Below are 48,714 nucleotides of genomic sequence, written 5' to 3'. Positions count from 1 at the left end.
GCACAAGGCACGGGTACCATTGTTGATGACGGTAGCGGCCCGGGACCTGAGCCAGATGACGACCGTCCAGTTGTTGCATCAATTAGCAACGCGACAGTCAATGAAGGTGATCCTGCCACATTAGATGTCACGTTAAGCAATCCGAGTACGACAGATACTGTTGTGAGTATGACACTCGCTGATGGTACAGCAGATGGTGGCGTTGATTACACTGAGACCTCAGTAACTATTACTTATGCGGACAATTCAACGCAAGTGGTGTCTGTGAATCCAGATGGTACTTTTGATGTTACCGTACCGGCGAACGATACAACTTACAGCGTTACTGTAAACACCATCAATGATACTGTCTTTGAGAGTTCCGAAACCTTCACGCTTGCTGGTGCAACCTCTATCCAAAATACGCCAGTGCAAGGTACTGGTACGATTTTAGATAACGACGCGCCTCCGGCCATCGGCAATGTGGTTGATGCGATTGTTTCTGAAGAAGGGTTACCTGATGGTATCGCCGATACTATGGGAACTCCTTCAGACTCCACGAACTCGGCGAGCTTTGTTGGCTCATTCACAGTCAGTGACCCTGATACGACGAACGTGAGTGTTGTACTTTCCGGACCAAATGGATTGGCATCTGGAGGTGAACCTGTTACTTGGTCTTGGAACGCCAATACTCAAACACTCACCGCATCAACGGCAAGTATTGCCAGTGTAGCAACAGTCGTGTTGACAGAACCAAGTGCCGCAGGGCAAGGAACATGGGGTTACACCATCACACTCTTAGAGCCACTCGATCATCCAGTTAATGACGTCGAAGATTTGATCGACTTTGATGTGCAGATCTCGGTGAGTGATGGTCAAACCACAAGCTCCCAAAGTATGAACGTGGTTGTCGAGGATGACTGTCCACATGTTCCAACGTCTTCTCAAGCCGTAGATGTGTCGCTGGCAGATATTCCGGAAATTCTCACCGGCAATATTAGTTTTGTTGGTAATGAATCCGATGCATTCAGCCGAACTTTCGGAGATGTCGAAGTGACTGCCTTGGGATTTTTGTCTAATGAGTCTACCGATCTTGGCGCCGCAGAGATTAATCAAACTTCATCAGGTATTGGTGTGAAAAGTGTCGGTAATAACGGCTATCCACTTGCTAATGAAGTGGACTATCGTTTTGCCAATGATACTGGTGTCTCAGAGCAATTGGTCATCGACTTGGGCGATAAGATTGCATTTGGGGCTGAGATCGAATTCGAGAAGATGTTTGGTGGGGAGCTAGAAGAAGGTCTTGCGTCTTTCTATCGAGATGGTGTTTTGATCGCACAGCAAGCGTTTAACTCTGATGCGGCAAGTGGTGACTATGCGGCTAACTTTAGTGTTCAACAGGGTGGTTTTGACAAGGTTATTCTTGAAGCAACTGGCAACGGGAACGGGCCAAATACCGCAGACAACAGTGACTTTACCGTCAAATCTATCACCTTTACTGGGGCTGACTCCTCCATTCCAATTGCAACAGCAGAGGGGAATTTAGGCGCACTCTATGGTGCTGATGGCCCAGGAAGTATCGTTCTTAATGGTGCTGATAATGGTCTAGAAACGCTTGATGGCGAGGCTATTAGTGTTGCGATTGATCCTCAGAACCCAAACAGATTAGTCGGTGAAGCGAACGGCGAGTTGGCGTTTGAAGTTCAATTAACGCCAAGTACCGGGAAGTGGGAATTCTTCCAGTACGTACCTCTGACTTCTCCAAGTGGTGATGGTGATATCGACTTCAGTTACACGATTACCGATAACGATGGTGACAGTAAAACGGGGAATTTTGCGGTTAATCCATATGCGCCTCCGATTGTTGAAGGCGTCACGCTTAATGTTTCTGAAGAAGGTTTGGGTAATGCCATTGCCGATGACTTCGCGCTGAATGGTTTTATGGACACTACAGACTCAACGTTAGATATGGATCAGTTAACACTTGGTCAAACGGTTGACTCTGTCGCACTGAATGTCCCAACTGCGAACCTAACCAGTAACGGTGAGGCAATCACATGGACCTTGTCCAACAACGACCAATTGCTTGTTGGTTCAGCGGATGGAGAAGAGGTCATTAAGATTTCGGTTAGTGATACGGGGGCAATCTCTACTGAACTTCTTGGCCCAGTAGATCATCCAGATACTTCTGGCGAGGACTCTTTAAACATTGAGGTGCCTGTCGTTGTTTCGAATGCTCTTGGGTTGACGAATTCCGCGGTAGCAAATGTTGTTATTGAAGATGATTCACCTGATTCGACATCCATTGTTCATGATGTGGTCGCGGAAACAAAAGAGAGCGCTAACGTTCAATTGATCATGGATGTTTCAGGCTCGATGCGTACGGGTAATCGACTTCAAATAATGAAGGACTCGGCAACTCAGTTATTAAATCAGTACGAATCGATTGGCCAAACTCGGGTTCAAATAATCAAATACAGTGGTTCGGCAACAACGTACGCTATTGCTGGGGCAACATGGTTAACCGTAGATGAAGCGAAAGCGTACATTGATACGCTTAGTGCTGGCGGTGCAACCAATTACAATCGCGCAATTAATGAAGCGAAGGACTCTTGGGATGATGCGGGTAAATTACCTAGTGCATCAAACGTGAGCTACTTCTTATCTGATGGTCAACCAAATCCAGCCTCATCATTCATCAACGATGCTCGTGAGAACAGTTGGATAGATCACTTGACCGATTCTGATAATAAGATCACGGCGCTGGCTTATGGTATGGGTGTGAACCTGATGCCTGATCAGTTAGACCGTGTTGCTTACGATGGTTTCTTAAACCAAGACCTTGATGGTGTAGTCGTGCCTGACGTTACTCAGCTGCCTCCAGTTATGTTGCAGTCCGTGATTCAACCTGTTGGTGGTAACCTCATGTACACCACATCACCGGATACAGGTATTGGTGCAGATGGCGGTTACATCAGCGAAATAGAACATGACGGTGTCACTTATTCATTTGACGGTACAGACTTGACGGTTGTAGACAACAACAACGACATCTCACATGCGTTTGACGATATCACGAAGTTGCTCACTATCTACATCGACAGTAAGCACTCGTTGGAAGTCGATTTGAATGATGGCGCATATGCCTTCTATGGAGCGGTAGGCGACACAGTAGAAACGTTAGACTTCGATTACGTACTGACCGATAACGATGGTGACCAATCTGAAAATACACTTCAGTTTGTGATTGACGAAAATGGTGGCGTAAACGCGGCGAGCGGTGGTACTGCGAACATCATCGAAGCGGAAGTGGATGTAAGCCATGACATTTTAATTGGTAATGACAACGAAGCGGACATATTTAGATGGGTTAATGACTCACTAGATTCCGGCACGGACTTGGTGCGTGGCTTTGAACGAGACCTCGACACTCTAGATCTAAACCAAGTTGTTGAAGATGCAGGGCATAACACCATTGAAGAGCTGCTCAATAGTATCGACCTAAATGTGGACGGCGAAGATCTATCGCTTGAAATCACCCACAACGAGGGTAATTCCATCCAAACGATCGTCATTGAAAAAGGAGCTTCCGAGTTTAGCGACTTGATCATCGGAAATATGGACTTTGAAAGAGATGTCTTATCGGCTCTCACGAAAGTTAATTTAGATTCATAATAAAAAAGGGCCAACAGGCCCTTTTTCTATGTTTCAATTCTTTAACGTTGGCTATGACTAAGCCCGATTATAGGACCTTACACGCAAAACCTTTTAGGTAGAAACCTTCTGGGTAAGCCGTATCCGTTGGGTGATCGGCAGCTTGCTCAAAACGCTCTACGAACTTAACTTGGCGGTTTGCATCTACTGCGGCGTCAGCAATGATTTTTTGGAACAGAACTTGGTCCATCAAGCCTGAGCAAGAGTAGGTCAGTAGTGTGCCACCTGGGTTTAGAATTTGCATCGCCAACATGTTGATGTCTTTGTAGCCACGACATGCACCGTTTAGCTGTGCTTTGCTTTCTGCAAACTTCGGTGGGTCCATGATCACAACATCGAACTTCGTACCTTGGTCACGGTATTCGCGTAGTAGTTTGAACACGTCAGCGTTTAGGAACACAGCGCGTTTTTTAGAGATATCAAACTCGTTCAGTTCTGCGTTGAACTTCGCTGTGTCTAGAGCAGGTTGCGACACGTCCGCATTGATAACGCGTTTTGCGCCGCCTTTTAGTGCGTACAGACCAAAACCACCGGTGTACGAGAAACAGTTCAGAACTTCTTTGTCTTTCACGTACTTCATCGCTTGTTGGCGGCTGTCACGTTGGTCTAGGTAGAAACCCGTTTTATGACCACCAACGATGTCTACGCTGATTTTTACGCCGTTCTCTTCAATCACCACTGATTTTGGTGGCTCTTCACCGTGCAGTACGCCAGTGGTTTCTTTCAAACCTTCTTTCTTGCGTACCGCGACGTCTGAACGCTCGTAAACGTTGCAGTCAGGGAAACACTCAACCAAAGCATCAACAATCACTTGCTTGTTGTATTCTGCGCCCGCACTTAGAAGCTGACACACAAAGAAGTTTTGGTAACGGTCGATAGTAACGCCAGGCATACCATCAGATTCTGCCGCGATAAGACGGTAGCCAGTTAGGCCATCGCGTTCGATAATGTCTTCACGAAGAAGCTGAGCGTTGTTGAAGCGCTTAACGAAGAAGGCTTTGTTGATTTCTTCTTTTTCAAAACTCCAGATGCGAGCACGAATTTGAGACTCTGGTGAGTACGCTGCTTTAGCTAGCCATTTTCCGTCGTGAGTGAATACATCAACGGTTTCGCCGAGCGCTGGTTCGCCCTCAACTTTACTGATGCCTCGAGAGAAGATCCAAGGGTGCTTGCGCTTAACCGATTTCTCACGACCTTTTACCAAATAGATAGCAGCTGTCATTTCTTTAGCTCTTGTTGAATTTTGAAAGGGGCGTATTGTCCGGGATGTTGCCCGCAAAAGCAATATCCATCGACAATCCAATCATTTGTAGAGGCTTTAATTATAAACTGATGAGTGGAGTAACGGATGGGTTTTCCAGACACAAAAAAGGGCCACCGAAGTGACCCTAGTTATTCGTTTTAGCGATTACGCTTTTAAGCCAGTCAGTAGCGACTCCATGGTGTCACTTTGAGCTCGAAGCTGCTCAACGTTTTGCGACGTTGTGCTGATCATCGTACATACATTGTTTGCTTGTATACGAATCTCTTCAACGCTTGATGCGATATTGTCTGCCACGACACCTTGCTCCTCAGCTGCTGTCGCAATTTGAATGCTGCTGTCTGAGATAGTTTGGTTCTTGTCTGCTAGTGAGCCGATTTCGTGGTTCACTTCAGCCATCAGAGTTTGGCCTTCGTTCGCATTGTGAACCGTTACTTCCATCAGTTTAGTCAGTGATTGGCTGTTACGTTGTAGCGCTTCAATCATTGCTTGAATCTCAACTGTCGCTTGTTGAGTGCGGCCTGCAAGAGCACGAACTTCATCAGCAACAACCGCAAAGCCACGACCTTGTTCGCCTGCACGAGCCGCTTCAATTGCAGCGTTCAAGGCGAGTAGGTTAGTTTGCTCAGAGATACCGTTGATGGTTGTGACCACTTCATCAATCTGCGCTGCGTTTGCATCTAGCTCTTCAACCGCTTGAGATGCCGATTGGATCTCAGTAGAAAGGTTCGAGATAGAGTGAAGGGTATTTTCCACTTTCACCTGACCTGATTGCGCGACGCTGCGAGCATCATCAGTTTGTGTACTTGAGTCATGAGCCAGTGTTGCTACTTCACGAATCGTGGAAGCCATCTGCTCTGTTGCACTTGCTAGTGAGTTAAGGTGCTCTTGTTGGGTATTAGAGATCTCAGAGCTGTTATGAATTGAAAGGTTAAGGTCAGAGCTGATTTGCTGCATCAGCGCTACGGATTCTTGAATCGACTGAACCATCTTTTGTTCGCGATCCGCTACTTTGTCGATAGTAATCGCGATTTCGCTGAACTCATCACGAACACGGAAGAAATTCATACGCGCGGTTAGATCACCATCTGCCAGCGTGTTGAGCGCTTTGTTCATCGTAAACATCGCACCACCGATGAAAGTCATGATGTAGTAAACACCCATCGCGATGATGAATAGAGTCACAAGAATAATACTGACTTGCGTTGTAGAAAGTGCGGTCCATAAAGACTGCTCATGGTTTGCTACAAGGCTAAATGCGCCATTCAGCACGGACACGGAATCTGGACCAGTACCAAAGGTAATGGTGTCTGAGCCAGCAATAAGGTTTGCAACTTGAGATTGCGAAAGGTTACCAGCCTCGATTAGCCCTTTCATCAGCATTAATTCTTCCTGATACAAACCAGAAATCATGGAGTCAGCAGCACTGTTTAAGACTAAAGTGAGAATGACCAATGCAAGAAGAGGAAGAAAGAAGAGTAAATAGAACTTTTCTTGAATTTTTAAATGGATGAGATACTTATCAATCCAACGGAAGGGAATTTCTTTCATAATTATTATAACCATATAAAAACCCACTATCCTTAGTGGGGTAAATAGACGCAAATAATATATCACTCAAATATAGGGAGCGGTATACGGATGGTACTAAAGTGTGAGAAGTTTCTGATAGTAGGGCATGTTCAAGGGGTAGGATTTCGATACCACACGTCACATCAAGGTTTGAAGTTAGGTTTAACGGGGTATGCAAAGAATTTGAACAATGGTGATGTTGAGGTAATCGCTTGTGGTACAGAGGCGCAAATCGCAGCGTTTTCGGCGTGGTTGGAGGATGGACCGCGGACGGCAACAGTAGATAGCGTTACCCAAGAGAGTGTATCCTACAAACCTTTCCGCGGATTTAAGATCTTATAGTTTTATAAGCAGTGATCTTTTTAGTCGTGTTTTTGCAAACTAGAGTACTACAAGCATTTCGCTGGTTTTGGCAATCCTGCCAATTTTGTCGCTTGTTTTGCAGGGCCTTTTTTAAATAATTTGAATAGGTATTTACTGTTACCTTTTTCTGGGCCGTGCGCTTTTTCCATCGCCTTCACAAGCATTCGAACTGCTGGTGATGTATTGAACTCTTCATAAAAATTACGCACGAAGTGAACTACTTCTAAGTGAGCTTCGGTAAGTTCGATTTCTTCATCTTTTGCTAGAAGCGCAATCATACCTTCTTCCCACTGGGTGTGATCAAGTAAGTAACCTTGAGAATCGGTTTCTATTTCTTTGCCGTTGTATACGAACATCGCTTTGTATCCGCTAAGTAAACACTGGTGTGTATAGGGTAGCGTAGAGCGAAGCTTAGACTCAACAAAAGAATCTATGAAAGCTTCTGAGCGAAGTAAATTTACACAATCGAGAGCTCACGTAAAGGTAAAGGCGTTGAGCCTAACTACTTTTTCATTATTCACAAAAATGTAAGTTTATTCACGTTGTTGGAAAATTATCGGGGTGAGTATTTTGGTATCTGCATTTTTATGCTGAATTTGGAATAATGTCTCTGTTTTATTAGTGGGAATAGAGCAGAGTTATCGTTATTTCACTGCCTTTTGTTTTATTCAGCTATTGCTGGCGATGTGTATCGCACTTTATCGTTACTGGACGTGAACTTTTTCATTGTTCGTTTACCTTTTTGATAGCACTACTCAACAATGAAGGAAATCGAATGACAAGCCGTGTCTATGTTTTAGCTCAATTTAAACCAAAAGAAGGAAAAGAAGCCGAGTTATTTGAAGTACTCAAAGCACTAGAGCCAGATTCCTATCGAGAAGAGGGATGCATCCAATATATGCTCACTCGGCAAATTGATCACCCCAGTGCGATGAGAAATGACTATCCGATTGTGTTTAATGAAATTTGGGAAGATGCAGAATCTTGGGCAGCGCATGGGCGAAGAAAGCAGATTCAACATTTCTTTGAAACTCAAGTGAAAGCCGAGACAGGATTAGTTGAAGACGCGATGGTTACGGCATACAGCGATGAAGGGTATGACTACGATGCGCCCATCTATGAACCAGAATAGACACTGCTAAAAAGTGAAAAGAAAAAGCCCGAAGCATAACTTCGGGCTTTTGAGTTTTGGGTTCAATCTAACGAATTAGTCGTCGTTCATGATGCCTAGAATGCTTAGTAGGCTGATGAAGATATTGTAGATTGAAACGTATAGCGTAATCGTTGCAGAGATGTAGTTTGTTTCACCGCCACGGATGATGCCTTGCGTAGTCATCAAAATAGCCATGGTAGAGAAAACAATAAACAAGCTGCTCATTGCTAGGTGCAGGATAGTTGATTGGATAAAGATGCTCGCAATCATACCGACTACTAGAACAACGAATAGAGACAACATCAGGCCACCCATCATAGATAGGTCGCGTTTGGTTGTTAGAGCGTAAGCAGAAGCTGCCATGAATGACAGAGCGGTACCGCCAAGTGCAGTAAGAACCACATCGCCCATACCAGCGCCGATGTACATGTTTAGAATTGGACCGATGGTGTAACCCAAGAAACCAGTAAATAGGAATGTAAATACCAGACCCATGCTGTTGTTACGGTTCTTTTCAGTCAGGAATAGTAAGCCGTAGAAACCAACCAACATCAGGATAATGCCCGGACGTGGCAAGTTAAACGCCATTGAAACGCCAGCAACCAGTGCTGACCATAGTAAAGTCATTGAAAGTAGTGCATATGTATTACGCAATACTTTGTTGGTTTGTAGAGCACTCTCTTGAGTAGTAGTGCGTGAAAACATAGGACTGTTCATAATCTTCCTCTATAAGGGACCGTCTTATCTTTGATATATAGACATATATGGGCCCGAAAGTTCAAAAAATCAAGCCCGACACGTCTATCTCTAGAACAAAATAATAATAGAAATAGTGTGTTATGTATGTGGCAACTTGTAACACAATATTACTGCCTTGCATAGTTAGGAAGGGCTTGGCAATCAAAGGTATGAAGGTTACCTCACGAACTTTTTTGTAAAATCGAACAAATTTACAACGTATTGAATCAACTGGATTTTCGTAACATCGATTTGAGGCAAACAAAAAGCGCCGATTTTTTCGAATCGACGCTTCACTTTTTTAGCGTTTTTTTGCGACTAATTAATGGTGAAGAATTTGCGCAAGGAAGTTCTGAGTTCGATCAGATTGTGGATTTTCAAAGAAATCGACAGGGTTGTTCTCTTCGATGATTTCGCCTGCGTCCATGAAGATAACGCGATCTGCAACTTCTTTCGCGAAGCCCATTTCGTGTGTTACACAAAGCATGGTCATGCCTTCTTCCGCCAGTTCAACCATTACATCAAGAACCTCACGTACCATTTCTGGATCGAGCGCTGATGTCGGTTCATCAAACAACATCACCTTTGGGCTCATGCAAAGAGAGCGTGCAATCGCTACACGTTGTTGCTGACCACCTGAAAGCTGACCTGGATACTTATCTGCTTGATCTGGGATCTTAACACGCTCTAGGTACTGCATCGCGATGGCTTCCGCTTCTTCCTTTGGCATCTTCTTCACCCAAATTGGGGCAAGTGTACAGTTCTCTAGAACCGTTAGGTGAGGGAAGAGATTAAAGTGCTGGAAACACATGCCGACTTCGCGACGAACGGCTTCGATGTTCTTTAGGTCTTCGGTTAATTCGGTGCCTGAAACATAGATGTTGCCTGCTTGATGTTCTTCCAAGCGGTTGATACAACGAATCATGGTCGATTTGCCAGAGCCAGAAGGACCACAGATAACAATCTTTTCGCCTTTCTTTACATCGAGGTTGATGTTCTTTAGTACGTGAAACTCACCATACCACTTATTCATGTCCTTCAGCTGGATCATATAGTCTTGTTGTTGCGTCATAATACGTCCTTGATCTTGATGAGTTATCGTTTGTGACCGGTATGAAGTCTATTTTCGAGCCATATCGAGTAGCGTGACATGCCAAAACAGAATACCCAAAACACTAACGCGACAAATACATAACTTTCTGTAGCGAAGCCTAACCATTCAGGGTCAGTGTTCGCTGCTTGTCCTATACCAAGTACATCAAACATACCGATAATAAGCACAAGGCTGGTGTCTTTGAACAAACCAATAAAGGTGTTCACGATAGAAGGGATAGTAATCTTAAGAGCCTGAGGCAAGATGATCAGTCCCATCTTTTTCCAATAGCTTAAACCTAACGCATCGGCGGCTTCGTACTGGCCCTTTGGAATCGCTTGTAAGCCACCACGCACCACTTCTGCCATATAAGCGGCACTGAACATCACAACACCGATTAGGGCGCGGATAAGTTTGTCCGTTTCTGAGCCTTGGGCAAGAAAGAGCGGGAGCATGACGGATGCCATGAAGAGTACCGTAATTAAAGGTACCCCTCGCCATACCTCAATATAGATAGTACAAATACTGCGGATGATAGGCATGTCCGAACGACGGCCTAACGCTAACGCCACACCAATAGGTAAGGAGACGACGATACCGACTAAGGCGATGATCAGCGTAACCAGCAAGCCACCCCATTTATGTGTCTCAACCACTTCTAGGCCGAATACCCCGCCATACAATAATGCTGCGATAATGAACGGGTATATGTTCACAAAGAATAGCCAAATCCAAATACGTTTTGGGGTCTTCTCGTAAGCGAGGAGTGCTGTGAATATCGCCAAGGTAATGTAGAACAAACGTGGTCGCCACAGTTCAGCTTCTGGATAGAAACCGTACATAAACTGCTCCCAGCGTACGCTAATAAATACCCAACATGCGCCTTCACGGGAACAGTCATCTCTCGTTGTGCCAACCCAATCGGCATTAATGAATGCCCAATCCGCAATGTTCCAAAGTGCAGAAAACACAATGTAGGCAAGGATGATGGTAACAACCGAGTTAACTGGGCCGTTGAATAGGTTTTTGCGCAGCCATCCCACAATACCGACGGTATTGGACGGAGGTGGAAGATCAGGCTGAAATTGATGTGTGCTCATATTATCTCTCCACCAGCGCTACTTTTCGGTTGTACAAGTTCATCAACGCCGACGTTATCAAGCTCAATGTTAGGTATACACCCATCGTCATTGCGATGATTTCGATCGCTTGTCCAGTCTGGTTCAGCGTTGTACCGGCAAAGACCGAAACAAGGTCTGGGTAGCCGATTGCCATTGCCAACGAAGAGTTCTTCGTCAAGTTCAAGTATTGGCTTGTTAGAGGAGGGATAATGATTCGCAATGCTTGCGGAATCACCACCAGTTTCAATGTTTTTGCTCTTGGTAAGCCCAGCGACATAGCGGCTTCGGTCTGACCATGATTCACTGCATTAATACCAGATCGAACAATCTCAGCAATAAACGATGCAGTGTAAACACTTAGCGCTAACAGAAGGGCTGCGAGCTCCGGAATAATGCTGATACCACCGCGGAAGTTGAAGCCTTTTAATTCTGGGTACTCCAAAGAGATCGGCATGCCTGTTACAAAATAAACCACCAAAGGCAGACCAATCACTAGACCGAACACAATTCGTCCCATTGGTGTTTGTTGGCCTGTTAATCGCTGTTTGTTTTTAGCCCAACGATTGATTAAGAAACTTGCAATGACACCTATGATGAGTGCTGCAACCACAAGACCACCGCCAGCTTCAATTACCGGTGAGGGGAAGTAAAGACCGCGCACATTCAGGAAAACGGATTCGCCAAGACTTAAGCTTTGCCTTGGAGATGGAAGGGCTTGTAGAACCGCGAAATACCAAAAAAAGATCTGTAAAAGTAGAGGGATATTTCGGAACGTTTCAATGTAAACAGCCGCCAAACGACTGACCAGCCAGTTAGAAGAAAGGCGTGCAATCCCCATAACGAAACCTATGACGGTTGCGAGGATAATACCCAACACAGACACGAGTGCAGTATTAAGTAAGCCAATGACAAACGTACGCCCATAAGAGAACGTTTCGTCATATTCGATGAGTGTGAGTCCAATACCAAAGCCCGCTTCTTGATTAAGGAAACCAAAGCCGGTGGCGATACCACGAGCGTCGAGATTGGTTAGTGCATTGTTGATGATTGTGTAAAAGAAAAATACCAGTGCGGCGATGGCAATGATCTGGAAAATAGCAGAACGAAAAGCTGGGTTATAAATCAGACTCTTGCTTCCGCTTGGTTTGGACATCGTACTTTGCGATGCATTATTCGTCGGTTTCATACAGCGATAACCTCAAACCCTTATATAGAATAGATTCAGCCAAGAAAAAGGGCGGCATGCACCGCCCTTATTTAACTCGTTTCTATCGGATAGGTGGTGCGTACATAAAGCCGCCTGCATTCCACAGTGCATTTACGCCGCGAGAAATCTTAAGAGGCGAACCAGTACCTACCGTACGCTCAAAGCTCTCACCATAGTTACCGACTTGCTTGATAACTTGGTAACCCCAATCGTCACGGATACCTAGACCTTTACCTTTAGGGCCGTCAACACCAAGAATGCGTTTGATGTTTGGATCTTTCGATTTCAACATTTCATCGGCGTTCTTAGAACTGATGCCATATTCTTCCGCATTCACCATTGCAAATAGCGTCCATTTAGCGATGTTGAACCATTGATCATCACCTTGACGAACAACAGGACCTAGTGGTTCTTTTGAAATGATTTCTGGAAGTACGGTTGCTGAAGAAGGGTCTTTAAGGTTTAAGCGAAGGGCATAAAGGCCAGATTGGTCAGTAGTAAGAACATCACATCGACCAGCATCAAAACCTTTAGAGGTTTGCGCGGCGGTATCAAATACCACTGGCTTGTAAGCCATACCTTGGTTACGGAAGTAATCTGCTAGGTTAAGCTCTGTGGTTGTACCTGATTGCACACATACAGAAGCGCCATCAAGTTCTTTTGCACTTGAGATACCAAGATCTTTCTTCACCATAAAGCCTTGACCATCGTAGTAGTTAACGCCTACGAAGTTCAAACCAAGAGCAGTGTCGCGATGAAGTGTCCAGGTGGTGTTACGTGAAAGCACATCGATTTCACCCGATTGTAAAGCTGTGAAACGTTCTTTCGCGGTTAGGGGTACATATTTAACTTTCGTTTTATCCCCAAGAACGGCTGCGGCCAGTGCTTGGCAATATTCTACGTCGATACCTTCCCATTCGCCTTTAGAGTTAGGGTTTGAGAAACCAGGTAGACCGGTACTTACGCCACAAGTGATAAAACCTTGTTTTGTGACTTTGTCCAGAGTCGTGTCTGCTGCTTGCGCTGATGTCGTCATCATGGCAGTAGAAGCCGCTACGACGGAAGCAAGAACTGTGAGTTTATTTGCCATTTGTATCCTTCCTGTATGATCCATGTTTAATCAGGAGCGACCTGATACAACGTGTCCAATTTATTTGTGTTATCGTCCTATCTGGTTGATTTTCAATGAAACGGTAATCGACAAATCAACCAGTTATAAGCGTAGGTAAGGATCTGCTAATTCTCAAATATATAATTTAAAAAGAGTTTTGGAGAGAACTTACAAAGAACCTTGCGATTTAGAATGGCGAAATGTTAAATGTTTGTAAATAGTGCAACTGGTTGTCAAATTAGTGCATCAGAACAATCACTAAAAGAGTGTCAAAAACAAAAGGATAATAATTTGTTATTAAAAGTATCATTAGTAGAGGCGGGCTGAGTAAGCCGAAAATTTGAACAAAAATTATTTGTGACATCGAAACTAGGTGAACAGGTTGCCCTGTTTTTGGTAGCATGAATTTCGACAGTTATTTGAAGTAATCATGGATTGAAATGCGATATTTTCCTCTGTTCTTAGATTTAGTAGATAAACCCGTGCTGGTTGTAGGCGGTGGTGAAGTAGCAAGCCGTAAAGTAGAAGCCCTACTTAAAGCTGGGGCGGACGTTACGATTGTCTCCCCAAGCCTTGTCGACTTTCTTGATAAGCTTGCGCAAGAGCAACAAGTGCGATGGATTCAACGTTTTTATTCTAGTGACATTGTCACGAAATCGTTCATTCAAGTTTGGGCAACCACGGATAATCCAGAGTTAAACCATCAGGTTTACAAAGACGCTAAAGAGCTTGGCATATTAGTTAACGTTGTTGATGACAAGCCGTACTGTGATTTTATTACGCCTTCAATGATTAATCGTGGCCGCATTCAAATTGCCATTTCAAGTGGTGGCGCGTCTCCTGTTTTGATTCGAAATATTCGTGAAAAGCTTGAAGCTATTCTTCCGCAAAATATGGGATTGATGGCGGAGTTCGCTAACTCCAAACGCAATTCGATTAAAGAGGCACTACCGAGCGTCGACTTACGCAGGAAATTTTGGGAAAGTTATTTCTCTCATCCAGAAGTAGAGAACGCTCGCGATAATCGCGAATTGGAAATCATTTATCAACAAACCATGGCAAAACCTTTGGACGAGGAGGGAAGCTGTACCTGGATTCAAGTTGGGCAAGATGTCGAAATGCTGCCTATCAAAGCAGTCCGTTACATGCAGCAAGCCGAACTTGCCTTGTATTCGACGATGTGCGAAGTGGACGTCATGGAGTTGGTAAGAAGGGATGCTGAACGTGAACCTTTTAGAAGTGCCACCGAACTTTCTGATATGTTGACTAAAGCGAGAAAAGAAAACTTACGTGTGTGCGTGTTTGTACCTTCAGGGACGAGTGAATTCTCTTTATTGCAAGGGCAAGACCTAGTTATCTGATTATTTTGCATATAGTTTACGGACATAAAAAACGCCGACGAATAACTCGTCGGCGTTTTCAATTCTCGGTTTCCTCAATCGACAGGTGTTAATTGAGGAACCGAATTAATCACGGAAGTTGTTGTACTGAAATGGGATACCCATATCTGCTTCACGGATCGCTGCAATCGTCGCTTGGAGATCATCGCGCTTCTTACCTGTTACGCGAACTTTGTCGCCTTGGATAGAAGCTTGAACTTTAAGCTTTGCGTCTTTGATTAGCTTAACCACTTTCTTTGCGGTTGGTGTATCAATGCCTTGGCGGAAAGCAACGTTTTGGTGCCAGTTTTTACCTGTTGCTTCTGGATTTTTTGCGTCCATAGCATTTGCATCAATGTTGCGTTTAGCCAAGTGGCTACGCAGAATGTCACGCATTTGCTTAAGCTGAAACTCGCCTTCTGCTGACACTTTTACATTTTCTTCTACTAGCTCAAAGCTCGCATTCACATTGCGGAAATCGAAACGAGTAGACAGTTCACGGTTAGCGTTATCAACCGCGTTACGTAGTTCGACGGTATCGATTTCTGAAACAATATCAAACGATGGCATGAAGATTCCTTGATTATCTTGTTATAGGGAAATTACTTACTGGATTTAACTGCGGCTGCCAGCATATCTAGCATGGTTACAGTATCATCCCAACCTAGACATGGGTCAGTGATCGATTGACCGTAAGTTAGGTTGTTAATATCAGTCATTGGCTGATTGCCTTCAATAATGAAGCTCTCTGCCATAATACCAGCAATACGTGTGCTGCCTGACTTAATTTGGTCGCAAATGTCTTGAGCAACATCGATTTGTTTACGGTGTTGTTTTTGGCAGTTTGCGTGACTGAAATCGACGATCAAACGCTGCGGCAAATCGAACTCTGCTAGCGCGTCACAAGCTTGTTTAACAGAAGCTTCGTCAAAGTTAGGGCCTTTCTCACCACCACGAAGAATAATGTGACCGTAAGGGTTGCCGCTAGTGCGGTACACCGTCATACGCCCATTCTTGTCTGGGGAGTAGAAGTAATGTGATGCTTTAGACGCACGAATCGCATCAATGGCAATTTTCACGTTGCCGTTAGTACCGTTCTTGAAGCCAACTGGGCAAGATAGGGCAGACGCCATTTCACGGTGAATTTGCGATTCAGTCGTACGAGCACCAATTGCGCCCCATGTGATCAAATCAGCAATGTACTGGCCTGTAATCATATCAAGAAACTCAGTAGCAGTCGCAAGACCAAGCTTGTTGATATCCAGTAGCAGTTTACGCGCTTTGTGAAGACCGGCTTCAAGCGCATAAGAACCATCTAGGTTAGGGTCAGTAATCAAACCTTTCCAACCAACTACTGTACGCGGCTTTTCAAAGTATGTACGCATAACGATGAACAGTTCGTCTTTGTACTGATCTTGAATTTCGCTAAGACGCGTCGCGTAGTCAATTGCCGCTTCAGTGTCATGCACTGAACATGGGCCAACGATAGCGAGGATACGGTCATCCTCACCAGTTAAAATCTTTTCAATTTGTCGACGAGATTGAGCGATACGGTCAGCTACATCATCAGTGATTGGATGTACACTACCTAGCTCTGCGGGTGTCGGCATTGGACCCAAAGGTTGGGTTCTCAATTCATCTGTTTTTATAGGCATGTTATAGCTTTATTCTCTATTGCGAAGCGGTAAAGATAACGGAATTATAGTTAGGAATAAACCGTTTCACGGGATTCTTATCTAGTAAATACCGAATTGTATGTACTGCTGTTGGTATTCATTGGTGTTGCTTATATATAAATGACAAAACATGCTCTGGATATCAATACATAGTTGTTTGAATTTATAACCGTTTTTTCTATTTGCTAACAGAATAATTGTGCCAAATCGTAAGCAAAGCGTTGTAGGTTGGGAGTTTCATATATTGTGACCATGTCACGCGAAAATGCGCAAACGATTTGTTTTTTAACCAAGATCGATTTCTCGTTAACATTTCTTTGACATCTTTGAAGTTTGTTGATTGACTGGTCAGACTAGTTTAAGGGGAGTTTCAAAATGTTTTCAGCGGTTCGTCGTGCAAACCTTTACCTCAATCTGTTTGGCTTTTCAAAAGTGCCTTTAATTTGGCTATGTCGACCGAAGATCCTTGCGATTGATGATCAGCATGTCGAAGTAAGAATCCCGCTCAAGCGAAGAACCAAGAATCATCTTAATAGTATGTATTTTGGCGCATTGGCTGTTGGGGCAGATGTTGCTGGTGGCTTTCTTGCTATGAGTAAAGCACAAGAGCAAGGAGAGAAGATTTCACTCGCGTTTAAAGGAGTAAGTGCTGAATTCTTAAAACGTCCTGAGGGTGACGTACACTTTGTCTGTCATGATGGCCCTGTGATTGATGAAATGCTCAAAATCACGCTAGAAACCGGTGAACGCGTTAATCGAGATGTGAAGATCACCGCATTGTGTCCAAAGATTAATGGTGATGAACCAATGGCCGAGTTCTCTTTAACGCTCTCCATCAAAAAAGCAGCCCAAAAGCAGGCTGCTTAACTTAAGAATAGTGACTGACGTTAGTTTAATTCAACTCTATTTTCTCAATAGACACGATTTTCGAACGGTTTAACACGACTTTCCAACGATAGAAGACAGGCTCGTCAGTGTGGTTGTCTTCTTTCACAATCACGTTGACCAAGTGTCGCTTCTCTACAGACTCTTTACTCACTTGCCCTTCGTTCAGGCGATATACGCGGTTAGAGCTTTTGTCCATCAAACGGATAATTGGGCGCAAACTGATGTTTAGCGTTTCACGAGTTTGTTCATAGCCACTCAAAAATAACGACGTCGCCATCTCAGTTTTTGCGTGGTAATGAAGAATTTGTTCTTCACGCTGGACGACGCGTTTCTTACGAATGTTCTGAATGCGATCAGGCAAGCTCGAAAGGGAGCGATAGTCCAACCATTCCAATTTTCGACCCACCACTTTCTTTGTTGTCGGGTCCATGTACTTCTTACGCCACTTCGGTTTGCCTTTGCGGATCCAACGCCACATCGCGTCGCGTAGGTCATCTTTAAAGATTTCACGTAGAGCATAGATAAACGACATCGCAATGATAAAAGATGCAGAAATCTCTCCTAAGTAATCTCGGGCAAGAATAACGGTACTTGTGACCACGACCATCACCAAGCCGGTGGCTATGCCTTTAATCGCACGCTTGATGTTGTTTCCCATCGACATCGTTTTTTCGCTTAAAACGATAGGGTGCTCAATCAAACGTCTCAGCAAACGCATTTTATTCGACAAACGAGTTACATCTTCAACGACACTCGGCGAGTTATAGTTGTTGAGTTTACGGTGGGCTTGCTCTTTCTCACATAAAGTAATCAGACGATCTTTAATTGTGCTGTAATCGCCTTCGCGAGGAAGGTGCGCGACAAGAGACAAAAATTTTTGCTCAGTGTACCAAGACAAGTAGTTATCAATGTTCACGTAATAACGCTTGAGATTTTCTTCGTAAGGAATGGAACGTCTCAAGCGCTTAAGAATGTCGATAGTCAATTCGATGACTTCATCCACTTCTTCTGCGGTAACACTGTCGTTGTCATGCTTATTCAATGCTGCAACGGCTTTATCCAGAGCCGTGACGTATTGATACGCAAACAAACTCAAACTTACGCGATACTGTCGATTAGATAGGCGCCCTCGTTTGGCCAAGCGGCTATGCACGAGAGGTAGTAGCACTTCTGTACTGTAGTAAGAACGTTTTTGCGTGATGGAAGTGTAATAGAACTCAGACTCGCTGATGATGTCGGAGTTTAAACCTAATTCACCAGGCACAAAAATATAGATATCAAGATCAAGCGTTTTGCTCTTTGCCAATGCGTGGCTAATTTTTAAGGTTATCGAATCCTGTTTGTCGACGGTGACCAAGGAAGGCTCCTGATTTTGCTAAAGCATCCTATACCCATAAGCGTCCATTAAGCACAATAACTTAAGGTCGACTAGGATAAGTAGTTGAACGACGACAGCATAGCAGAGAGGATGGTATTTCTCTCTGATTTTCTTGTCAGTTTGGGTATAATTCCCAGTAAATTTAAAAAGAGACAAATTCAATGATTAAAATTGGTCAAATTAACAGCTTAGAAGTCACTAAAACGGCTGATTTTGGCGTATTTTTGGATGGTGATGATTACGGTTCAGTCATGCTGCCTAATAAATATGTACCAGAAGGTACGAATGTAGGCGATCATATTGACGTATTTCTTTACTTTGATTCAGAAAGTCAGCTAGCTGCGACCATTGATAAACCCATTGCTCAGGTTGGCGAGTGGGGCCTAATGCAAGTCGAAGGTGTCAGTAGCACTGGTGCTTTCGTAAATTGGGGCATCAAAGAAAAAGATCTTCTTATCCCGTTTAGTGAGCAACGTGCGCGCTTTACCGCTGGTCAAAACATTCTGGTTTACGTGTACACAGATAAAGCATCTGGTCGTATTGTCGGTACAACTAAGTTCAATAAGTGGCTGGATAAAACGCCAGCAAACTATGAAGTGAACGAAGAAGTTAACCTAATCATCGCAGAACGTAGCCAACTTGGTTATAAAGCGATTGTGAACGGCGAGCATTGGGGAATGATCTTCCCATCGGATGTGTTCGGTAAGCTGTTTATTGGTAAAAAGCTGAAAGGCTACATTAAGCAAATTCGCGAAGACGGCAAAATCGACCTTGCGCTACAAAAAGTAGGCGTGGCGAAAATGGATGATCTTTCGAGTAAAATCCTAGAGCTTTTAGAGAAGAAGGGTGGTTTCCTACCTCTAAACGATAAATCTACGCCAGAAGCGATTTTTGCAGCTTTCCGTACAAGTAAAGGCACGTTCAAAAAAACCATCGGCGGTTTGTACAAGCAAGGTAAGCTCGTGATTGAAAAAGACGGTATTCGTCTCGCTGAATAGAGCTTTAAGTTGCTGGTGGCGGAGGTTCATCAAGTTCAAACTCGATTTGGACGAAAATAGCAGTCAAAAAAATGGCCCAAACTCGTCCTTATTTTGGGCCTAGGGGAAACGGCTCCTTTCATAGAGCCTGCGCTAAACTTTTGACCAACACATATTGTTGGTGAACATAGAGAGAAATGCCGTTTCAAAGCGATGCTTTGATATCTTCAGTTTAGTACAGGGGACTCGAATCGCTAGTGAACCCAGTTCCAATCATGCTTTAGAACCAAAAAGCCATCGTAAATACGATGGCTTTTCATTTGTTTATAGAATTTCACTTTGCTACTAAAATAAGTTCTTATCTCGCACTAATTCTCGTGGAAGGCCGTTTTTAATGCGGCTACTTACCCATTTACCAAGGCCAATGATCGCGCCTTCGTACTTCACTAATACTTCGCCTTTGCCGGTTTTCATCTCAGCTGGAATGTTTTGAGGGCGAACGTCTCGGCCCATATACCATTCACGAGCTTCGTCGATCGTAAGCTCAATCGCATTTTTCTCTAAACCTGTCGCCAGCGCCGTTGCTACTTGATGTTGCCAACGGTAGCCATTCTTATGCGCTTCGGCAATCTTGATACCCATGCGAGAGAAACGCAGTTCGCCAATCATCGGCTCTAGTGCGTCTGGGAAAAGCCACACATCTTTATCACGAATCCAAACCGTGCTGTCTTCAGGTAACTTGATGTCCATTGCGCTTTGAAGCTGGTTAGCTATATCAGTGGATTCTTTGTTAGACGCTTTAACAAATGGGAATTTACCCATGCGTTTTTTGACTTTTGGTGCTTCTACGGCAGCAAGCTTACGTATACGTGCAACAAAGAAACCCTCACAGTCATACACTTGAGGGAAGATGTGCAAGAAGCCTTCTTCAGTCAACGCCGCCTCGGCATTATTAAACAGATCTTTTAAGCTCTCGAATTCAACCGCGTCACCAAATGTTTCTTTAAGATGATGGCAAACTTGTTGGTTTTCTTCCGTGCTCAACGTGCAGGTTGAATAAACCATCACGCCGCCAGGTTTAAGAGCGTGGAACGCACTTTCGATCAAATCTTTTTGAGTGTCTGCAATTTCAATGACTGATGCTTGCGTCCAGTTCTTCATTGCGTCTTCATCTTTACGCACTGTGCCTTCACCGGAACATGGTGCGTCTAACAGAACGGCATCAAATTGTTCTGGTAGCCAGCCACCAAACACACGACCGTCGAAGTTACTTAGTGCTGCGTTACGCACACCACAACGTTCGATGTTTGCGTGTAGCACTTTTACACGACTTGCCGCGTATTCATTCGCGACCAAAACGCCTTCATTGTTCATTAAGGCAGCTATTTGAGTTGTTTTAGAACCCGGAGCCGCAGCGGTATCGAGCACTGCGTCATACGATTCGTCATTCATGAATAAGGCGGATACCGGCATCATTGAGCTGGCTTCTTGAATATAAAACAACCCAGACATGTGTTCTGCGGTATTGCCTAATGGTACGAACGATTCATCTGCTTCGATCCAAAAACCAGTCTCACACCAGGGTACAGGAGATAACTTCCAACCTTTTGCCTTTGCTCGCTCTAAAAACGCCTCTAAGCTGACTTTCAACGTATTAACGCGAATACTCTTGCGCAACGGCTTTTGGCACGACGCTACGAAGTCATCCATGTTGAGGTGAGCAGGAAGAATAGTTTTGATTTTTTCCAGAAATGCTTCTGGGATGTAAACATTAGGATGCAAAGTGGAATCTCGATTGCAGAATTTGCTGCAAATGATATACGAAACTGGGTTAGAAACGAATAGCCACAAAGGCTACGGTAATAAAAAAGAGCAGCGATTGCTGCTCTTTAGTCTATCTTGGCTATCTATGAATCATGGTTTGGGGATCGCTGTGCGCCATTCCAACCAACTCTCTTCAGCTTGAGGGTACAAGTAGAAAGAGTGACCTTTTTTTGCTGCTGGTGGAATTTGAGATTGCTCTGGTGTTGAGAAAGCGATACCACCACGTACAAGGCTATCAATTGTACCTGCTTTAATGTTTGCTCCACCTAAACCAATCGAAACATCAACGCCAGACACGTTCCAGAATACACTGTTCTGACGAACTAGGTAGGCATATTCTGGCTGAATTTCAATCTGGGTAATCACACGATCAGCGAATTCTCCTAAATGCACATCCGTTACCTGACCAACTTCCATTTGACGGTATAGGATAGGGGTGCCAATCTGTACTGAGCCACGCTGTTCACTTTGTAAGGTAAAACGCATCCCTTGTGAGCGCGCATTACCTTTCTCTAGATCAAATTTGAATGCTGCTGCACCTTGGCCTGGTTCCACGCTAATGGATTTAGACACTAATGCGCCTAGGTTTTTAACGCCGCCTAAGCCAATTTCTGGCTCAGTTAGCCAAAAGTGTGACCCGGTAACGGCAATATCTTCCACATATTCAGGCAAAATACGGGCAGTCACTTCAACCATTTCTCGGCGGAAGTTAGGGACCACTAAAGTGACTTCACCGACTTTGACACCTTGGTATTTTATTGGCATCCCTTTGCTTACTTCCTGAGAACCGTCTGTTTCCAAAGCGATGACACGTCCAAACTTACGCGCTTGCTTTTGATCTTGATAGAGCTTCCAGCGTTGGCCAATTTTGTTCTCAATACCTGGAATTGAATCGAACGCGATACCGCCTTTAATTAAGGATTTAAGCGGGTGTGCCTTAACGGTGATTCCAGCAAGTGAAGCGTCGACCTCAACGCCTGAGCGATTCCAAAATACGGTTTGAGCCGTAATCAGATGTGCGTAGCGGTTTTCAATCGTTGCTTTTACGATGACACCACCATCGACTAAATTGAAATCAGACACGCTGCCCACGGGCAGATTTCGGTAGAGCAGAGGACTGCCTTTCGAAATCGGAGGCAACTCAGAAGCAAATAAGTTAAGCGTTTTCGAACCACTCTGGTTGTATTGCGCTAATTCAGCTAAAGATTCACTTTGGAATAGCTGGTACTCTTTTTGAATCTTTTCCGCACCTTGGCTAACAAAGCTGATTGAACCTGTTAACAGTTGTTTGGCCGGTGGGACCGTCACACTGAGGCCCGATTCAGTGAGCTCGGCCGATGCACTGCCTGTTACATAGAAGCGGTTGTTGGATTTGATGAGGTGTTTGTATTCTTGATCAATCAACACATCCATGAAAACTTCATGATTCGCTTGCTGAGCTTTCTTTTCATCGAGTAGCCCTACTTTAATGATTGAACCCACAACAATGCCTTTGTAGAGGACGTTTGCACCGCTATCTAAGCCGAATGAGTTATCCGAAACAAGGCGAATCGCTATCGATTTCTCCTGCTGCTGATTAAAGACGTTTTTACGAATAGCAGTAAACTGACGTGCACGTTCACCTTCACCTGGAACGATGGTTAAGAAATTGCCACGAACAAGGTTAGCGATATTTTCGACGCCAGAGAGTGATACTTTTGCTTCTTCAAGAACAAAACGTGTACCAGAGGTAAGCATGTCACTGAATGCGGGTTGGATTGCAGCAGAAGCAAGAATGACCTCACGACCTTCAGATAGGTTTAAATCCGTGACTTGGCCGACTTCAATCCCACGATACATGATCGGAGCACCTTCAGCGCTGATTTTGTTGTCATCTGGAAGGGCAATTTTGATTGCGATACCACGGCCTGCGGTTTTAAGGTCTTTATATAAACGAAATTCTTTATAATCTTCGACTGGCTCACCATCGTCTGGTGAGTCGACCGCGATCGCACCACCAAGTAGGGCGCTCATGCTTTCTAGGCGGACATCAACGCCTTCAAAACCGATGCTTGCACCAATACCACTCACATTCCAAAAACGACTGCGGTTGTTGATGATGTGTCGGTATTGATCCTGAATGTTGGCTTGGATCGTAATGGATTTCGCATCTTCGTTTAATTGGTAGCTGTAAACTTCACCAATAGGGATTTTTTTATAAACAATCTGAGAACCAATGGAAACGCCGCCTAAGTCACGACTTTTTAGTTTGATATTGAGCCCTTGAGTGACACGAAGATCAGTCGGTGCGGAATCAAGTGCGTGGAACGACGTTTCAAACTCTTTACTGTCACCCGGTTGGATAGAAATATAGTTACCGGAGACAAGAGCATCTAACCCAGATACGCCAGTTAAACTTGCGGTCGGTTTAACGAGCCAAAAGCGTGTTTTCTCATTAAGCAATTTGGTTGCTTCTGGGTAAATGTCTGCATCGACATAAATGCTGCCTAAATCCTCAGACAAGTTGATGTCGCGTACCATACCCACTTCCAAGCCTTGATAGCGAATCGTCGTACGGCCAGCAATTAAACCGGCTGCATCAGAGAAGTGGATTTGTACCCGCTGTCCAGCGTCATGAATGGACTTAACGACGAGCCAACCGGCTAAAATCATCGTCAAGATCGGCAGGAGCCAAAGGGGAGAAATGCCTTTACTCCTCTTTATCTCTGGCTCGTATGACGTTTGAGAACTGTTCTGATCACTCATTAATTGACTCTTTTTCTGATTGTTTTGGGGCTTGGTCCCAGATAAGCCTTGGATCAATGCTCTCCGCGGCGAGCATTGTAAGAACGACAACTACACCAAACGCTACCGCACCGTAGCCTGGTGTGAAATCGAGAATTTGTCCACGATCGACCAATGTCATCATGATAGAGATAACAAACAAATCCATCACGGACCATTTACCGATCCACTTTACTGCAAAGTAAACCATCATTCGCTGTCTTCGATACACCGAACGTTTAAATTTTATACATAGCAAGATGTAGGTGAGACCAAGGATTTTTGCCACAGGTACGACAATACTGGCAACAAAAATGATCACTGCGATACCGTACATCCCATTTTTGACTAAACCAGCAACGCCCGAAAATATCGTATCTTCTAAACGTTTGCCGTTCGTAAGCAAGATAGAGATAGGGATTAGGTTCGCCGGAAAAATAGCAATGGTTGCTGCGATTAGGTAAGCCCAAGTTTTTTGGATTGAATTTGGCTTACGATGGTAAAGCGCATGATTACAACGGCGGCATTTATCACCTTCTGGTTGAGAAAGGTGACACTCGTGACAATGTACGTCCTTGTGTTTAAAGTCATAGCTCGTCTCAGACTGCCATGACTCCCAGTAGCGACGGACGCTAATACGAGAAATCAACAAAACAGTGAAGATTTGCAGTAGTACGAGGCCGATCAATCCTGGTCCGACGAAAATGTCAGAGTAGTCCTGAAGCTTGAAACAGGAGATTGCGATACTGACCAAAAATACATCCAGCATGACCCAATGTTTAAGGTGTTGGATTAGCCACAGTGAAACCCTAAGTCCTTTAAACCAACGCTTGCGTAATGACCAATGTGCGGTTACGACAGAGCTACATACGATGAGTGGGGCGAGGGAGCTGCAAAACAGAATTAAGATAGAAAGAAGGACAAAGCCTTCTTGAAACAGCGTAATCATCCCAGATGGCAGTGTTGCCGGTATCATTACACCGAACAGACGAATGCTGATGAAATTAAAAAAATGTGAAGGGATGAACAGGAGAATGCAGGTAACCGCGATAGCAAGGTTACCAGACAAGCTTGGACTGCCACCTCGATACAACTCAGTTCCGCAGCGTGGGCAGTGCGCATTTCTTCGATTAGGTAAATCGACAATATCGACAGGTAACTCGCAACCTTGGCATAAGCGAACATTATTGGGTTGCGACGCATGTTTAGACAGAGAGGTCACAACGACCTCTCCACTAAGAATGGTTTAAGCGTGGGACTGAATGCCCCCGTATAGGGTTTGATATAAGCCTTCTTGCTCAACAAGCTCACCATGGGTTCCTGTTTGCGTCACTCTTCCGTCCTCAAGCACATAAATCAAATCAGCTTGCTTAACGGCAGATAAGCGGTGCGCGACGATTAGTGTCGTTCTACCACGTAAGAATTCAGTTAACGCCTTATGAAGAGCCGCTTCAGTTGCGGTATCCAATGCAGACGTTGCTTCATCTAGGATAACAAATTGTGGATTACTCAACACCATTCGTGCAATAGCTAAACGTTGACGTTGGCCCCCAGATAGGCGAATACCATTGCGTCCGATTTGCGTATCCAAACCGTGGTTTAGTTGAGAAATTACATCTTGCAACTGCGCAACTTCTAGAGCGCGCCACAATGACATTTCGTCAAAATTCCCACCGAGGGTCAGATTATGCCTCAACGAGTCATTAAATAGTATAGGTTGTTGTAAAACCACGGCAATTTTGTCGCGTATCACTTCAAAGCTAATGTCGTCTGTCAGTTCATCATTAAAACGGATTGAACCTGCGTTTTGTCTGTATACACCAATCAACAGCTGAATCAGCGTCGATTTACCACCACCACTTGCACCGACCAAGGCTACTTTCTTACCAGCTGGGATGTGTAACGAGAGATCGTCCAACACTTTGTTTTCATTATTGTATGAAAAATCAACATGTTCGATTTTCACATCAACTTCTTTATTTTCTTTGAAAGGATTTACCTTAGAGACAGGTCTATGTTCTTCTTCCAATTCTAATAGGTCGTTAATGCGTTTTAGTGCGGCTTTTGCGCTATACCAAGAGAATTGGATACCCAGTAGTTCCTGGACAGGAGAGAGCATAAACCAAAGGTAACCGAATACTGCGAAGATTTGACCAATGGTGAGGTCACTGAACATCACCATTAACATCGCAACAGCACGGAACAGCTCAAAGCCAATTAAAAATAAGAGGAAAGAAACTCGACCCGCGGCTTCGGATTGCCATGCATACTTGTCCGCATCAATACGAACTTGGTCAGCGTTGTTCTTCAATTGCTGTAGAAATTCGCGCTCTTTGTTTGCTGCGCGTAATTGATAGATACCATCTAGCGTTTCGACTAATCGATTCTGGAAGATTTCGAATGAATGGTTTTCCTTACGTTTTAGGTGTTTAACCATGCTCCCCAGTTTGCGAGAGAAGTAGATAACGATAGGGTTAACCAAAAGAATAAAGAGGCCTAGACGCCAGTCGAGCCATAGAAGGACAATGGCGGTACCAATCACCGTTAGAAAACTGATAACAAATTTAGCTAACGTAGAACCAATGAATTTATCAATAGTCTCAATGTCGGTGATAAGGTGAGCATTGATGCCACCGCTGCCTTTTGTCTCGTATTGTCGAATACTGATGCGACCGAGTTTGTCGATCATTTTACTTCGCATTTCAAACGTGATGGTTTTGGAGACTAAAGTAAATTGTCGGCTCTGAAGAATATTGAACGCTTGGCTGCCTGCCCGCATGAGCACAACCAAAAAGAGAGTAAAGAAAATATATCCCGTAGGTGTATGCCACGTTTCAGGTAAGACTGCATTCATTGCCGCAAGGCCTGATGCCGGTTTGTCCAATAAGACTTCATCCACCATTAAAGGCATAAGAAGAGGGATTGGAACACTAATCAAGGTTGCAAGAACAGCAATCAAGTTCGCCACAATCAACTTGGACTTGTGCTTTTTGACTTGTGTTATCAACCAAGAACGGCTAATAGTGTCGTTTTTCGGATTCATTGTAATTGAGAATAAGTCCTATTAAAAAGTAGGGCTGCATTGTAGCGCCATACTGTAAGAATGGAAGCCTAAATAAAAAGTAGGAAGTTAATATGAACATAGAACAATACCAAAGACTTACCAAACAAGCCGTAGCGCTGATCGAGTCAGAAAAAGACTACGTCGCGAACCTTGCCAACATCAGCTCACTACTATTTATGGAGCTTGACGAGCTCAACTGGGCGGGTTTTTACCTTAAAAAAGGAAATGAACTGGTACTTGGGCCATTTCAAGGCAAACCTGCTTGCGTTCGTATCCCAATGGGGCGTAGTGTTTGTGGTACAGCTGCTCAAACTAATACCGTACAAAGAGTATACGACGTTCATGAGTTTGAAGGTCACATTGCCTGTGATGCTGCGAGTAATTCGGAAATTGTTATTCCTTTTACTATCAATGGAGAAGTGGCTGGCGTATTGGATATTGATAGCCCAAATATCGGCCGATTCGATGAAACAGACGAGGAAGGACTCACTCATTTTATGTCAGAAGTAGAAAAGCTGCTTAATTCGCACGCTAACGACGCATAAATTCGTCCTCTAGTGTGGTTTTTCCTTGGCATGTCACTATAATACGAGAATATTTTTTCTTAATGCTTCGCGGAAATCCGCTCAAACCAGGAACCCTCATGACTGAAAAGTTAAAAAACAGCAAAGAAGTTATCGCATACATTGCTGAATGTTTCCCTAAGTGCTTTACTTTAGAAGGTGAAGCAAAGCCTCTGAAAATTGGTATTTTTCAAGATCTTGCGGAACGTCTAAATGAAGACGAAAAAGTAAGCAAAACTCAGCTTCGTGCAGCGTTAAGACAGTACACTTCATCATGGCGTTACCTACACGGTGTAAAACCAGGTGCAGTACGTGTTGATCTAGATGGCAACCCATGTGGTGAGCTAGAGGAAGAACACGTAGAACACGCAAAAGCAACACTAGCTGAAAGCAAAGCGAAAGTTCAGGCTCGTCGTAAAGAACAAGCACAAAAAGCTCGTGAAGAGGGTAAGGCGAAAGCGAAACCTGCGGCTAAAAAGCCACAACAGCCTCGTCGTACTAACAAACCAAAAGTACAAAAAGAAAGTAAGCCTGTTGAAACACGCGCGCTAAACGCTGATGAAATCACAATCGGCAATGCAGTAAACGTGAACATGGGTAAAGGAAACATGGCAGCGACCATTGTTGAAGTCAATAAGGAAGATGTACGTGTTCAACTTGCTAACGGCCTGCAAATGGTTGTGAAAGCGGAGCACTTGCGCGCATAAGGGAGATACTCCTACGCATGAATTGCCGTTCAAAAGTGACACTGATTGCTGCTAGCTTCTGGCTAGCAGCATCAGCTCAGGCTCTCGAAGCCAAACTAAACAAAGATGACTTGCCGGTTCTTGCTCCTGAAGTTCAGCATGAAACAGCCAGCAAACGAGTAACTTCTCGATTTACCCGCTCTCATTATAAGCACTTCAATCTGAATGATGATTTCTCTAAAGCGATCTTTGAACGCTACGTAGAAATGCTTGATTACAATAGAAATATTTTTACTCAAGCGGACATTGATTCTTTTAAAGATTGGTCGATCAGTCTTGATGATCAGCTAAAAGCTGGTAACAACAAGATTGCATTTGATGTTTATAACCTTTCGATGCAAAAACGTTTCGAACGTTTTGCCTATGCGTTAACTCTGCTTGATAAAGAAATCAAATTCGATACTGAAGACTTTATTGAACTGGATCGTTCTGAAGCGACTTGGCCTAAAGACGAAGCAGAGTTAAATGAGCTTTGGCGTAAACGCGTTAAGTACGACGCTCTAAACCTAAAACTGACTGGTAAAGACTGGCCAGAAATTAAAGAGGTTTTAGAGAAGCGTTACAATAACGCAATGAAGCGAATCACTCAGACTCGTAACGAAGATGCCTTCCAGCTGTACATGAATGCATTCGCTCGAGAAGTAGACCCGCATACTAGCTACTTATCACCTCGCAACGCTGAACAATTTCAATCTGAGATGAACCTCTCTCTTGAAGGTATTGGTGCGGTGCTCCAAATGACGGATGACTACACAGTGATTCGTTCACTTGTTGCAGGTGGTCCGGCATCTAAAAGTAAGCAGTTAGGTGAGGGTGACCGCATCATCGGTGTTGGGCAAGATGGTGAAGATGTTGTTGACGTAATTGGTTGGCGTTTAGATGACGTTGTTCAGTTAATTAAAGGCCCTAAGGGGACTAAAGTTAACCTAGAAATCTTGCCGGATGGTAAAGAAGCTAAGAGTTACGTTGTCACTATTGTGCGTGACAAAGTTCGTTTAGAAGACAGGGCAGTCAAATCTGAAATAATAGAGAAAGACGGTAAGAAAATTGGTGTACTAGAGGTACCAAGTTTCTATGTTGGTCTCTCGAAAGACACAGATAAACTGATTTCTGAACTCAAAACGAAAAACGTTGATGGCATTATCGTCGATTTGCGTAACAACGGCGGCGGCGCTCTAACCGAAGCAACGGCACTGACTGGTCTATTCATCAAAGAAGGCCCTGTTGTTCAAGTTCGTGATAGTTATGGTCGCATCAAAGTTAACGCGGATACTGATGGTCAAGTCAGCTATGATGGACCACTGACGGTATTGATTAACCGTTATAGTGCCTCTGCTTCTGAGATCTTTGCCGCAGCACTGCAAGATTACGATCGTGCCGTGATTTTGGGTGAAAACTCATTCGGTAAAGGGACGGTTCAGCAACATCGTTCATTGAATCATATTTATGATCTTTTCGATAAAGAACTCGGGTATGTTCAGTACACGATTCAAAAGTTCTACCGTATTGATGGCGGAAGTACTCAGAACCGTGGTGTTGCTCCAGATATTGCTTATCCAACGCCTGTGGAACCAAGTGAAACTGGAGAGAGTGTTGAGGACAATGCACTACCTTGGGACAGCATTGATAAAGCGAAATATCAGATGTTCCCAAGTAATGACGCTTTGGTTACCAAACTAACAGAACTTCACAACAAACGTATCGCTGATGAAATGGAGTTCCGTTTTATCAATGAAGATATCGAAAAGTATCGTAAAGAGAAGGATGATAACTTATTGTCTCTTAACGAAAAAGTTCGTGAAGAAGAATCTGATGAAGCAGAAGCATTACGTTTGAAGCGCATCAACGAACGCCAAGTTGCAATGGGCAAAAAACCATTTAAGACTTTGGATGACGTGCCGAAAGACTACGAAGCACCAGACGTATACCTGGACGAATCAGTAGCGGTCATGGTTGATATGTTGAAAAGGCTAAAAATTTAGTCATAACAACTAGCAATTCTGTTGTTTAAGAGCGAGTCATAGTGATTCGCTCTTTTTTTATGCGCTTTTCGCTAGGAGTATTCACTGCAAATGAGTTAATTCTGCGCTTAATTTTCTTAAACAATTTACGTGATGTAGATCAAATATTTCGCGAAAGTGAGATCTAAAGCCTAAGCTAAAAGAAAACGATAAGGATACCGTTATGAAATGGTTCATTATTTTACTTAGCTTTTGCTGCTTTAGCGTTTCTAGTGCGGAAACCAACAAAGAAGACGAACTCAGTCACTTTGATACTCCTTTTCTCATAGGGGATTGGTACTTAATGAACCCAAACCCTGAGGATTCAGCGGAGAATTTTCGCGCAATCAAACTGACACTTGGTTCTAATTATACTTTCTCAATAGATATTCAAAAGAAAGACTATTCTATCGATCATTGGGAAGGACTATATAACGCTAATGAGGACACCATTGTTCTTGGGTTAAACACAGATGAACCGCAAATCTACGCCTATCAAAACAACCACAACACGCTTGACCTAAACGGTGTGACTTTTACCAAAGGACTCTCCAATGCACTAGCTGGCATTTGGTCAAGCTCTCATGTTGCAGGAGATGGTATGTTGGCGAACAACATCAATCAAATGGACCTTATCCTCCAGCCTGATTTTGTCTTTATGTTCCGTGTCGCTAATGCATCCGGAGAAGAATCAGTGAAACAGGGTGTCTTTTATACCGAGGGTGAACACCTAGTCCTTTTGTACGAAAACGGTGAGCATGGCACGCGCTATAAGCTGAACCAAAACGAGCTTACTATTGAGGATTCTAGTGGAGAGATGTATGCGGTACTCAATCGAGTCACACCCTAAATGATTCATTTCCATTATTTCACGCTGGTTTATTAATAGTGAAATATTCTGATGTTGATTAAATGTTAAACAGAAAGCGGAGCTAAGCCACTAAAAGCTCCGTTTTTTTATAGAAAGACTTGTATTCTGATACCACAACCCCTACAAATAGCTTATATCGTGATACCAGTGTGAGGTGTTTGAGCCTCCGGTCCTGGTATTTTTGTGGTTCTATATACAAGGATTTATGGACATGTCTCAAGCTCCCCAAGCAAAATATCGCAAAGACTATCAAGCGCCTTCGCATGCGATTATTGATATCGATTTAACGTTTGATCTTTACGACAACGACACTATCGTGACCGCAGTATCAAAAGTAGTTCAAAAGGGCGAATCAACAACTTTAGAATTAGACGGTGAAGGGCTAGAGCTTCGCTCCGTAAAAGTAAATGGTGAAGATTGGGCTCATCATGAAGTAAAAGAAGCCTCTTTAGTGCTTAGTGATTTGCCTGCGGAATTTGATTTAGAAATCATTACTAAAATCGACCCAGAAGCAAACACGGCACTTGAAGGTCTTTACAAATCAGGTGGTGCGTTTTGTACGCAGTGTGAAGCAGAAGGCTTCCGTCGTATTACTTACTACCTCGACCGTCCAGATGTTCTCGCTAAATACACAACAAAAGTGATTGCAGACAAAGCTATTTATCCGTTCCTACTTAGCAACGGTAACCGCGTTGCAGAAGGCGAAGCAGAAAACGGTCGTCATTGGGTTCAATGGCAAGACCCACATCCAAAACCAGCTTACTTGTTTGCGTTGGTAGCCGGTGATTTTGATGTACTACGTGACAAATACACAACCACATCAGGTCGTGAAGTAGTCCTAGAAATCTTTGTCGACAAAGGCAACCTAGATCGCGCTGGTCATGCGATGACTTCACTTATCAACTCAATGAAGTGGGATGAAGACCGCTTTGGTCTTGAATACGACCTAGATATTTACATGATCGTGGCCGTTGATTTCTTCAACATGGGCGCGATGGAGAACAAAGGTCTAAACATCTTCAACTCGAAGTTTGTCCTTGCGAATGAAAAAACCGCGACTGACCGTGAATACCTTGGTATTGAGGCGGTAATCGGTCACGAATACTTCCACAACTGGACGGGTAACCGTGTTACTTGTCGTGACTGGTTCCAGCTGAGTTTGAAAGAGGGCCTAACGGTGTTCCGCGATCAAGAGTTCTCATCTGATCTTGGTTCACGTGCAGTAAACCGCATCGACAACGTTCGCATTATCCGCGGTCCTCAATTCGCGGAAGATTCAAGCCCAATGTCGCATCCAATTCGTCCGGATAAAGTTATTGAAATGAATAACTTCTACACGCTAACCGTGTACGAAAAGGGCAGCGAAGTGATCCGCATGTATCATACGCTACTTGGCGAAGAAGGTTTCCAAAAAGGCATGAAACTGTACTTCGACCGTCATGATGGTACTGCAGCAACGTGTGAAGATTTCGTTTATGCAATGGAAGACGCAACGGGCGTTGACCTTAAGCAATTCCGTTTATGGTACAGCCAGTCTGGCACGCCAACACTTCGTGTAAACAGTGAATTCAATGCGGAAGCAAAAACTTACGCACTAACGGTTGAGCAATTTACTGAAGCAACGCACGACCAATCAGAAAAACAATCGCTACATATTCCATTCGATATTGAGCTATACGCGCAAAACGGTGACGTGATTCCACTGGTTATCAACGGTGAATCGGTACACAACGTTCTGGACGTGAAGCAAGACAAACAGACTTTCGTATTCGAAAACGTTGCAGAACAACCAGTGCCATCATTGCTTCGTGAGTTCTCTGCACCGGTTAAATTGGAATACGATTACAGCGATGATGAACTGATCTTCTTGATGAAGCACGCAACAAACGATTTTGCTCGTTGGGATGCAAGCCAAATGCTGCTAGCGAAGTACATTCGTCAAAACGTAACTAACGTTCAAGCGGGTGATGAGGTTAAGCTATCAGAAGACTTAATCGATGCATTCCGTGGCGTGTTACTTGATGCGAATCTTGAGCCAGCGTTTATCGCACAAGTTCTGTCTTTACCTTCAATTAACGAAATCACCGGTTGGTATAAGCAGATTGATATTGATGCGGTAGATACAGTACTGAATAACATTACAGTGTCACTTTCTAAAGAACTAGAAGATGAACTGAGTGCTACTTACCATGCATTGAACCAAGCAGAGTACAGCATTGACCACGACGCTATTGGTAAACGAGCTTTGTGTAACCAATGTCTGCAGTTCCTCGCTCATACTGAGAAGGGTAATGAACTAGCGAAAGCGCAATACGAGTCATCAAACAACATGACAGACACGATCGCGGCAATGAGTGCAGCGAACAATGCGCAACTTGCATGTCGTGAAGCCATAATGGCGGACTACAGTGACAAGTGGAAGCACGATGGTCTGGTTATGGACAAATGGTTTGTTCTTCAGGGCAACAACCCGGTTGAAAACGCACTTGAGAAAGTGAAAGAAACCATGAGCCACGAAGCATTTAGCTTGAAGAACCCGAACCGTACGCGTAGCTTGATTGGTTCTTTCTTAAACGCAAACCCTGTGCGCTTCCATGATAAATCAGGCTCTGGCTACCAGTTTGCTGGTGAGATCCTTCGTCAGTTGAACGATACCAACCCACAAGTGGCGTCTCGTATGATCGATCCTCTATTGAAGTTCCGTAAATACGATGAAGGCCGCCAAGCGCTTATCCGTGCAGAGCTTGAAAAGCTTAAAGCGATGGACAATTTAGCGAAAGACCTATTCGAAAAAGTGACTAAAGCACTAGACGAATAATCGACAAAAGAATAGGGTGGTCGTTAAGGTCACCCTAGTTTTTTGTTCTGACAATAATCCATTCTAATGAACCAGTATTACTTCTCTCTCAATATCTCTTATCAAACATTTCTTTCACACTATTCCGGTGCCGCTAGTTCGGTACAAGTCATTACTGACAATGGTTTAAGAGTGCAACTAGATGCATCAAGATTTAGACCATTTCTTAGTCAATTAGGCGTTAGAGGTCGTTTTAGACTCACAACTGACCAAAATAATAAGTTTCTAAAGTTAGAAACTCTGTGATGCCTGATATTCCTAGTGAGTTAAACAGGAATCTTAGTCACATAATCAAACATTTCACCTCTTACCACTGCGAATTTTTGTTAAACATTTGTAATTATGCTTTTACAATAAGTGTATGCATTACCTATGCTTAGTTTCGAGGCTAAAACCCGAAGTTAAGTCCCCCTACAAAACAACAATTCTAATGTGGAGTGTGAATATGACCGCGCGTGAAAATGTAGTGCCGGTTCTGCTTGAAAAGGTATACCAACTAATTCAAGACAAACTCGAGCTTTCTCACCAACCGCTTGTAACTAAACTTGCTCAACACTTATTTAGTAACATTGCTGATGATGACTTGATTCAGCGAAACGAATCCGACCTTTATGGTGCCGTGGTTAGTTTGTGGCATCACGTCAATGAAAAGAAACCAGAAGACATCTCTGTAAGGGTATTTAACCCAGCAGTCAGCCGCCAAGGTTGGCAATCGACTCACACTATTGTTGAAATTGTTGTTCCAGATAGCCCATTTTTGGTGGATTCCATCAAGATGGCGCTAACGCGACTCGATCTTGTCTCTCACTTAATGCTTAACAACCCAACGCAACTAGAACGCGATAAGAAAGGGCAAGTGACAGACATTAATGGTGAAAGCGGCGTCCTTCAATCGCTATTTCATATCGAAGTTGATCGCTTAACCAGCAAAGATGAAATGCAAGCGTTAAAAAATGAGCTGCTCACTATCTTGTCTGACACGCGCTTAGTCGTTGATGACTGGAAGCAAATGGTTGAAAAACTTAAGATCGTTACCAACGACCTTGAGAAGAATAAAGATCGTGTTTCAATGAAAACAGATCGTTTAGATGAAACGATCGAATACCTACGCTGGTTAGGGGATCATAACTTCACCTTCATGGGGTATAAGGAATATGATCTTGTCAGTGTCAATGGTGATACTGAGCTTCAGCCGGTGAAAGAGAAAGGCCTTGGCATGTTTGCTGATGACAGTCGCGTTCGCAGCATCAAGCTTTCTGAATTATCAGATTCTGCACGCCTTGAAGCAAAAAAGCCTTATGCTCTGATCATTACTAAAGGTAATCAAGCATCACGTATTCACCGCCCAGCTTACACTGACTATATTGGTGTTAAGAAATTCGACAAGAATGGCAAAGTGGTTGGTGAGCACCGTTTCACTGGTCTTTACACTTCTGCGGTATACAACCAAGCGGTACAAAGTATTCCTCTGATCCGCGAGAAAGTGGATCGTATTCTAGAAGCGAGTGGATATCGCAATGGATCGTACTCGTACAAAGCGCTGCACAACATCCTAGAAAACTACCCTCGTGATGAACTGCTTCAAGCTCGTGAAGAAGAGCTATTAGAAGTGGGGATGGGCGTCGTGCAAATGCAAGACCGTGACTTGTTACGTCTATTTGTTCGTAAAGACCCGTTTGGCCGATTCTTCAGCTGCATGGTTTATGTGACAAAAGACCGTTACAACACCGAGCTTCGCCGTCAAACACAACGTATTCTTAAGCAGTACTTTGGCTGTGAGCAAGAAGTTGAATTTACGACCTTCTTCTCAGAGAGCCCGCTGGCGAGAACCCATTACATTGTTCGTGTAGACAATAACAACATTGATGTAGACGTGAAAAAGATTGAGCAGAACTTAATGGAAGTATCGACTTCATGGGATGATCGCCTAAAAGAATCTATCATTGCTAACTTCGGTGAAAGCAAAGGTCTTCCGCTTTCGAAAGAGTACATGAGCGCATTCCCACGTTCATATAAAGAAGACATGATGCCAGGTTCTGCGGTTGCAGACATCGAACGTCTAGAAGCGTTAAGCGATGACAACAAACTCGGCATGCTGTTCTATCGTCCGCAAGAAGAGGCGGCTGAATCGAAAGCGGTGCGCTTGAAGCTATACCACCGCGACGAGCCAATTCACCTATCTGACGTGATGCCAATGTTGGAAAACCTAGGCTTACGTGTGATCGGCGAATCACCATATGAGATCGAAACCAACAATGGACAAACGTTCTGGATCCTTGATTTCTCAATGCTGCATAAGAGCGACAAGACCGTTGATCTTCGTGAAGCTCGAGATCGTTTCCAGCAAGCATTCGCGGCGATTTGGGCAGGAAATTTAGAGAGTGATGGCTTCAACCGCTTGTTGCTAGGCGCTTCACTGTCTGGTCGTGAAATCTCAATTCTTCGTGCATACGCTCGCTATATGCGCCAAGTTGGCTTCCCATTCAGTCAACAATACATTGAAGATACCCTGAGCCATTACCCTGATTTAGCAACAGGTCTGGTGAATCTATTTGCTAAGCGATTCGATCCAAAACACAAGGGCAGTGAGAAAGGTCAGAACGATCTTATAAAGAAAATAACCGAGCAATTGGATCGCGTTGAAAGCCTAGATGATGATCGTATTATCCGTCGTTATATGGAAATGATCACAGCAACGCTACGTACGAACTATTACCAGTTAGACGAAGATAAGCAGCCAAAACCTTGGTTATCATTGAAGATGAAGCCAAGCGAAATCCCTGACATTCCTCAGCCAGTGCCTGCGTTTGAAATCTTCGTGTACGCACCGGATATCGAGGGTGTTCACCTACGTGGCGGTAAAGTCGCGCGTGGTGGTCTGCGTTGGTCAGACCGTCAAGAAGACTTCCGTACTGAGATTCTTGGTCTGGTCAAAGCTCAACAAGTTAAAAACACGGTGATTGTTCCAGTGGGAGCAAAAGGTGGCTTCGTATGTAAACGTCAGCACACTCTAACTAACCGTGATGAAATTTTTGCCGAAGGTCAGCGTTGTTATAAACGCTTCATCCGCGCACTATTGGATGTTTCCGATAACATCATCGAAGGTGAAGTCATTCCGCCGAAGAGTGTCGTGCGTCATGATGAGGACGACCCATACTTGGTTGTTGCAGCCGATAAAGGCACTGCAACTTTCTCTGACTTGGCAAACTCTGTATCTAACGAGTATAACTTCTGGCTAGGTGATGCGTTTGCATCAGGTGGCTCTAATGGTTACGACCACAAAGCAATGGGTATCACTGCGAAAGGTGGTTGGGAGTCGGTAAAACGTCACTTCCGAGAAATGGGTATCAACTGTCAAACCACTGACTTCACGGCTATTGGTGTCGGTGATATGGCTGGGGACGTATTTGGTAACGGCATGTTGCTCTCTAAGCACATTCGCTTACAAGCTGCGTTTAACCACATGCACATTTTCATTGACCCGAATCCTGACTCTGCTACCAGTTGGGTAGAGCGCGATCGCTTATTCAACCTACCTCGATCAAGCTGGGAAGACTACAACACGGATTTGATCTCGAAGGGCGGTGGTATTTTCTCTCGTCGCTCTAAATCGATCCAATTAACACCAGAAATCCAAAAGATGTTGGGCACTAAGAAAGCATCTTTGCCGCCAAACGATCTGATTAAGATGATCCTACAAATGGAAGTGGATCTACTTTGGAATGGTGGTATCGGTACTTACGTTAAAGCATCTAGCGAATCGCATACCGATGTTGGTGACCGTGCAAACGACGTGCTCCGTATCGACGGACGTGATTTAAAAGCGAAAGTCGTTGGTGAAGGCGGTAACTTAGGTATGACTCAGCTTGGTCGTATCGAGTACGCAACCACAGGTGGACGTGTAAATACCGACTTTGTGGATAACGTTGGTGGTGTAGATTGTTCAGATAACGAAGTGAACATTAAGATCTTCTTGAACGGCCTTGTATCAAATGGCGATTTAACGGTTAAACAACGCAACCTGATTCTTGAGTCAATGGAAGACGAAGTCGGCGAAATTGTGTTGGACGATGCTTACCGTCAATCTGAATCGATTTCAGTGACCGAACAGCAAGGTGTTGGCATTGTTAAAGAGCAAATCCGCTTTATCCATACGATGGAGAAAGCTGGGTACTTGGATCGTGTGCTTGAATACATTCCTGACGACGAAACACTGATTGAGCGCGAAAAACAAGGTCTTGGTCTGACGCGTCCCGAGCTTTCAGTGTTGGTTGCTTACGGCAAGATGGTTCTAAAAGAGCAACTCGTTGCTGACGAGATTGCTAATGATGAATTCCATGGAAAACAACTAGTTGCTTACTTTCCAAGTGAGTTACGCCGTAACTACAAAGATCAAATGGTGAACCACCCGCTGCGTGCAGAAATCATCGCGACGGCGTTAGCTAACCAAATGGTTAATGAAATGGGCTGTAATTTCGTGACTCGTCTTCAAGAAGAAACGGGTGCGAGTGTGGTTGATATCGCAAATGCTTACAGTGCAACCCGTGAAATCTTCGAATTGGAAGATATCCTCAAGCAAACCCGTGCTCTAGATAACGTTGCAACAGCGGAAGCACAGTACGAAATCATGTTCTACGTACGCCGTGCACTGCGTCGTATCTCTCGCTGGTTACTACGTAATCGTAGCAGTAAGAGCACAGTGACTGAGTTGGTTGCTTTGTATAAAGACGATGTTCACACTATCACTGAAACACTAGACACCATGCTAGTTGAGTCTGAAGTAGAAGAGCACAATGAACTTGCGAAGAAGTGGGTTGAACGCGGAGTAGAAGAGAAGCTAGCACATCATGTTGCTCGTTTATCAAGCTTACAATCAGCACTGGATATTTCAACAGTAGCAAGCGAAACAGGTAAAACAGTAGAGCAAGCTTCGAAGTTGTACTTTAACTTGGGTGACCGTTTATCACTTCACTGGTTCTTGAAGCAAATCAATAGCCAAGCCGTTGATAATAATTGGCAGGCATTGGCGCGAGCGGCATTCCGTGAAGATCTAGACTGGCAACAACGTCAGTTGACGGCTCAAGTGTTGACTTGTGGTTGTTCAAGCGAAGATCTTGATGTGATTCAAGCGTTAGAGGATTGGATGTCAACGAATGAGCTGTCTTTACATCGTTGGGAGAGTATTCTAAACGAATTTAAAGTCGGTTCAGTTCATGAGTTTGCGAAGTTCTCAGTAGCACTTCGAGAGTTGGTTTTGCTTAACCTAAATTGTTCCTCGAACGAATAGGGTAAGTTGACTCAGATAAAGGCCTCGCAAATGCGAGGCTTTTTAATGCTTAAAGCAATCTAAACCACAAATCTTAGTGACAATGTAACGTAGAGTTTAAGTTTTCATGGCGTGAAATCGTTTGCTTTTAACGAAAAAGCCATCAGTTTTGTATAGGCAATAGCGCTATAATAGACTGTTTTTATAAGAAAAATTAAAATAAGAAGTACAATTTTGCTGAATTCATTCATTTTCATTGAATTGAGACGAAAAACAGTAAATAATATTGTCCCGTTTACACGGGGCTTTTTTCTTTCGGAGGCACAATGCTTTACCGTCTAGCCAGAACTGGCTTTTTTCAACTTGATGCCGAAAAGGCACATGATCTTGCAATCAAAAACTTCCAACGTTTCAACGGCACTCCTCTCGATCTTTTCTATCGTCAACAATTACCGAACCGTCCAGTAGAATGCATGGGACTTACATTCCGTAACCCAGTTGGTCTTGCTGCTGGCTTGGATAAAAACGGCGAATGTATCGAAGCATTTGACGCTATGGGCTTTGGTTTTGTCGAAGTTGGTACTGTTACTCCTCGTCCGCAACCAGGTAATGACAAGCCACGCTTGTTCCGCCTAGTTGAAGCGGAAGGTATCATCAACCGTATGGGCTTTAACAACCTAGGTGTGGATCATCTAGTTGAGAATGTGAGAAAGGCAAAATACAACTGCGTTCTTGGTATTAACATTGGTAAGAATAAAGACACACCAATTGAGAACGGGGCAGAGGACTACCTGATTTGTATGGAAAAAGTGTACGAGTACGCAGGTTACATCGCTGTGAATATCTCGTCACCAAATACACCAGGACTTCGTTCACTTCAGTACGGTGAAGCGTTAGACGAATTACTGTCTGAACTTAAAGAAAAACAGTCAGAACTTGCAGAAAAGCATGCCAAGTACGTACCACTTGCTCTGAAAATTGCACCAGATTTGAGCGATGACGAAATCAGCCAGATTTGTGAGTCTCTGATCAAGAACAACATTGACGGCGTTATAGCAACAAACACAACGCTGGATCGTACTGTTGTTGAAGGCATGAAACATGCAAACGAAGCGGGTGGTCTAAGCGGACGTCCAGTTCAATCACGTTCAACAGAAGTTGTGCGTAAACTTCATGAAGAGCTTGGCGACAAACTTCCGATCATCGGTGTGGGCGGTGTTGACTCATACGTTGCCGCAAAAGAGAAAATGATGGCAGGTGCGCAACTTGTTCAAGTTTACACAGGCTTTATCTACCACGGACCTGGTCTCGTACGCGATATTGTTAAAAATCTATAAGATCAATCGCTAAATCGTTGAGAAATCGACGCTTGTTACTAAAAAAGAGGAATTCGTTTCCTCTTTTTTTTTGTCCGTTCGTTTGTAAAATTTAAAAATCATGAGTAGGTAATTAAGCGTCTTACCTCTTATTGCTGTTTAATTAGTCACAAGAGAACGGAATAATGCTTAAACCCAGCGACAAATGGAATTGGTATTTTGACGAGCACAAAGCTTGCTTAATGCTGGATTTAGGGGAGGAAATGATTTTCCAAACCAATCTATGCCGTAAGCTGTTGGTCAATTGCGCCTTCTCAGAAAATGAATTCACAGTTGATGATGCAAGCGCGTTTCAAACATACAACGAACGAATTCGCTGTCTCGACATAAACGAATACCGCCAAGCAGAGTTAACACTTTACTGTGTAGCCGCCAAACGCTTCCACAAACCTGTACAGCCTAAGAGCTGGTTCTTCGATGCTCAAGCATGCGATCACGAACCGGAAGAAGGGGATATGGTTTTCTTAACGAATCAACACTCCGAAGGTGTGTTCATTGTCCTTGAGGCAGGTGATACATCTAGCCTTTGTGCTTATGTAGGGCAAGAAGAGTTCTTGCTCAATGGAAGTAAAGCACTTGGTTTCGGCCAGCCTATCAAAGTCATGCATGACAGAATGTCATGTGCTAATCACTTATTTATAATGACACCCATGGCAATGGTAGGGTAGTTTCCTTTTTGATTTTCTTTGTATTTCGTTCCTTTGTTTGCATTAATCGACCGTACTAGGTCGATTTTTTTTGCCTAGAATTTTCCAAATCTCTCCTAGTACATGCTCCAAACTCACCCCTAGGTGAGGGGGATTTCGTATCTCATATATGAAGCAGCTCACTTTTATTTCACTTTTTTCATTTTAGCGTTTCCTTAAATTAGACAACTTGGCGCCTAATATTTCACCTTTTATTCCCCTATATGTTCACTTTGTAAGTAAACTACAAGCCCAACCCGTGGTTGGTATAGACCAAATTTAAGGTAAATAAGTATTCACTCCTTCTGGAGGGCTTGTTCTTATTAGGTAGTGAAAAAGAGACTTATTTCTTGATGACAGGCGTTGTGTTTTGACTTTCAGCAGAAAGGGTTGGTGATGGATTGCGCTAACAAATCGAAAAAGCCTTTAAAAACGAGGCATTGATCGTAAAGTCAGGTATAATCAAAGCCATTTTTTATCGACGAAAGAACACTATGAATCAATATCTCGCGGTAACTTCAAATGGCATGGAAAACTTGCTGGTTGAAGAACTGACTAAACTAGGCATTGAAAACGCCAAACCAGTACAGGCAGGCGTAAAATTTAAAGCAACGAATGAGCAGATTTACCGTTGCTGTTTGTGGAGCCGCTTGGCGTCTCGATTTGTACGTGTTTTATCGGAGTTTACCTGTAACGACGACATGGACCTTTACCTTTCAACGTCTGCAATCAACTGGGTAAACCAATTCCATAGCTCAAAGCGTTTTGTGGTTGACTTCAACGGTACTAACCGCGAAATCCGCAACAGCCAGTATGGTGCAATGAAAGTAAAAGATGGCATCGTAGACTGCTTCGAGAAAAAAGGGCTCCCTCGTCCTAACATCAGTAAAGAGAATCCGGATATCCGTGTTCACGTCCGTCTGCATAAAGACAAAGCGATTCTTGGTGTCGATATGGTGGGTAGTGGTCTTCATCAACGTGGTTACCGTCCAGAATCTGGCCGAGCTCCACTTCGTGAAACGCTAGCCGCAGCTATTATCATGCGCTGCGGTTGGGACACTCACCAACCGCTTTTGGATCCTATGTGTGGTTCTGGTACTTTATTGATTGAAGCAGCAATGATGGCCGCTAACATGGCGCCAGGTGTTAAACGTAAACAGTGGGGCTTTGAAGCGTTAGAAGACTTCGAACCTGAGCTTTGGGCAGAGATTAAATCTGAAGCTAATGTACAAGCTCGTCGTGGCGTCAAAAAAGTTGACGCTAAGTTTTTCGGCTTCGATAACGACCCAAGAGTTCTGAAAGTAGCGCAAGACAATGCTCGCAGAGCTGGTGTCGAAGAGTTGATTGAATTCGCTCAGGGTGATGCTGCAACTCTTACCCGTCCGGCTGGTTTCGAAGCGGGCGTTATCGTTTCTAACCCTCCTTATGGTGAACGTCTTGGAACTGAGCCAGGTCTGATTGCGCTATACACAGCATTTGGTGGCCAATTAAAAGCAGAATTTGGCGGTTGTAACGCGTCTATCTTCTCTAGTTCAGACGAACTATTAAGCTGTCTTCGCATGCGTGCTGATAAACAGTTTAAACTGAATAACGGTGCGTTACCGTGTCACCAGAAGAACTACAGCATTGCAGAGCGTAGCGCTGATGAAGTGAAGGGAGCGAACGGTACCATAGTTCAAATCGCACCTGACTTCTCAAACCGTTTGAAGAAAAACATTGGTAAGATTGGTAAGTGGGCTCGTAAAGAGAAGTTAGACTGTTACCGTATCTATGACGCAGACCTTCCAGAATACAACGTAGCAATCGACGTTTACGGCGACCAAATTGTGATTCAGGAATACGCAGCTCCGAAGAATATCCCAGAAGAGAAAGCGAAACGCCGTTTGACCGATATCATCCGTGCCACAATTCAGGTGACAGGTGTTGAAGCGAATAAAGTTGTTCTTAAAGTTCGTGAAAAGCAGAAAGGTCGTAGCCAGTATCAAAAATTAGGTCAGGAGTCTGAAACTCTTGAAGTGAACGAGTACGGCGTGAAGTTGATCGTAAACCTTCACGACTATCTAGACACAGGTCTGTTCTTGGATCATAAAATCACTCGTCGTCGCTTGAGTGAAATGGCTCAGGGTAAAGACTTCCTTAACTTGTTTGCTTATACAGGTAGTGCAACCGTACACGCAGCAATGGGTGGCGCACGTTCGACAACCACGGTAGATATGTCGAATACTTATCTGAACTGGGCAAAAGACAACATGCAGTTAAATGGTCGTGTTGGTCGTCAACATCGTTTTGAACAAGCAGATTGTTTGCAATGGTTAGAGAATGCGAAAGGTGAGTATGATTTGATTTTTATTGACCCACCGACATTCTCCAACTCTAAGCGTATGGAAACTTCATTTGATGTGCAGCGTGATCACATTAAGCTGATGACCAATCTTAAGCGTTTGTTGCGTTCAGGTGGCACGATCGTTTTCTCAAACAATAAACGCCACTTTAAAATGGATGAAGCTGCGTTGGCAGAGTTAGGGCTAAAAGCGCAGAATATTTCTTCGCAAACATTGCCACTAGACTTCTCTCGCAATAAACATATTCACAACTGTTGGTTAGTGTCTCACGTAGAATAAACAAAGGATTAAAGATAAAAGGATGTTACAAGCGTTCACACTATACAGCACTGAAGGATGCCATCTCTGTGAGATGGCATATGACCTTATGGGTCAGGCAGGTCTCGCCGAACACACAAACATTGTCGATATTGCACTAGATGATGAACTCTTCTCGCGTTACGGCGTCACAATCCCTGTGTTAAAATATCAAAATTCTGAGTTGAACTGGCCGTTTGACTTGGAACAACTCAAAAATTGGTTGGAAAATAATGGCATTACTTACCATTCATAATGCACAACTTGCATTTGGGGACCATCCACTGCTTGATAAAGCAGAATTTGCTCTACAAGAAAACGAACGGGTTTGTTTAGTAGGGCGAAATGGTGCTGGTAAATCAACTTTGATGAAAGTACTCGCTGGAGACATTTTGCTTGATGATGGCAAAATTCAAGTGACTCAAGATGTGGTGGTTTCGCGTTTAGAACAGGATCCCCCTCGTAACCAAGAGGGCACGGTTTACGAATTTGTGTCTGGCGGGTTGGCAGAAGTCGGCGATTTACTCAAGATCTACCATGATCTTCTTGATCTTGTTACGCATGACCCGAGCGAAAAGAACATTAATCGTCTTGCAAAAGTGCAAGAGCAACTCGACCACTTGAACGCTTGGCGTTTTGATGACCGCGTTAATAACGTTTTGGGCGCTCTCAAGCTGAGTCCCGAAACAAAATTGACGGATTTGTCCGGTGGTTGGCAACGTAAAGCAGCACTCGCGCGTGCGCTTGTATGCGATCCAGATGTATTGCTTTTGGACGAACCGACGAACCACCTTGATGTGACCACCATTGAGTGGTTAGAAGGCTTCCTCAAAGACTTTAAAGGTTCGATCATCTTTATTTCGCACGACCGCACGTTTATCAAGTCAATGGCAACGCGTATTGTCGATCTCGACCGTGGTCAATTAGCATCATTCCCTGGAGATTACGAGAACTACCATGTAGAGAAGGAAGAGATGCTTCGTGTTGAAGAAATGCAAAATGCAGAATTCGACAAAAAACTTGCTCAAGAAGAAGTGTGGATTCGACAGGGAATTAAAGCACGTCGAACTCGTAACGAAGGCCGAGTAAGAGCCCTAAAAAAATTACGTGAAGAACGCAGTGACCGCCGTGAAGTTCAGGGTAAGGTAAACTTAAACATCGATGATGCCTCTCGTTCAGGCAAGATTGTCTTTGAAGCAGAGAATATCTCTTTTGCTTTTGACGGTAAAAATATCGTTGATAACTTCAGCTTCAACATTATGCGCGGCGATCGTATTGCACTAATTGGTCCTAACGGCTGCGGTAAAAGTACCGTGCTCAAGCTGCTATTAGGTCAGTTAGAAACTCAAGGCGGCCGTTTGCATTGCGGTACAAAACTCGAGGTGGCTTACTTCGACCAGTACCGAGAAATTCTCGATCCTGAAAAAACGGTTATCGATAACCTAGCAGACGGCAAACAAGAAGTGATGGTTGGTGGTCGCCAGCGTCACGCATTGAGTTATTTACAGGATTTCTTGTTTGCTCCGAAGCGTGCTAGAACGCCAGTTAAAGCACTTTCAGGTGGTGAAAAGAACCGTTTATTACTTGCTCGTATATTGTTGAAACCAAACAATTTACTTATTCTTGATGAACCAACTAACGATTTGGATATCGAAACGTTGGAACTTTTAGAAGAAATGCTTGCCAATTATCAGGGTACGTTACTATTAGTTAGCCACGATCGTGAGTTTGTCGACAACACAGTAACGACCAGTTGGATTTTTGAAGGTAACGGTATAATTGAGGAGTTTGTTGGTGGTTATCACGATGCAAGACAGCAACGTGAACAAGCTCTTGCTTCGCGCAGCTCGGTTGAAAAAACAGCGAAGAAAGATAAAGTGGTTGAGGAAACTCCCAAAACTACGCAACCTAAGAACAACTCGAAGAAGTTATCGTATAAGCTGCAAAGAGAATTAGAAGCTCTTCCAGCTAAACTAGAACAATTAGAGTCGGATATTGAGGCACTACAAGAACAGGTGAATGACCCATCGTTTTTTGCCAAATCTGTAGAAGAAACTCAACCGGTATTGGAACAGCTCGCTGCTGTAGAGCAGGAGTTGGAAATCGCATTCGAGAGATGGGAAGAACTCGAAGCAATGCAACAGGACAGTTAAGAATTCGATGAATTGTAGTAACAAATTCAAATTGACCGCCGTCGCGATGATGGTTGGCACGGCAATGAATGCGAATGCAGCATTGTATCAAGTGGTTGAGGTGGATCCTGGAGTCAACGGGGACAATATTGATTACTCAACAGCTTATGGTGTCGCGATCCAACAGGGGGATGTAGAAAACCCTGGTACAGATACTCCGTATGCCTTAGGTTGTTTCAACGATTCAGCAGGGTGTACGCCAGAACAATTCAAGCTTGCTCTCGAGACTCGTACAACACCGTTATCTGCAAGTGAAGCCGTTGATGGTGTTAGCTACCGAGAGGAAGTGCCTTTTGCGATGGACTCTGGCTTCTATTATGTACAGGAATATGACGACTTCGAACGCTATTGTTACAATGAACGTCGTTATTCAACATGTGAGTCCTGGGCATCAGTTCATTGGCAGCCATGGAGTAAAGAGCTAAGTAAAGACTTTACAACAAATGCTTTTGCATTCGTCGAAGGCGATGAAAACGCTTACGAAAACAAATACAACAATGTCATTAACAGCCTTACCGAGGACGGAGAGGCTGTTGGTAACCAAAGTATTGTGAGTAGCTCTGATTCTTCTGAATTGGAAACTCGAAACACAGTAGTAGCTCCTGTTCTTCCAACAATAGTCCCAAGCGATGAAGATGCAACTGTCGTCGCTAGCCGTGCATGGCGTACTGATGGCAAGTTTACGGTAGGTAGTATCTCAGAGAAAGCCTCAAACGATAACGGGACCCATCACACATCAAAAGCAGCGATTTGGGATCAAACTGGAGCCGTCAGTCAGGTTGAATGGCCAAGCGGAACTGCGAAAGATGGTGAGCGTTTAGCGCAAGGCAGCATGCGTGGTATCGCTGAAAGTGGTAACAAGGTGTATGGCGTAGGTTACAACACTTACAAAGATGACAACTACATGAATGCGACTGTTTTTGTTGGTACATTGCCGACAGCAGGTTCTATCGCAGGCGTTACTTGGGAAAATAAACAAGTTAGTGGTGCGCAGCAACGTATAGATGGTGATACAGTCCATTCAAACTCTCGCTTAACCGACGTCAATGACAATTTTGTCGCCATTGGTGAAGCAAAACGTTCCGGTGGTTATTTAATGCCAACAGGCTCTGCTCCTAATCGATTGTTTATCGTTGATAACGTGACTGCTGAGTCTGTTAGTGCGTTTTATCCAACAACAGGGATTTTCTTCAGTGGCGCCGGTGGTCACATGGGTAGTATTAACGCTTACAATGAAATTGTGGGTCAGTTAGATGCAGAGGCCACTCGTGAAGATGATGGTAAACCTCGCCGTAAACGTGGTTTCATTTATCCGTATACCCAAGATGGACAGCTGACAAGTGATCGTTCTACAACACTATTTGATGGTAAGCCATGGTTCTTAGATAACTTAACGAATGGTGGTGATCACTCTGATGAGAACAATGCATTCCGTATCATTAATGCTACGGACATCAACGATGCAGGCGTAATTTCCGGTACAGCGATGATGTGTAGTGGTGGCTATAAAACGACCTCGCATAACTCGTCATGTGATGGTGAAGAGAAGATCGTTGCCGTTAAGCTAGTTCCAATTGCTGGGGCAACGGCTGCTGATATTGAAACGCGTAGCGTTGAAGAAGATTCGGCAGAACGACAAGGTGCGGGTCTAGGTTGGTTGGCTTTGACCATGCTAGGTTTGTTCGGGTTCCGTAGAAAATAGTCAGTATTTTTTAAATCAAGCAGAGGCTCACAGAAATGAGCCTCTGTTTTTTTATGCCTTGAGAAAATCCTCAAATTGATCGATTCTTATAAGTGGAGTCATAAAAGCTCCATCAAAGTTTCACAATATCAGCTGTACGTTAGTAAATGGACCTGTATGAGGAATTAACTATGAAGAGACAAAAGCGTGATCGCCTAGAACGAGCTCAATCTCAAGGCTATAAAGCTGGGTTGAATGGGAGGTCTCAAGAGGCTTGTCCGTATCAACAAATTGATGCTCGGTCATATTGGTTAGGTGGTTGGCGTGATGCCAGAGATGAAAAACAATCTGGTCTCTACAAATAACTCTCCACATACAAACAGAAGGATTTGAAAAGGCTCTTTAAGAGCCTTTTCTACATTTGTAACGAGGATGAATGTAGAAATGAAAAAGGCCCCAAAAAGGCTGTCTCTTATACACAAATCCCCAAGCTTGTAGCTTGGGGATTTTTTTGAACTCTTTCACGTGTGTGCGATCTGAGCACTTAGTATTCCTCATTGAAACACTAAGATGACA

Annotated in this window: 35 protein-coding genes; 20 read left to right on the top strand and 15 right to left on the bottom strand. The window is 43.9% G+C overall.

Translation table 11 applies throughout. The features are described from left to right. On the top strand, window positions 1-3,654 hold a 3,654-nt coding region (locus OQJ86_RS20410; protein ID WP_265989804.1), incomplete at its 5' end, for a VWA domain-containing protein. 67 nt (window positions 3,655-3,721) lie between these two features. Here OQJ86_RS20410 and OQJ86_RS20405 read toward each other — a convergent pair. Further along, window positions 3,722-4,915 carry a class I SAM-dependent methyltransferase gene (locus OQJ86_RS20405; RefSeq protein WP_038881960.1) on the bottom strand — a complete coding sequence of 398 codons (1,194 nt, stop codon included), beginning with the start codon at window positions 4,913-4,915 and terminating at the stop codon, window positions 3,722-3,724. A gap of 186 nt (window positions 4,916-5,101) precedes the next feature. After that, the gene (locus OQJ86_RS20400) at window positions 5,102-6,505 is read right to left on the bottom strand and encodes a methyl-accepting chemotaxis protein (RefSeq protein WP_038881961.1); all 1,404 of its coding nucleotides are present in this window, start codon (window positions 6,503-6,505) and stop codon (window positions 5,102-5,104) included. Between the two features lie 90 nt (window positions 6,506-6,595). Between OQJ86_RS20400 and yccX the strand changes: the two genes are divergently transcribed. Further along, window positions 6,596-6,868 carry an acylphosphatase gene (gene yccX / locus OQJ86_RS20395; protein ID WP_038881962.1) on the top strand — a complete coding sequence of 91 codons (273 nt, stop codon included), beginning with the start codon at window positions 6,596-6,598 and terminating at the stop codon, window positions 6,866-6,868. Window positions 6,869-6,915: 47 nt separating this feature from the next. Here yccX and OQJ86_RS20390 read toward each other — a convergent pair whose 3' ends face one another. After that, complete coding sequence (locus OQJ86_RS20390) at window positions 6,916-7,245, bottom strand: TusE/DsrC/DsvC family sulfur relay protein (RefSeq protein ID WP_038873035.1); 330 nt, start codon at window positions 7,243-7,245, stop codon at window positions 6,916-6,918. Window positions 7,246-7,664: 419 nt separating this feature from the next. Here OQJ86_RS20390 and OQJ86_RS20385 point away from each other — a divergent pair, with 419 nt between their 5' ends. Further along, complete coding sequence (locus OQJ86_RS20385; RefSeq protein WP_038873032.1) at window positions 7,665-8,021, top strand: putative quinol monooxygenase; 357 nt, start codon at window positions 7,665-7,667, stop codon at window positions 8,019-8,021. A gap of 75 nt (window positions 8,022-8,096) precedes the next feature. Here OQJ86_RS20385 and OQJ86_RS20380 read toward each other — a convergent pair whose 3' ends face one another. The 5 genes from OQJ86_RS20380 to OQJ86_RS20360 all read right to left on the bottom strand — a co-directional run bounded on the left by OQJ86_RS20380 (window position 8,097) and on the right by OQJ86_RS20360 (window position 13,291). Continuing rightward, window positions 8,097-8,759, bottom strand: coding sequence for a Bax inhibitor-1/YccA family protein (locus OQJ86_RS20380; RefSeq protein WP_005446774.1), 663 nt, complete (start codon window positions 8,757-8,759; stop codon window positions 8,097-8,099). Window positions 8,760-9,102: 343 nt separating this feature from the next. Next, entirely contained in the window at window positions 9,103-9,852 is a 750-nt protein-coding gene (locus tag OQJ86_RS20375) for an amino acid ABC transporter ATP-binding protein (RefSeq protein WP_038873031.1), read from the bottom strand. Between the two features lie 23 nt (window positions 9,853-9,875). Then, window positions 9,876-10,973, bottom strand: a complete 1,098-nt coding sequence (locus OQJ86_RS20370; protein WP_045403257.1) for an amino acid ABC transporter permease — start codon at window positions 10,971-10,973, stop codon at window positions 9,876-9,878. Between the two features lies 1 nt (window position 10,974). Further along, window positions 10,975-12,180, bottom strand: a complete 1,206-nt coding sequence (locus OQJ86_RS20365; protein ID WP_038873025.1) for an amino acid ABC transporter permease — start codon at window positions 12,178-12,180, stop codon at window positions 10,975-10,977. An 82-nt stretch (window positions 12,181-12,262) separates the two neighbouring features. Further along, complete coding sequence (locus OQJ86_RS20360) at window positions 12,263-13,291, bottom strand: amino acid ABC transporter substrate-binding protein (protein ID WP_038881965.1); 1,029 nt, start codon at window positions 13,289-13,291, stop codon at window positions 12,263-12,265. Window positions 13,292-13,752: 461 nt separating this feature from the next. Here OQJ86_RS20360 and OQJ86_RS20355 point away from each other — a divergent pair, with 461 nt between their 5' ends. Next, window positions 13,753-14,673 (top strand): NAD(P)-dependent oxidoreductase, encoded by a 921-nt coding sequence (locus OQJ86_RS20355; protein WP_039976839.1) that lies wholly within the window; start codon window positions 13,753-13,755, stop codon window positions 14,671-14,673. Window positions 14,674-14,778: 105 nt separating this feature from the next. On the opposite strand, the gene OQJ86_RS20350 is transcribed toward OQJ86_RS20355, so the two are convergent. Beyond that, window positions 14,779-15,261 carry a YajQ family cyclic di-GMP-binding protein gene (locus OQJ86_RS20350; RefSeq protein ID WP_038873018.1) on the bottom strand — a complete coding sequence of 161 codons (483 nt, stop codon included), beginning with the start codon at window positions 15,259-15,261 and terminating at the stop codon, window positions 14,779-14,781. A 32-nt stretch (window positions 15,262-15,293) separates the two neighbouring features. Next, window positions 15,294-16,346 carry a 3-deoxy-7-phosphoheptulonate synthase gene (locus tag OQJ86_RS20345; RefSeq protein ID WP_038873016.1) on the bottom strand — a complete coding sequence of 351 codons (1,053 nt, stop codon included), beginning with the start codon at window positions 16,344-16,346 and terminating at the stop codon, window positions 15,294-15,296. Window positions 16,347-16,742: 396 nt separating this feature from the next. On the opposite strand from OQJ86_RS20345, the gene OQJ86_RS20340 reads away from it, so the two are divergent. Next, complete coding sequence (locus OQJ86_RS20340; protein WP_038873013.1) at window positions 16,743-17,234, top strand: PaaI family thioesterase; 492 nt, start codon at window positions 16,743-16,745, stop codon at window positions 17,232-17,234. Window positions 17,235-17,259: 25 nt separating this feature from the next. On the opposite strand, the gene OQJ86_RS20335 is transcribed toward OQJ86_RS20340, so the two are convergent. Then, the gene (locus OQJ86_RS20335; protein WP_038873010.1) at window positions 17,260-18,612 is read right to left on the bottom strand and encodes a hypothetical protein; all 1,353 of its coding nucleotides are present in this window, start codon (window positions 18,610-18,612) and stop codon (window positions 17,260-17,262) included. Window positions 18,613-18,794: 182 nt separating this feature from the next. On the opposite strand from OQJ86_RS20335, the gene OQJ86_RS20330 reads away from it, so the two are divergent. Further along, window positions 18,795-19,631 (top strand): S1 RNA-binding domain-containing protein, encoded by an 837-nt coding sequence (locus tag OQJ86_RS20330; protein ID WP_038873007.1) that lies wholly within the window; start codon window positions 18,795-18,797, stop codon window positions 19,629-19,631. 324 nt (window positions 19,632-19,955) lie between these two features. Here OQJ86_RS20330 and rsmF read toward each other — a convergent pair whose 3' ends face one another. From rsmF to OQJ86_RS20310, 4 genes are all read right to left on the bottom strand, one after another. Continuing rightward, complete coding sequence (gene rsmF, locus OQJ86_RS20325) at window positions 19,956-21,392, bottom strand: 16S rRNA (cytosine(1407)-C(5))-methyltransferase RsmF (protein ID WP_045406695.1); 1,437 nt, start codon at window positions 21,390-21,392, stop codon at window positions 19,956-19,958. A 132-nt stretch (window positions 21,393-21,524) separates the two neighbouring features. Beyond that, window positions 21,525-24,179, bottom strand: coding sequence for an MlaD family protein (locus tag OQJ86_RS20320; RefSeq protein ID WP_042603381.1), 2,655 nt, complete (start codon window positions 24,177-24,179; stop codon window positions 21,525-21,527). Next, window positions 24,172-25,419, bottom strand: a complete 1,248-nt coding sequence (locus tag OQJ86_RS20315) for a paraquat-inducible protein A (RefSeq protein ID WP_045404448.1) — start codon at window positions 25,417-25,419, stop codon at window positions 24,172-24,174. Before OQJ86_RS20315 ends, OQJ86_RS20320 begins: the two co-directional genes overlap by 8 nt. A gap of 24 nt (window positions 25,420-25,443) precedes the next feature. Then, the gene (locus tag OQJ86_RS20310; protein WP_045404446.1) at window positions 25,444-27,240 is read right to left on the bottom strand and encodes an ABC transporter ATP-binding protein; all 1,797 of its coding nucleotides are present in this window, start codon (window positions 27,238-27,240) and stop codon (window positions 25,444-25,446) included. Window positions 27,241-27,332: 92 nt separating this feature from the next. Between OQJ86_RS20310 and OQJ86_RS20305 the strand changes: the two genes are divergently transcribed. The 14 genes from OQJ86_RS20305 (at window position 27,333) to rmf (ending at window position 48,503) form a co-directional block, all read left to right on the top strand. Then, entirely contained in the window at window positions 27,333-27,806 is a 474-nt protein-coding gene (locus OQJ86_RS20305; RefSeq protein ID WP_265989784.1) for a GAF domain-containing protein, read from the top strand. Window positions 27,807-27,904: 98 nt separating this feature from the next. Beyond that, window positions 27,905-28,531, top strand: coding sequence for an RNA chaperone ProQ (gene proQ / locus OQJ86_RS20300; protein WP_038872990.1), 627 nt, complete (start codon window positions 27,905-27,907; stop codon window positions 28,529-28,531). 17 nt (window positions 28,532-28,548) lie between these two features. After that, the gene (prc, locus tag OQJ86_RS20295) at window positions 28,549-30,552 is read left to right on the top strand and encodes a carboxy terminal-processing peptidase (protein ID WP_104036761.1); all 2,004 of its coding nucleotides are present in this window, start codon (window positions 28,549-28,551) and stop codon (window positions 30,550-30,552) included. Window positions 30,553-30,754: 202 nt separating this feature from the next. After that, on the top strand, window positions 30,755-31,420 hold the full coding sequence (locus tag OQJ86_RS20290) for a hypothetical protein (RefSeq protein WP_104036762.1): 666 nt from the start codon (window positions 30,755-30,757) through the stop codon (window positions 31,418-31,420). Between the two features lie 232 nt (window positions 31,421-31,652). Beyond that, a complete protein-coding gene (gene pepN, locus OQJ86_RS20285) occupies window positions 31,653-34,259 on the top strand; it encodes an aminopeptidase N (protein ID WP_265989781.1) in 2,607 nt (868 codons plus the stop codon). Window positions 34,260-34,325: 66 nt separating this feature from the next. Continuing rightward, window positions 34,326-34,544 (top strand): DUF2835 domain-containing protein, encoded by a 219-nt coding sequence (locus OQJ86_RS20280; RefSeq protein WP_104036764.1) that lies wholly within the window; start codon window positions 34,326-34,328, stop codon window positions 34,542-34,544. 199 nt (window positions 34,545-34,743) lie between these two features. Continuing rightward, window positions 34,744-39,585 (top strand): NAD-glutamate dehydrogenase, encoded by a 4,842-nt coding sequence (locus OQJ86_RS20275; protein ID WP_104036765.1) that lies wholly within the window; start codon window positions 34,744-34,746, stop codon window positions 39,583-39,585. Between the two features lie 305 nt (window positions 39,586-39,890). Further along, window positions 39,891-40,901: a quinone-dependent dihydroorotate dehydrogenase gene (gene pyrD / locus OQJ86_RS20270; RefSeq protein ID WP_038872975.1), complete on the top strand. Its 1,011-nt coding sequence runs from the start codon at window positions 39,891-39,893 to the stop codon at window positions 40,899-40,901. Between the two features lie 164 nt (window positions 40,902-41,065). After that, window positions 41,066-41,608, top strand: coding sequence for a cell division protein ZapC (locus OQJ86_RS20265; RefSeq protein WP_042603386.1), 543 nt, complete (start codon window positions 41,066-41,068; stop codon window positions 41,606-41,608). Between the two features lie 512 nt (window positions 41,609-42,120). After that, window positions 42,121-44,247: a bifunctional 23S rRNA (guanine(2069)-N(7))-methyltransferase RlmK/23S rRNA (guanine(2445)-N(2))-methyltransferase RlmL gene (rlmKL, locus tag OQJ86_RS20260; RefSeq protein ID WP_265989776.1), complete on the top strand. Its 2,127-nt coding sequence runs from the start codon at window positions 42,121-42,123 to the stop codon at window positions 44,245-44,247. A 22-nt stretch (window positions 44,248-44,269) separates the two neighbouring features. Next, a complete protein-coding gene (locus OQJ86_RS20255; protein WP_038881984.1) occupies window positions 44,270-44,521 on the top strand; it encodes a glutaredoxin family protein in 252 nt (83 codons plus the stop codon). Continuing rightward, complete coding sequence (locus tag OQJ86_RS20250) at window positions 44,499-46,418, top strand: ABC transporter ATP-binding protein (RefSeq protein WP_104036767.1); 1,920 nt, start codon at window positions 44,499-44,501, stop codon at window positions 46,416-46,418. Before OQJ86_RS20255 ends, OQJ86_RS20250 begins: the two co-directional genes overlap by 23 nt. Before the next feature lie 7 nt (window positions 46,419-46,425). After that, window positions 46,426-48,159 (top strand): DUF3466 family protein, encoded by a 1,734-nt coding sequence (locus OQJ86_RS20245; RefSeq protein WP_265989772.1) that lies wholly within the window; start codon window positions 46,426-46,428, stop codon window positions 48,157-48,159. Between the two features lie 170 nt (window positions 48,160-48,329). After that, window positions 48,330-48,503 (top strand): ribosome modulation factor, encoded by a 174-nt coding sequence (gene rmf / locus OQJ86_RS20240; RefSeq protein ID WP_005532367.1) that lies wholly within the window; start codon window positions 48,330-48,332, stop codon window positions 48,501-48,503. Window positions 48,504-48,714: the final 211 nt, after the last annotated feature.

It is taken from the genome of Vibrio sp. Sgm 5 (assembly GCF_026241575.1).
GTDB classification, from domain to species: Bacteria; Pseudomonadota; Gammaproteobacteria; order Enterobacterales; family Vibrionaceae; genus Vibrio; species Vibrio jasicida.
This window is presented reverse-complemented; position numbering and strand designations above follow the sequence as displayed.

Coding starts and splice junctions, on each gene's coding strand:
- OQJ86_RS20405 (WP_038881960.1), bottom strand. CDS start 4,915: ATGACAGCTGCTATCTATTTGGTAAAAGGTCGTGAGAAATCGGTTAAG.
- OQJ86_RS20400 (WP_038881961.1), bottom strand. CDS start 6,505: ATGAAAGAAATTCCCTTCCGTTGGATTGATAAGTATCTCATCCATTTA.
- yccX (WP_038881962.1), top strand. CDS start 6,596: ATGGTACTAAAGTGTGAGAAGTTTCTGATAGTAGGGCATGTTCAAGGG.
- OQJ86_RS20390 (WP_038873035.1), bottom strand. CDS start 7,245: ATGTTCGTATACAACGGCAAAGAAATAGAAACCGATTCTCAAGGTTAC.
- OQJ86_RS20385 (WP_038873032.1), top strand. CDS start 7,665: ATGACAAGCCGTGTCTATGTTTTAGCTCAATTTAAACCAAAAGAAGGA.
- OQJ86_RS20380 (WP_005446774.1), bottom strand. CDS start 8,759: ATGAACAGTCCTATGTTTTCACGCACTACTACTCAAGAGAGTGCTCTA.
- OQJ86_RS20375 (WP_038873031.1), bottom strand. CDS start 9,852: ATGACGCAACAACAAGACTATATGATCCAGCTGAAGGACATGAATAAG.
- OQJ86_RS20370 (WP_045403257.1), bottom strand. CDS start 10,973: ATGAGCACACATCAATTTCAGCCTGATCTTCCACCTCCGTCCAATACC.
- OQJ86_RS20365 (WP_038873025.1), bottom strand. CDS start 12,180: ATGAAACCGACGAATAATGCATCGCAAAGTACGATGTCCAAACCAAGC.
- OQJ86_RS20360 (WP_038881965.1), bottom strand. CDS start 13,291: ATGGCAAATAAACTCACAGTTCTTGCTTCCGTCGTAGCGGCTTCTACT.
- OQJ86_RS20355 (WP_039976839.1), top strand. CDS start 13,753: ATGCGATATTTTCCTCTGTTCTTAGATTTAGTAGATAAACCCGTGCTG.
- OQJ86_RS20350 (WP_038873018.1), bottom strand. CDS start 15,261: ATGCCATCGTTTGATATTGTTTCAGAAATCGATACCGTCGAACTACGT.
- OQJ86_RS20345 (WP_038873016.1), bottom strand. CDS start 16,346: ATGCCTATAAAAACAGATGAATTGAGAACCCAACCTTTGGGTCCAATG.
- OQJ86_RS20340 (WP_038873013.1), top strand. CDS start 16,743: ATGTTTTCAGCGGTTCGTCGTGCAAACCTTTACCTCAATCTGTTTGGC.
- OQJ86_RS20330 (WP_038873007.1), top strand. CDS start 18,795: ATGATTAAAATTGGTCAAATTAACAGCTTAGAAGTCACTAAAACGGCT.
- OQJ86_RS20320 (WP_042603381.1), bottom strand. CDS start 24,179: ATGAGTGATCAGAACAGTTCTCAAACGTCATACGAGCCAGAGATAAAG.
- OQJ86_RS20310 (WP_045404446.1), bottom strand. CDS start 27,240: ATGAATCCGAAAAACGACACTATTAGCCGTTCTTGGTTGATAACACAA.
- OQJ86_RS20305 (WP_265989784.1), top strand. CDS start 27,333: ATGAACATAGAACAATACCAAAGACTTACCAAACAAGCCGTAGCGCTG.
- proQ (WP_038872990.1), top strand. CDS start 27,905: ATGACTGAAAAGTTAAAAAACAGCAAAGAAGTTATCGCATACATTGCT.
- prc (WP_104036761.1), top strand. CDS start 28,549: ATGAATTGCCGTTCAAAAGTGACACTGATTGCTGCTAGCTTCTGGCTA.
- OQJ86_RS20290 (WP_104036762.1), top strand. CDS start 30,755: ATGAAATGGTTCATTATTTTACTTAGCTTTTGCTGCTTTAGCGTTTCT.
- pepN (WP_265989781.1), top strand. CDS start 31,653: ATGTCTCAAGCTCCCCAAGCAAAATATCGCAAAGACTATCAAGCGCCT.
- OQJ86_RS20280 (WP_104036764.1), top strand. CDS start 34,326: ATGAACCAGTATTACTTCTCTCTCAATATCTCTTATCAAACATTTCTT.
- OQJ86_RS20275 (WP_104036765.1), top strand. CDS start 34,744: ATGACCGCGCGTGAAAATGTAGTGCCGGTTCTGCTTGAAAAGGTATAC.
- pyrD (WP_038872975.1), top strand. CDS start 39,891: ATGCTTTACCGTCTAGCCAGAACTGGCTTTTTTCAACTTGATGCCGAA.
- OQJ86_RS20265 (WP_042603386.1), top strand. CDS start 41,066: ATGCTTAAACCCAGCGACAAATGGAATTGGTATTTTGACGAGCACAAA.
- rlmKL (WP_265989776.1), top strand. CDS start 42,121: ATGAATCAATATCTCGCGGTAACTTCAAATGGCATGGAAAACTTGCTG.
- OQJ86_RS20255 (WP_038881984.1), top strand. CDS start 44,270: ATGTTACAAGCGTTCACACTATACAGCACTGAAGGATGCCATCTCTGT.
- OQJ86_RS20250 (WP_104036767.1), top strand. CDS start 44,499: ATGGCATTACTTACCATTCATAATGCACAACTTGCATTTGGGGACCAT.
- OQJ86_RS20245 (WP_265989772.1), top strand. CDS start 46,426: ATGAATTGTAGTAACAAATTCAAATTGACCGCCGTCGCGATGATGGTT.
- rmf (WP_005532367.1), top strand. CDS start 48,330: ATGAAGAGACAAAAGCGTGATCGCCTAGAACGAGCTCAATCTCAAGGC.